At 36.2% G+C, this 57,671-nt stretch carries 38 protein-coding genes (1 of these 38 only partly in view); 11 read left to right on the top strand and 27 right to left on the bottom strand.

Translation table 11 applies throughout. The annotated features are described in order from the left end of the window. The 4 genes from B9O19_RS06645 to B9O19_RS06630 form a co-directional block, all read right to left on the bottom strand. Positions 1 to 363, bottom strand: partial view of a pectate lyase family protein gene (locus B9O19_RS06645; RefSeq protein WP_102365680.1) — the 5' end (the start) only. Its footprint begins 1,950 nt before the window's first position; only the first 363 of its 2,313 coding nucleotides appear in the window; it begins with the start codon at positions 361 to 363; its stop codon lies beyond the left edge, outside the window. A 184-nt stretch (positions 364 to 547) separates the two neighbouring features. Beyond that, positions 548 to 1,819, bottom strand: coding sequence for a phosphopyruvate hydratase (gene eno / locus B9O19_RS06640; RefSeq protein WP_102365679.1), 1,272 nt, complete (start codon positions 1,817 to 1,819; stop codon positions 548 to 550). Between the two features lie 75 nt (positions 1,820 to 1,894). After that, on the bottom strand, positions 1,895 to 2,746 hold the full coding sequence (locus B9O19_RS06635) for an EamA family transporter (protein WP_102365678.1): 852 nt from the start codon (positions 2,744 to 2,746) through the stop codon (positions 1,895 to 1,897). 61 nt (positions 2,747 to 2,807) lie between these two features. Beyond that, the gene (locus tag B9O19_RS06630; protein WP_102365677.1) at positions 2,808 to 3,941 is read right to left on the bottom strand and encodes an aldo/keto reductase; all 1,134 of its coding nucleotides are present in this window, start codon (positions 3,939 to 3,941) and stop codon (positions 2,808 to 2,810) included. Between the two features lie 188 nt (positions 3,942 to 4,129). Here B9O19_RS06630 and sigG point away from each other — a divergent pair, with 188 nt between their 5' ends. After that, complete coding sequence (gene sigG / locus B9O19_RS06625; RefSeq protein WP_102365676.1) at positions 4,130 to 4,903, top strand: RNA polymerase sporulation sigma factor SigG; 774 nt, start codon at positions 4,130 to 4,132, stop codon at positions 4,901 to 4,903. Positions 4,904 to 4,924: 21 nt separating this feature from the next. Continuing rightward, the gene (locus tag B9O19_RS06620) at positions 4,925 to 6,133 is read left to right on the top strand and encodes a D-alanyl-D-alanine carboxypeptidase family protein (protein ID WP_102365675.1); all 1,209 of its coding nucleotides are present in this window, start codon (positions 4,925 to 4,927) and stop codon (positions 6,131 to 6,133) included. A 51-nt stretch (positions 6,134 to 6,184) separates the two neighbouring features. On the opposite strand, the gene B9O19_RS06615 is transcribed toward B9O19_RS06620, so the two are convergent. The 3 genes from B9O19_RS06615 to B9O19_RS06605 all read right to left on the bottom strand — a co-directional run bounded on the left by B9O19_RS06615 (position 6,185) and on the right by B9O19_RS06605 (position 10,965). Further along, entirely contained in the window at positions 6,185 to 9,199 is a 3,015-nt protein-coding gene (locus tag B9O19_RS06615; RefSeq protein ID WP_102365674.1) for an FtsK/SpoIIIE family DNA translocase, read from the bottom strand. 306 nt (positions 9,200 to 9,505) lie between these two features. Then, positions 9,506 to 10,240 (bottom strand): DUF5131 family protein, encoded by a 735-nt coding sequence (locus B9O19_RS06610; RefSeq protein WP_102365673.1) that lies wholly within the window; start codon positions 10,238 to 10,240, stop codon positions 9,506 to 9,508. Then, positions 10,237 to 10,965: an NAD-dependent protein deacylase gene (locus B9O19_RS06605; RefSeq protein WP_102365672.1), complete on the bottom strand. Its 729-nt coding sequence runs from the start codon at positions 10,963 to 10,965 to the stop codon at positions 10,237 to 10,239. Before B9O19_RS06605 ends, B9O19_RS06610 begins: the two co-directional genes overlap by 4 nt. A 916-nt stretch (positions 10,966 to 11,881) precedes the next feature. On the opposite strand from B9O19_RS06605, the gene B9O19_RS06600 reads away from it, so the two are divergent. After that, positions 11,882 to 12,547: a peptidylprolyl isomerase gene (locus tag B9O19_RS06600; protein WP_245862895.1), complete on the top strand. Its 666-nt coding sequence runs from the start codon at positions 11,882 to 11,884 to the stop codon at positions 12,545 to 12,547. Positions 12,548 to 12,674: 127 nt separating this feature from the next. Here the strand turns inward: B9O19_RS06600 and B9O19_RS06595 are convergent, their stop codons facing one another. The 3 genes from B9O19_RS06595 to ftsZ all read right to left on the bottom strand — a co-directional run bounded on the left by B9O19_RS06595 (position 12,675) and on the right by ftsZ (position 16,769). Continuing rightward, positions 12,675 to 13,139 (bottom strand): 8-oxo-dGTP diphosphatase, encoded by a 465-nt coding sequence (locus B9O19_RS06595; RefSeq protein WP_102365671.1) that lies wholly within the window; start codon positions 13,137 to 13,139, stop codon positions 12,675 to 12,677. A 48-nt stretch (positions 13,140 to 13,187) separates the two neighbouring features. Beyond that, entirely contained in the window at positions 13,188 to 14,723 is a 1,536-nt protein-coding gene (locus B9O19_RS06590; protein WP_102365670.1) for a glycoside hydrolase family 43 protein, read from the bottom strand. Positions 14,724 to 15,572: 849 nt separating this feature from the next. Next, positions 15,573 to 16,769 carry a cell division protein FtsZ gene (gene ftsZ, locus B9O19_RS06585; RefSeq protein ID WP_102365669.1) on the bottom strand — a complete coding sequence of 399 codons (1,197 nt, stop codon included), beginning with the start codon at positions 16,767 to 16,769 and terminating at the stop codon, positions 15,573 to 15,575. Positions 16,770 to 17,149: 380 nt separating this feature from the next. Between ftsZ and B9O19_RS06580 the strand changes: the two genes are divergently transcribed. Together B9O19_RS06580 and B9O19_RS06575 are read left to right on the top strand one after the other, a co-directional pair. Further along, complete coding sequence (locus tag B9O19_RS06580; protein ID WP_102365668.1) at positions 17,150 to 17,347, top strand: helix-turn-helix transcriptional regulator; 198 nt, start codon at positions 17,150 to 17,152, stop codon at positions 17,345 to 17,347. Positions 17,348 to 17,349: 2 nt separating this feature from the next. Beyond that, positions 17,350 to 17,748, top strand: coding sequence for a hypothetical protein (locus B9O19_RS06575; protein WP_102365667.1), 399 nt, complete (start codon positions 17,350 to 17,352; stop codon positions 17,746 to 17,748). Between the two features lie 189 nt (positions 17,749 to 17,937). Here B9O19_RS06575 and B9O19_RS06570 read toward each other — a convergent pair whose 3' ends face one another. Beyond that, complete coding sequence (locus B9O19_RS06570; RefSeq protein WP_102365666.1) at positions 17,938 to 18,954, bottom strand: hypothetical protein; 1,017 nt, start codon at positions 18,952 to 18,954, stop codon at positions 17,938 to 17,940. Positions 18,955 to 19,580: 626 nt separating this feature from the next. Next, positions 19,581 to 26,870, bottom strand: a complete 7,290-nt coding sequence (locus B9O19_RS06565; protein WP_102365665.1) for a pectinesterase family protein — start codon at positions 26,868 to 26,870, stop codon at positions 19,581 to 19,583. A 613-nt stretch (positions 26,871 to 27,483) separates the two neighbouring features. Between B9O19_RS06565 and B9O19_RS06560 the strand changes: the two genes are divergently transcribed. From B9O19_RS06560 to B9O19_RS06550, 3 genes are all read left to right on the top strand, one after another. Then, on the top strand, positions 27,484 to 28,170 hold the full coding sequence (locus tag B9O19_RS06560) for a DUF421 domain-containing protein (protein WP_102365664.1): 687 nt from the start codon (positions 27,484 to 27,486) through the stop codon (positions 28,168 to 28,170). Continuing rightward, positions 28,163 to 28,543: a DUF4363 family protein gene (locus B9O19_RS06555; RefSeq protein WP_102365663.1), complete on the top strand. Its 381-nt coding sequence runs from the start codon at positions 28,163 to 28,165 to the stop codon at positions 28,541 to 28,543. The genes B9O19_RS06560 and B9O19_RS06555 overlap by 8 nt, the downstream gene beginning before the upstream one ends. 90 nt (positions 28,544 to 28,633) lie before the next feature. Next, positions 28,634 to 29,581: an ROK family protein gene (locus B9O19_RS06550; RefSeq protein WP_102365662.1), complete on the top strand. Its 948-nt coding sequence runs from the start codon at positions 28,634 to 28,636 to the stop codon at positions 29,579 to 29,581. Positions 29,582 to 29,812: 231 nt separating this feature from the next. On the opposite strand, the gene B9O19_RS06545 is transcribed toward B9O19_RS06550, so the two are convergent. The 9 genes from B9O19_RS06545 to B9O19_RS11660 form a co-directional block, all read right to left on the bottom strand. Then, positions 29,813 to 31,753, bottom strand: coding sequence for a leucine-rich repeat domain-containing protein (locus tag B9O19_RS06545; protein ID WP_102365661.1), 1,941 nt, complete (start codon positions 31,751 to 31,753; stop codon positions 29,813 to 29,815). 222 nt (positions 31,754 to 31,975) lie between these two features. Next, positions 31,976 to 33,880 carry an InlB B-repeat-containing protein gene (locus B9O19_RS06540; RefSeq protein WP_102365660.1) on the bottom strand — a complete coding sequence of 635 codons (1,905 nt, stop codon included), beginning with the start codon at positions 33,878 to 33,880 and terminating at the stop codon, positions 31,976 to 31,978. Positions 33,881 to 34,055: 175 nt separating this feature from the next. After that, on the bottom strand, positions 34,056 to 35,117 hold the full coding sequence (locus B9O19_RS06535; protein ID WP_102365659.1) for a GLUG motif-containing protein: 1,062 nt from the start codon (positions 35,115 to 35,117) through the stop codon (positions 34,056 to 34,058). 384 nt (positions 35,118 to 35,501) lie between these two features. Continuing rightward, positions 35,502 to 37,325, bottom strand: a complete 1,824-nt coding sequence (locus tag B9O19_RS06530; protein ID WP_102365658.1) for a leucine-rich repeat domain-containing protein — start codon at positions 37,323 to 37,325, stop codon at positions 35,502 to 35,504. Positions 37,326 to 37,854: 529 nt separating this feature from the next. Further along, positions 37,855 to 39,078, bottom strand: a complete 1,224-nt coding sequence (locus B9O19_RS06525) for a hypothetical protein (RefSeq protein ID WP_102365657.1) — start codon at positions 39,076 to 39,078, stop codon at positions 37,855 to 37,857. 10 nt (positions 39,079 to 39,088) lie between these two features. After that, positions 39,089 to 41,353, bottom strand: a complete 2,265-nt coding sequence (locus B9O19_RS06520; protein ID WP_102365656.1) for a hypothetical protein — start codon at positions 41,351 to 41,353, stop codon at positions 39,089 to 39,091. Between the two features lie 15 nt (positions 41,354 to 41,368). Continuing rightward, positions 41,369 to 44,410 (bottom strand): hypothetical protein, encoded by a 3,042-nt coding sequence (locus tag B9O19_RS06515; RefSeq protein WP_102365655.1) that lies wholly within the window; start codon positions 44,408 to 44,410, stop codon positions 41,369 to 41,371. 460 nt (positions 44,411 to 44,870) lie between these two features. Further along, entirely contained in the window at positions 44,871 to 45,413 is a 543-nt protein-coding gene (rbr, locus tag B9O19_RS06510) for a rubrerythrin (RefSeq protein WP_102366627.1), read from the bottom strand. Positions 45,414 to 45,578: 165 nt separating this feature from the next. After that, positions 45,579 to 45,731, bottom strand: coding sequence for a hypothetical protein (locus B9O19_RS11660; RefSeq protein WP_158648929.1), 153 nt, complete (start codon positions 45,729 to 45,731; stop codon positions 45,579 to 45,581). Positions 45,732 to 45,887: 156 nt separating this feature from the next. Between B9O19_RS11660 and B9O19_RS06505 the strand changes: the two genes are divergently transcribed. The 3 genes from B9O19_RS06505 to B9O19_RS06495 all read left to right on the top strand — a co-directional run bounded on the left by B9O19_RS06505 (position 45,888) and on the right by B9O19_RS06495 (position 49,426). Further along, positions 45,888 to 47,582, top strand: a complete 1,695-nt coding sequence (locus B9O19_RS06505; protein WP_102365654.1) for a DUF3794 and LysM peptidoglycan-binding domain-containing protein — start codon at positions 45,888 to 45,890, stop codon at positions 47,580 to 47,582. An 892-nt stretch (positions 47,583 to 48,474) separates the two neighbouring features. Continuing rightward, complete coding sequence (locus tag B9O19_RS06500) at positions 48,475 to 49,014, top strand: PadR family transcriptional regulator (RefSeq protein ID WP_102365653.1); 540 nt, start codon at positions 48,475 to 48,477, stop codon at positions 49,012 to 49,014. Beyond that, positions 49,004 to 49,426 (top strand): YjdF family protein, encoded by a 423-nt coding sequence (locus tag B9O19_RS06495; protein ID WP_102365652.1) that lies wholly within the window; start codon positions 49,004 to 49,006, stop codon positions 49,424 to 49,426. Before B9O19_RS06500 ends, B9O19_RS06495 begins: the two co-directional genes overlap by 11 nt. Before the next feature lie 141 nt (positions 49,427 to 49,567). Here the strand turns inward: B9O19_RS06495 and B9O19_RS06490 are convergent, their stop codons facing one another. The 6 genes from B9O19_RS06490 to B9O19_RS06465 form a co-directional block, all read right to left on the bottom strand. Next, on the bottom strand, positions 49,568 to 51,166 hold the full coding sequence (locus tag B9O19_RS06490; RefSeq protein WP_102365651.1) for a potassium/proton antiporter: 1,599 nt from the start codon (positions 51,164 to 51,166) through the stop codon (positions 49,568 to 49,570). A gap of 996 nt (positions 51,167 to 52,162) precedes the next feature. Beyond that, positions 52,163 to 52,885 (bottom strand): GltB/FmdC/FwdC-like GXGXG domain-containing protein, encoded by a 723-nt coding sequence (locus tag B9O19_RS06485; protein ID WP_102365650.1) that lies wholly within the window; start codon positions 52,883 to 52,885, stop codon positions 52,163 to 52,165. Beyond that, positions 52,885 to 54,129, bottom strand: coding sequence for an NAD(P)/FAD-dependent oxidoreductase (locus B9O19_RS06480; protein WP_102365649.1), 1,245 nt, complete (start codon positions 54,127 to 54,129; stop codon positions 52,885 to 52,887). The genes B9O19_RS06485 and B9O19_RS06480 overlap by 1 nt, the downstream gene beginning before the upstream one ends. Positions 54,130 to 54,150: 21 nt before the next feature. After that, positions 54,151 to 54,588 (bottom strand): 4Fe-4S dicluster domain-containing protein, encoded by a 438-nt coding sequence (locus B9O19_RS06475; protein ID WP_102365648.1) that lies wholly within the window; start codon positions 54,586 to 54,588, stop codon positions 54,151 to 54,153. 23 nt (positions 54,589 to 54,611) lie between these two features. Further along, on the bottom strand, positions 54,612 to 56,117 hold the full coding sequence (locus tag B9O19_RS06470; RefSeq protein WP_102365647.1) for a glutamate synthase-related protein: 1,506 nt from the start codon (positions 56,115 to 56,117) through the stop codon (positions 54,612 to 54,614). Continuing rightward, a complete protein-coding gene (locus B9O19_RS06465) occupies positions 56,117 to 57,238 on the bottom strand; it encodes a class II glutamine amidotransferase (RefSeq protein WP_102365646.1) in 1,122 nt (373 codons plus the stop codon). Before B9O19_RS06465 ends, B9O19_RS06470 begins: the two co-directional genes overlap by 1 nt. Positions 57,239 to 57,671 lie beyond the last annotated feature (433 nt).

The following is a 57,671-nucleotide window of genomic DNA, read 5'->3' as shown; positions in this document are numbered from 1 at the left end:
ATCTCTAAAGCAGATTCCATCCCCCGGCGCGGTCTGACCCAAAATGGTAAGATTATCATTGTATATAGTAAGCGTTCTGCTCAAATTTATAGTTCCGCCCACATCAAATACAATAATACGGTCAGGTTGAGAAACTGCGTCTCTGAATGTACCAAAGCTCCCGTCATCAGCAAGACTTGTCACATGATAAACCTCACGATTTTCTGAACTTCTTGCTCCCGTTGCCCACATACCGCCGCCTTCAGCGCCCGGAAAAGCCGGCAATGAGTTTGTTTCAGCAAACGTTGCCGGGCAATATACCGCAGAAATAAGCATTGCAGCAAGTACAGCCCAAAATACACCTTTTAATTTTTTCAAGTTCATTTCTTATACCCTTCTTCCTTATTTTTTTGAACCCTAAATGAATTATACAACATTACTGTAAAATAGTCAATCGCAACAACCAATTTACAGTAATAATAAACAAATATACATTATTAAACAACAAACCCTTCGCCTTAACAAAAACTTACGTTAAAAACCCCCGGGAATTATCCCGGGGGTCTGTCTAATATCTCAATTCCTCTTCAATTTTAAGCAAACGATTATACTTCTGAACACTCTCACCTCTTGACAAAGCCCCGGCCTTTATATACTTTGCGTTCACCGCCACGGCAATGTCAGCTATAGTTGTATCCCCTGTCTCTCCGCTTCTGCAAGAAATTATTGGAGTGTATCCATTAGTTTTGGCAAGTTCAATAGTTCCCAAAGTTTCCGTTAAAGTACCTATTTGGTTTGGCTTTATTATAATAGAATTGGCAATTTTTAAATCCAATCCTTTTTTTAATCTTAATTTGTCAGTAACAAAAAGATTATCACCAACCAGCTTTATTTTATCCCCAAGCTTGTCAGTCATCACTTCCCAGCCCTCAAAATCATCCTCAGCCATCCCGTCTTCTATAGACAGTATCGGATACTTTCGGCAGTAATCATTCCACATTTTGACCATATCTTCACGCGTCAGCATTCTGTTCTGCTTCCAAAAATAATACTGTCCTTCCTCTCCAACAGCTTTAGCTTCGTTATACATCTCGCCGGCCGCCGCGTCAATCGCAACCGCAAAATGTTCCCCGGTGCGATAACCGGATTTTTGTATCGCTCTTACTATCAGCCTTATAGCCTCTTCATCCCCGGAAAGATTAGGAACATATCCTCCAACGTCACTAAATGAAGCTGAAAGACCGCTATCCCTCAACAATTCTTTCAAAGTATGAGAAACCTGAGCACACCACATGAGCCCCTGCTTGAAACTCTCAGCACCAATAGGAGCAATCATAAACTCCTGAAAACTGAGAGAATTATCTGCATGCCGCCCGCCGCTTATTACATTAACCAAAGGTACCGGCATTTTCTTTCCGCCGATTCCGCCGATATACTGGTATAGCCCCACGCCTAATGCATTTGCTGCCGCATGAGCGCAAGCGAGCGAAACGCTTAAAATTGCATTTGAACCCAATTTTGATTTATTAGAAGTTCCGTCTAAGCTTATCATCTTTCTATCGATGGCTTCCTGGTCTATAACATTCATTCCTGTCAGTTTTTCTGCAAGATGTTCGTTTACAACCTTAACCGCTTTGAGCACACCGTTTCCCATGTACCTGGTTTGGTCTCCGTCACGCAGTTCGTGAGCTTCATACTGCCCAGGTGATGTTACTGCCGGCACTGAGGCTCGTCCGATGTTTCCGTCATCTGTATATACCTCCGTCTCAATCGTCGGTATACCGCGTGAATCCAATATTTCATGAGCAAATATATCCTCTATACCGATATAAGATTTCATAAGCTCTCACAAATCCCTTCTGTAGTATTATATCTGCATTATATGGTTTTATTTTTTGTCCATTCAATCCTAAGACTATACCAAAAGCAACAAAGTACCTGCTGTTATCAAAATAAGACCCAGCCAGGATTTTGCACTGAGCTTTTCCTTTAATACGATATAAGAAAAAGCAATCGTAACAATTATACTCAGTTTGTCAATCGGAACCACAACACCTGCCTGCCCTGTCTTGAGTGCCCTATAATAACACAGCCAGGACGCACCTGTAGAAATTCCCGACAATATCAAAAACAGCATCGAATGTCTGTCAATATGTTTCAGCGTATTTTTCTTTCCCGTTACAAAAACAATCATCCATGCCATAATCAAAACAACAACAGTACGTATAGCCGTTCCAAGAGTGGAATCAATCCCTTCAATACCTACCTTGCCCAAGATAGCGGTCAAAGAGGCAAACACGGCCGACATAACAGCAAGCACCAGCCACTTATAACCTTTAACCTCAGTTGTGCTTTTTTGTATATTAAGCATCAAATACGTTCCAATGGCAATCAGCACCATTGAAATAACTTTATAAACTCCCAAAGGTTCTCCCAAAAGTATAAACGCAAGCAGCATTGTTAAAACAGTGCTTGATTTATCTATTGGAGCAACCTTATTTACGTCTCCTAGCTGAAGAGCTTTGAAATAACACAGCCAGGATGCTCCGGTTGCAAGACCTGAGAGAATCAAAAACGTCCATGTTTTTGCAGATATTGGACCTATTTCGCTGCCGCTGACGAACACCATAACCCAGGAAAACACCAGAACTACAACGGTTCTGACCGCCGTAGCCGCGTCGCTGTCTACATCTTTTATTCCGCACTTTGCAAGAACAGCTGTTATTCCTGCAAAGAATGCGGAACCAAACGCAAACAATATCCACATATACGTTTCACCTTTCTATAGTTAAATGTATGTATAAGATGAATCTGCTAAAATATCTTAATTACTTTGATAAAGACTCCCCTGCCTCTTCAAGCAGCTTTGGTATATCAAAATTCTGCGGGCAGTGACTGACGCAATTCCTGCATTTAACGCAAGCGTCCGCCTTATATTCCATATCTAAATACTTTTTGCTGGGCTCATCCTCCCAGGTATAAGTTAAAGCCTGCTCATTATAAAGTTTAAAAATCTCAGGTATATCAATATTAGCCGGACATGGCATACAGTATCTGCATCCGGTGCACTGCACCCTGGCGCCTTGGTTAAAAATGTCTCCGGCTTCCATTATTCTCTTTTTTTCATCCTCACTGAGCATACCAACATCACTGCGTGAAGCATACTTTATATTCTCTTTGAGCTGTTCCATACTTCCCATTCCGCTGAGCAGTATTGATATTTCCTTCATATCCCATAAAAAGTCAAGAGCATTCTCAACTATTGTTCTGCCCTCCGGCAGAATTTTTGATACGTGTTCAGGCAGAACAACAAGCTTGCCGCCTTTTAAAGGTTCCATAATAACCACACTGAGGCCGTTATCCGACGCGTATTTAAGCCCCTCAAGTCCAGCCTGAAAATTTGACGCTGCGTCAGCATAGTTCAGCTGTATCTGACAGAACTCAAACGCTCCGTCTGAGCTGTCTATTATACGTTTGAAAGTTTCAAGATCATCATGAAACGAAAAACCTAAGTGGCGAATTCTGCCCTGTTTTTTAAATTCCTTGACATGGTTTAAAACATCCAAGTCAGCTATTTTACCGTCCCAAAATTCCTTTGTCATATTATGGAGCAGGAAAAAATCAAAATAGTCGGTTTGCACTTTATTTAGCTGGGTTTGAAAAACCTTCTCTACGTCTCCGTCCGCGTTTATGTTCCACGGCGGAAGCTTATCTGCAATAAAAATTCTCTCTCTTATCCCAAGTTCTTTTATTACTTTACCCAACTCAATTTCACTCGTGCCGTTATGGTAACCAAACGCTGTATCAAAATAGTTTATCCCGTTTTTTACAGAATAATCGGCCATCTCCAAAAACGCTTGTTCATCAATTATATTTTCGCCGTCTTTCTTTACGGTCGGAAGGCGCATACAGCCTAGTCCCAATACAGAAACTTTTTCTCCGCACATGTCTCTATATTTCATAACACCAAATCCTTTTTTTAAATTTATTTTTAATTTTTTCTATTGAGGAAATTATAACATAAATGTTCCATATTTGCAAAATATATTTTATCTGCCCAAATTTGATATCTGCTTGAATATTATTCTAAACGTTGCAAATACTTTATACAAAACAAATTTTAATTCAGAGTTCCGAAGGAGGCAGGCCAATGCGTAACAATAAAGTGGAAATCTGCGGCGTTAATACCTCAAAGCTCCCGGTTTTGACAGCAAAAGAAAAACGCGAGCTTTTTGAAAAGATAAAACAGGGTGATGCCGAAGCCCGTCAAAAATTTATCTATGGAAATCTGCGGCTGGTGCTGAGCATCTTAAAACGGTTTAATAACCGAAATGAAAATATTGACGACCTTTTTCAAATCGGCTGTATCGGATTGATAAAAGCAGTTGAAAATTTTGACACAGGCCACAATGTTCAGTTCAGCACCTATGCGGTTCCAATGATAATCGGCGAAATAAGAAGGTATCTCAGGGACAACAACAGTATCAGAGTCAGCCGTTCTATCCGCGACACAGCATATAAAGCGCTTTCAGTCAAAGAGAGACTAACCAATCAAAACGGGAAGGAACCCGGCATACATGAGATAGCAAAAGAGCTTGATATAACGCCGGAGGAAGTCTCCGTGGCTCTGGACGCCATAATGGATCCGGTATCTATGCAGGAGCCTGTCTATCATGATGGAACTGACGCTGTGTTTATAATGGACCAAATTAAAGACGAAAAAAATATTGATGAATCATGGCTTGAAAGCATTTCACTAAAAGAAGCCATAAACCGTTTGAATGAGCGTGAACAGCACATCATTAATCTTAGGTTTTTTCAGGGAAAAACCCAGATGGAAGTTGCTGATGAAATAGGAATTTCACAGGCTCAGGTATCTCGGTTGGAAAAAAACGCTCTGGCAAATATGAAAAAGAATTTGTAAAAATAATCAGGAGGTCAAAGTATGAATAAAATAATCAAATGTATAAACATAAAAAATCTAGCAAAAATTTTGGTAATCGCTCTGCTTATAAGCACTTGCAGCGTTGTTGTGCCTGTCTCAGTTTCAGCCGAAGATATGGGAACCCAGGTAGACACAGACGTATCCACGTCACTTGTCAGCGGAAAATCAGGTATATTGATGGAGCCAAGCTCTGGCACAGTCCTATATGAGTTCAATCCGGATGAAAGACTACAGATAGCCAGCGTTACAAAAACCATGACAATGCTGCTAATATTTGACGCTTTAGAGAGCGGAAAAATAAGCTATTCCGATATGGTAAGCACTAGCGAGCACGCAGCGTCTATGGGCGGTTCACAAGTATTTTTGGAGCCTGGAGAGCAGATGAGCGTTGACGATATGCTTAAGGCTATAGCAATATCTTCAGGAAATGACGCGGCTGTGGCAATGGCTGAGTTTGTTGCCGGAAGCGAGGACGCCTTTGTGGAAATGATGAATAAAAAAGCTGCGGCATTAGGCTGTGAAAACACACACTTTTGCAACTGCAATGGTCTTGATGAACCTGACGACCACTACAGCAGCGCCAGAGACGTTGCAAAAATATCATGCGCTCTGATTAAGCACAGCGACGTCTTTAAATATACCACAACCTGGATGGACACATTGAGGGGCGGAAGTTTTGGTCTGTCCAACACAAATAAGCTATTAAAATCCTACAGCGGCGCAAACGGTTTAAAAACCGGGTCAACAGAAAAAGCAAAGTATTGCCTTTCCGCATCGGCAGAAAGAAACGGTCTTAACTTAGTTGCAGTTGTATTGGGGGCGCCAAGCACCAAAGAACGTTTCGGAAGCGCTGCAAGACTTCTTGATTATGGTTTTGCAAACTATTCAGTTGTAAACGGCGAACAAATAGTTGGGGAGATACCAAACCTCACCGTTCAGAGCGGAACGCAGGACACCGTTCCCGTAACGCTTATGGGCAACACCAATTATATCGTAAAAAAAGGCAATGAAGACAAAGTTGAAACAGAAATAAACATGGACTCAATCTGTACCGCTCCAATACAAAAAGACCAGGTTGTCGGCAACGTTGTCTTTAAAGTGGACGGGCAAAAAATCGGTGAAAATAATATAGTGTCTATGACAGAGGTAAACAAGATTAATCTTTGGGAACTGTTTTTCAAAAACATGAAAAAGTATTTTAGCATTTAACACAGCAAAAAATACGCGCGGAATTAATTCCGCGCGTATTTTTATTTGGTCTTAATTCTCTGAGCGATTATACTTCATCTCATTAAATTCCTGACGGGTTATAAGTACCTGCCGCGGTTTTGTTCCCTCATATGGACCTATTATCTTCTTTTCCTCCATTTGGTCTATAAGTTTCGCAGCACGCTGATAGCCCATTTTGAATTTCCTTTGAAACATAGCAACGGACGCCTGCCCATTCTCCAAAACGAGCTCAACAGCCTCCAGGAACATATCGTCAGTTCTTCCGCCGCTTCCATCGCTTCCGCTATGAGAAGATGAAGAACCGCTCCCGGCTTCAAGGTCAGCCGCAACCCTTTCATGTTCTTTTTCTATATGCTCTATAACTTCTTCGTCATACTCTGCTTCATATTGCCCTTTTATAAAGTCTACAAGAGCCTCTATCTCACTGTCTGAGACAAAGTTGCCCTGAACACGCAGCGGTTTCATAGAACCCCTGGGAGAGTATAACATATCTCCTTTTCCAAGCAGCTTCTCCGCTCCTGCTGAATCTATTATAGTTCGGCTGTCTATCTGCGAACTTACGGCGAACGCTATTCTGGAGGGAATATTGGCCTTTATAACACCGGTAATTACGTTTACCGACGGTCTTTGAGTTGCGATAACTAAATACATTCCGGCGGCTCTGGCCAAAGCCGCAAGACGGTTTATCGCTTCCTCTACCTCGCTCTTTGCAACATTCATCAAATCGGCAAGCTCGTCAATAATTATAACAATTTCCGGCAGTTTTGCATCCGGCTCTTCACGCTCTTCCATCAGTTTATTATAACCTTTCAGATTTCTTACTTTGTTATCTTTCAAAAGATTATATCTGTTCTGCATCTCCACAACAGCCCAATTAAGAGCGCCGGCAGCGTGTTTAGGGTCGGTCACCACAGGTATCAGCAAGTGCGGTATTCCATTATATACCCCAAGCTCAACCATCTTTGGATCTACCATTATCATTTTGACCTCATCAGGCTTTGACTTATATAAAATACTTGTTATAAGCGAATTGATACATACGGACTTACCTGAACCCGTAGCGCCTGCAATCAAAATATGCGGGAAATTTGCTATATCAGCAATAACACAGTTTCCGCTTATATCCTTACCCAAAGCAACTGTAGTCTTTGATTTTTTTCTTTTAAATTCAGTGGTGTCAAGCACCTCTCGAATCGGAACCGGTGAAGGATTCGAATTTGGTATTTCTATTCCTATAGCTGATTTCCCGGGTATCGGCGCCTCAATTCTGACCCCCGGAGCCGCAAGGCTTAAAGCAATATCATCAGACAGCCCCGTTATTTTTGAAACTTTAACACCAAATCCCGGCTGCAGTTCAAACCTGGTAACAGACGGCCCCTGGGTAATATTTATAATCTTTGCTTCCACCTTAAAACTGCTCAAAGTATCCAGCAGACGATTTGCCTTTTCTTCCAGCTCATACTTTATTTCGGCTTTTGTTTTTTTATTTGGTTTAGGTTCTGCCAAAAGACTATATGGAGGCAGCTTATAACTTATCAATTTAGGCACGGTGCTCTTTTCCTCAATTTCCGCAGCTATTTTTTGCTCCGGGGTTTGAGGTTCAGCGTCTTCCACAAGCATTTTACGTCCCTTAGTCACAGCTTCATCGAGCGGAACTCCGCTGTCTAAAGCTTTTTTAGTCATTGGGTCCAGCTTGTCCTGAAGTTTAGCTTCGCTTGGCGGTTCAAAATCGTCAGGGTCATTGCTGGGTATAGAACCGTCTTCTTTCGGCATATTTGTAAGCGCTCCGGTCTTGCTGGTATCCAAAAATGATGGAACGGTTACATCATCAAATCCGTGACCGGCCTCATCTCCTACTTCACTCAACGTCCCTGCCGTTATACCGTCAATATCAAACGGCAGGTCATCAATACTGAATTTATGCTGTGATGAACTAATACCGGTATCCTCTATGGAAGTTTTTAAGTTATTGCTGAGTTCCGCATCCTCTTCAAACATAAATCTCTGAGGTTTTGTCTCTGTTGGCGGAGGAATAAATTTTTTGTCATTTAGTTCTATATCGATAGAGGAACTATTCTTCTTTGCAGAACCTTTTCTTGATTTTCTCACCGGTTTATCATCAAAATCGGTCGTATGTCTTTGTTCATACTCATAATCAGTATTTAAAGTGTCATATTTATTTCTCTGCTCTTTTCTTTTTTCTCTTCCGGTCTTTATTTTTCCAAAAACACGTTTCAAAAATGACGTCTTTTTTGATTCTTGGAATTCACCGTCATCATAGTAATAATCATCAAGAACCGGCTCAATTTCGACCTCGCGATTAGCCCTGTTTTTAATACTATTACCGCTGTTTCTAAAAAAGTTTAAAATTTTTCTGAAAACACCTTCAATTGATATCCCTGTTAGAATTATAAACAGAACCAGCACAGCTGAAGCTGAAAAAACCCAGGCGCCCATATATCCAATAAGCAAAACTGTCAGTTTACAGAGAAAACCGCCCAGTATTCCGCCGCCGTTGCCGTTTATACCGTTTTCATACAGCGAGTTTAAATTACCAAAAAAACCGCCCTCAACAAATCCTGTATCGCCTAAAGCAAGAGCATATATCATACCGGAACAAATCATCAGTCCCAACAGAACCCACCACTTGTAGAGTGAATCCCCTGTCTTTTTATCAAAAAAGCAGTTAATGCCCGCAAGCAGAAAATATATAAAAAACACTCCTGAAGCGGCGCCAAATAACCCATAGCAAACATTTCTGATAAAAGTTCCTACTATACCTGCTGCACTGAGATAAAATGCGCATGCAAAGAAAATGCCCAGAGCCATAAGCAATATTCCCTGAACTTCGCTTGATAGAACTTTTGTTTTTGGCTGTCTTGCGGTCACATCAGAAGCTTTAACAGCTCTTTGGGTTCCCGCTTTTCTTGTGCCTGACGCACTTGAACGGGTTCCTGTCTTTGACCTGGCACGGGAATTTGCAGAACTGCCCGAAGACGTTGTCTTCTTTTTTGTATTTGTAGTCTTAGTCTTGGTTGCCGCCATTTAAACTCCCCTCATAATCTTTATATTTTAAAAACTTTATCTAAAGTTCATTGTATCATAAAACTTCTATATATAAAAAACACTGCACAGACGTCAATACGCCTTATAAATTATATCATAAAAAGGCTCCTTTGTGTGTTACGGTTTCATTTCAATTTAGTCTAAATTAGTCGCATTATTACTCTTATGACTGCAATATAGCCAGTTATTTATTTTTAATTAGTTTATTGTTTATGATAAACAAATTTGACAATACCGATTCAATAAAAATATCCTCATGAATGTCTAAGATTCATAAGGATAATATTATACTTTTTTTCTGCGGAATGTTATGGCCGCTTTTTTAGCTTGAGAATGTTGGTGTCTGCGCAATATTCTATACACCTTTCCATTTTTCCTGAGCCTTGCTCCTGTTTGATGAAAACTGAAATCTACCCCGGCTTCAATACATTGGTTTCTAATATCAAACACCCAATCATAGTCGCATACCCGGGCTTCATTCCCCGATTCTCCACCTACTATAACTTCACTTATTTTTTCAGGTAACAAATACTCTTTTAAATCAATAGGACCTAACAGGGGTTCGCATATTATATAACGTTCGGCAATCGGAAAAGATAAAAATACAGGCAGGCGTTTATCCGCCATCTCCTGGTTTTCACAAGTACACCCGATAGCTACATTATCATAGCCGTCTCCCCAATCATCAGGCGCAACATCAGCCAGCCTATTTATACGCTTTGTTATAAATAGAAAATTTAAATCAAACCTTTCTCTTATCATGTCCCAGGCTTCATCTCTCCATTTGTCAGCTTCATCAATTAAAAAATCAGATGTGAAGCATAAACCCACTTCCGCTCCTGATTTCAGCTTATAACTGCCATATTTATCTCTGCTGACAGGGCGGTTAAAACTTGATGTTTTTCTGACCGTATTGCTGTCAATATCTCTCCCGGAATCCGAACGGAACATGTAGCAGTTGGCACACCCGGCGCTTATTTTATGACAGCCGTGCCACGGGTTCCATGTATATTTTGTCACATTAAAACAGCCTCCTTCAGCACCTGTGCTATTGGCTCTCTTATAACCAAATCAGCCGTTTTGTCAGCAGGAGTCACCGACTTATTTATCAGAACAATTTTATCCCCTGTGAATTCATGTATCAATCCGGCCGCCGGATATACTCCGAGAGATGTTCCTCCGATAATCAAAACGTCTGCTTTTCTAAGGTTTTTTATAGAGCCATTAAGAATTTCAGGGTCGAGTCCTTCTTCGTATAAAACAACATCAGGCCGCACTATACCTCCGCATAAATCACATGTTGGTATTCCTTCTGTGCCTATTATCTTATCAAGTCCATACTTCTTCCCACACTTTAAACAGTAATTCCTGTGTATGCTCCCATGCAGTTCAAAAACATTCTTGCTTCCTGCCATTTGATGAAGTCCATCAATATTTTGAGTTATAACACACGAGAGTTTGCCGGACTTCTCCAACTCAGCCAACGCAATGTGAGCTTTGTTTGGCTTAGCTTCACAATATATCATTTTGTCTCGATAAAAACGGTAAAACTCCTCTGTGTTGTACTTAAAAAATGTATGACTGACTATCTGCTCGGGAGGATATTTATATTTCTGATTATAAAGCCCGTCGCTGCTTCTAAAGTCAGGTATACCGCTCTCAGTCGATACGCCTGCTCCTCCAAAAAATACTATATTTTTTGCCCTCTCAATTATTTCCTTTAATAAAACTGTATCACTATTCATAAAAACAGCCTCCAAATTAAATATATAAAAATTTGCTTATGATGTTTTAAACCACAAAAGATAGGCAAAAATTTTTTGATCAGGCTACATAGACTGAATAAAAATGTTAAGGTCATATATCATAATAAATATTAATTTGTATACCCAACGCAGATGAAATATGCAGCGTAAGACGCTCAGTATCGGAAAAATTTATTAATAAAAAGTATTATGACAATCTTTTTTAAGTATGTTCACGCTCCACGCGATATGGCAGCTCACCTAATGAAGTGTGCTTACACACACTCTACCGATGTTCGCTAAAAAACCTTAATTTTTTGTTCAGTTTATTATAGCCTATCCGTACTATTTCGAACAGAATAAATCGGATTTGAATCAAAACAGCACATAAGTTTATTATCCTGCAGCTGTATTATCATGGTTATTATTTATAATAAACAAGCCGGCGCACAATATAAATCAATTATATTTCTTAAATTGTATATTTTTCTAAAAGAAAAAGGGTAACGCCAGTAGGCAGCGTTGCCCAATTCCATAATAAAATTTTAATATTTAAGGTTTCAAATCATTTAACAGCTTTGTGAGCTGATAATAAGATGATACACTATAAAAATAATTTCGTCAATAGTCTGAAACACAATTGTAATAAATATTTTCATCTTTGTTAAAAATATACATATGTGTATATTGCTAATTTATATGGTTTTTATATAACTTCGCAATATAAAAAACTATATAAATTTATAACAACAGACTATACAATATGTTTAAATAATAAGAATCTCTGTATAAATATTTCTAAGAAATTCTAAATTTATTTATAACTAACTTTTGTTGGCTTAAACAACTATTGATATATATTTTATAATATGCTATAATCTGTATGGAAAATAATGCTATATTAGGAGGATGTGTAATGAAAAAAACTTTAAGAATTTTATGCTGTGTATTGGCTGCCGCTGCACTGCTGTGTCTAGCCTCTTGCGGTTCAGACCAGAACAATGCGGCAAAAGCCAAAAACGAACCCACTAATACCCCGACACAAGCCAAAAAGGCTGAAAACAGTCCTGTTCCCGTAACAGGAGAACTGTCGCAAGGTTCTTGCAAAGTTCTCTTCACTATGAGCGACGGACAAACTTTCACTATTCAGTGTGAACCTGAGTATGCTCCTGAAACCGTTGAAAACTTTTTAAGCCTTGTTAATTCAGGATTTTATGACGGATTAACATTCCACAGAGTTCTTGACAACTTTGTAGCTCAAGGCGGAGACCCAAGCGGGAACGGCACAGGCGGAAGTCAAACTAAGATACACGGGGAATTTTCTGAAAATGGTTTTACTCAAAACACGCTGACGCACAAAAGAGGAAGCGTAGCAATGGCAAGATCCAGCGCTCCGGATTCCGCGTCCAGCCAGTTCTATATTTGCTATACTGACCTTCCCAGCCTGGACGGAAAATATGCAGTATTCGGCACTGTAACCGAAGGGATGGAAGTTATTGACAGTTTCTTAAGCATAGCCAGGGACTCATCGGGCATGCCGTCAACACCTATAACTATTGAAAGCGCAAAAATAGTTGACTAATATATACAAAAAATCTCCCAAGTAATATATCTTCAAACGCACTAAACTTTGAAGCATATAATAAAATGGGAGATTTTTTAATGCGAAAAACTTTATTTTCTTATTTTAATGAAGTTTATATATTAATTCAGTATAACTTTTTAATCCATTTCCAGTGATTATCTTCTTTACAGCCTTCAAACATCAACTCATTAATATTTTCATCATCGAACACTTTTATAAGTTCATAAAAATCGTCTACTGTTTCATATGAAGACAAATTCTTACGTTCTGCCCAAAAAACTTCTCCTTCTTCAGAGGAACAAAGTTCGCCTTCAAATTCATTCGTTTTAAAGAGCAACACAATATATCTTTCGTCATCTTCTGTTTGAAATTGCTTTACACCGCAAATTCTAATATTTTTAATTTTTAGACCTGTCTCTTCAAACACTTCTCTTTCTATTCCTTTTACAAAAGACTCTTTTTTCTCAATATGTCCTCCCGGAAATGTAACGCCCTTCCAATCTTCTTTAATCCTATCCTGCAAAAGGATTTTATCGTTGTCATAAACCATACAAAGGGCAGTAACCACAACACTTTCACTTCTTGACATAATAAATCTCCTAAGACAACCAATATTAAAAGTTAATTTTATCCAAGATTATTCCGCGTCAATTTTAAACCAGTCAAAATCAGCCGGTATTCTTTTTCCCGAATCCGTTCCGGCAAATACTCCTACCATTGTTCCGGTATGCCGTTTTCTATCTGTTGGAACTCCTTCATCGCACAAAAAGATACACGGATTAACGGTTCCTGCCTCAATATAGTTTTCACCGTCCATACTATATGAAAACGTTCGTTTTTGCCCGTCAACATCAACCCGAAGATTTATCCATCCATCAGGAATTTCTGTTTTGTTCACCAGTTCCTCGCCTTGGTTTCGGTTAATAACCAGTTCAAGTATCCTCTTTCCTTCAGACATGGCTATATTAAATCTGATATATGTAGCAGTGCTGTAATAACAGGTTAAACCGGCCCACGCACCATCATCCGGGTCAAAATTCATCTTTGTTTCCGCTCTGTATTTAAACTCTGCTTCTCTATGAACCAATGTGTTCTTTGCCTTTAGCTCACTCAAATTCCCGTCAGTGGTATAAAGCCTCAGACAGCATTCTTTCTCCTTATTTAGAGAAATATAATCATAGTCCGGATTTCTGACAAACTCCCATTCAAGATTTAAACTATCATGATCAAAATCATCAAAAAAACTTTTTGATTCGCCTTTAAATTCAGGTAAGTCCGGTCCGTTTTGTATCTCGCTGGGGCCTTTCCCCTCATTTATTAGAAACCAGCCGTCATCAGTCCAGCGAACGGGATCCAAAGCTGTCTCTCGTCCCAAAGTCGTATAATTTCCTTCGTTTCGTCTTCCGCAAAGATAATAAGCCCACCAGTCGCCGTTTTGATCTTCAACAAGCTTGCCGTGACCGGCGCGCTGTATTAATTTTTCCGGATCTTTCTGTCTCATTACAGGATTATACGGGCAATTTTCATACTCACCGAATAATTCTGTTGACCTAGCTATATTGATACCATGTCCATAACCTGTTCCTCCCTCTGCGGCTATCGCATAATAGTAACCATTATGCTTCATAATATGGGGGCCTTCAGAACAACGCTCTCCGGTTCCATTCCAAACAACTTTAGGACCGTCTATTATCTCAGTGCAGTCTTCATTAAGTTCCCAAGCCGTAGCGGCTCTGGCAGTTATCATATACTTTCTTCCGTCATCATCAAAAAACAACGAAGGATCTATCGAATTTGCATTTAGCCAAACCGGCTTTGTATAAGGTCCCTCCGGAGTTGTGGATTTCATAATAAGCTGCTGTCTGCTGGGACGAGTTTTTTCTTCTCCGCTGTCATTTAGCCGCATTGTGGCAATTATATAAAAAGTTCCATCATTATAAAAAATATCTGGCGCCCAAATACCATGCGAGTCTTTAATTCCGCTTAAATCAAGATAAGATGGATCTGTGATAGCGTGTCCTATTGTTTCCCAATGTATCATATCTTTAGAATGTGAAATGGGTATACATGGAAAATACTGAAATGAAGAGTTAACCATATAAAAATCTTCACCTACTCGTATAACCGACGGGTCAGGATAAAAGCCTCTTCGAACCGGATTACTGTAATTCATAACAACCTCCAAAATTTACGGGGTTATCCCCTTTTATTGGCAAATAGTATATCATATTTATACATAATATTCAACTATTTTACTGCCTATTAATAAATTTATTATAAAATATTTTTTGTTTAAACAGTCGGTTAATTATACTAGTAACCATAAACATTTCAAACTAATAACTGATGATTTTCTCAAAATACCACTATTGCACTTTAAACCAAAAAGACAGTGATTATCAGATCATTTTTAAATCGTTTAATATAAACCATAAACGGCCGGAAACCGCATACAACCGGTCTCGTCTCACATTTTTGCTTTACAAGGCTGTTTTTATGCTGCCATGCGCAAATCGGTTCGTCACCTTACAAAAATATTATTAGTAGAAATGGTGCATAATCATCAAGGGTCGAGAAAAAATTACTTAATGTAGGTTGAGGTCTTTCTCGTGATAGGTTTTACCGTCTTTTGTCAAGCAATGCCACTGTTAGTATATAAAATTAAAAAAGTATTTATAAGTTAAATAATACGTCCGCCTATAAACATAAAAAATAAATAAGGAGTGCTTCATTTTATAAAAATACAAATTGTTTATTTTTACTTTAAATAACTCACCAAAAACAGACCTCTCTGCAATACCCAGAATTCTATTTAAGGTCACTATCACAACCATTTCAAAACACTTATCAAACTTTCATAATCCTAATAAACAATATATATTTCTTTATTGTTTTAAATTCTCCATCAGCCAATTCTTTTATTCAAATGGTTTCAAAATACAGCGTATAACTATCGCAATTATTTATTTTTATATAAAAACAGCCACAGACAAAATGCCTGCGGCTGTATAAATTCATATATCTATTTATCTTTTCTGCGTAAAAATACCGGAACATCTATCCCGTCGTCTTCGCCAACCTTGCTGAATAAATTGGATGACGGCGCCGGTTCAAATGTCGGACTAGGCGGCGTATAACTAGGCGCCGGCTGTGGCGGAGCCTGATTATATGACGGAGCACTCTGTGTGCTGCTCAAATTCCCCATTCCATTTAAAAAGCTTGAAAACGGATTGGTTTCTTCCTCTTTCTCCGGCTGACCTGGAACATTCCCCTTAAATCCTGTTGCGATAACTGTGATAACAAGTTCATCGCCTAAGTTTTCATCTATAATAGCACCGATAATGATATTAGCATCAGAATCAGCAGCCTCTTCAACCAGTTCAGCAGCCGTCTTAACTTCCAAAATTCCAAGATCCGGTCCGCCTGTAACGTTTAATATAACGCCCTTAGCGCCTTCTATAGTTGTTTCAAGCAACGGACTATGTATAGCTTTCTTAGCGGCTTCTTCCGCTCTGTTTTCACCGGAAGCTCGTCCGATACCCATATGTGCGAAACCTGTATCCTTCATTATTGTCTTGATATCAGCAAAGTCAAGACTGATAAGCCCCGGCCTTGAAATCAAATCAGATATACCCTGAACGCCTTGTCTCAAAATATCATCAGCCATTTTAAACGACTCGGTTAGAGGAGTTCTGTTCTCAGCAACTTCAAGCAGCTTATCATTTGGTATAACAACAAGAGTATCAACAGCATGCATAAGATTGGTAATACCAATATCACTATTCTGCTGCCTTTTCTTTCCCTCAAACCAGAAAGGCTTTGTTACTATACCAACTGTCAAAATGCCCTCATCTTTAGCAATCTTTGCCACGATAGGAGCAGCACCCGTACCGGTACCTCCGCCCATTCCGGCTGTAACAAATACCATGTCAGCCCCTTGAACTGCTTTCTTTATATCCTCAACGCTTTCTTCAGCGGCCTTCTGACCAACCTCAGGAACCGCGCCAGCGCCAAGACCTTTTGTTATCTTTTCGCCAATCTGTATTTTCTGTGACGCCTGCGACAGAGTTAAGTCCTGCTTATCCGTATTCACGGCGACGAATTCAACACATTTAACGTCGGCCTCAACCATTCTATTAACAGCGTTATTACCACCGCCGCCGACACCAATAACTTTTATTTTGGCGGGGTTTGTAGCTTCTGTATCAAACTGGAACACTTCATTTCCTCCTCTGTTGTTTATAAGAACTCGCAATTATCTACTATAAATAATAACTCTATTATACCATGAAAATAAAATTTGTAAATAGAAATTTTCAAACTTTCTAAAAAAATATTACGATGTTGTAACAAAAGTAATAAAACGGTATATTTAACTGTTTGATTATTGTAAAAAACGACAACACCGACATATGTTGACAGTTTTAAGTCCTAGAAACTGCGCTGTTTTCACTATTTTGCGACACCTCTAAACGATACCGCGGATAAAAAAATTGTAAAATAAAAATGTAAAATGTACTTGACATTTTTTAATAATGGTTGTATAATACAAATAGAGAGATGGAAAGCTAGCTTTACTTTTTATAAAGGAGGGATAGAATGAAAAACACTCTTGAGACGCTCAGAAAAGAAAACGGCATAAGTCAGGAAGAATTGGCTGACGCTGTAAGGGTGTCCCGTCAGACAATATGTTCGCTTGAAAACGGGCGGTATAATCCATCGATTTTTTTGGCATTTAGACTTGCGGATTTTTTTAAAGTTAAAATAGAAGATATATTCTTATATGAGGGGGAATAACTATGAAAGCAATAAAAAATAAAATAATCTATTTAATAGTTGTTGGTATTATCGGAATCTCACTGTTTATAACAGGAATAGTCCGCGACGGCAATACTATAGTCGGTTTTGGCGCAGCTCTAACAGCTGTATCAATACTGAAAGTGATTCAATACGCAATTATATTAAGTAATCCTGAAAAACGCAAAAAACTTGAAATAAATCAAAATGAAGAAAGATACGTAATGATTGCTCATAAGAGCGGGTACCTTACGCTTATGCTTACGTTAATCGCTGAAGCCGCTGCAGCAATCACATTAATGATAATTGGCAACTCACTCTATGAGTTCGTTTGCACAATTATGGCAGCTCAGTCTATTATATATCTGATTACTTATTATATTCTTTCAAGAAAATATTAACACTTAGCCATAAATAAATTATTAAATTATATATTTTAAATGCGCCCTAAAACATAGACAAAAACATCTATTGTTAACTAGGACGCATTTTCAGCTTTTTCTTTTATCTACAATAATTATCTAAATAATCTATATTTAAAATATTTATATCTTCTATTTCTAAAACTTAAAGCGATAATCTTAGTCATATTATATACCGATTATTTCCATATCTGCGGCAGACTTCATATCTTTTAAATTATCCCACACAAATGCTCGAATTTCCTTTATATTAGACCTAATCTCATCCGGTATTTCAACATTATAGCTTATATTTTCGCCGGGGTTAGCCTCAATTTCCACTATATTAGCATCTAGTAATATTCCATTTTTATCATAATATCCTATTATCATTACACCGTTTTGTTTTTCATCGGTTATGTTTTCGGCTGCACAAACTATGTCTCCTTGAACATCGCTTTTATTAAGAATAAGTTTCCATTTATTGTCCGGATCTTTTACCTCTGATTCTATTCGGTCATATACAAATGTTACTGTATTACTACCCTCAGAAAGATATATAGTCACAATTTCCTTTTCGCCGCTAAATGTATATCCTTTTACAGGCGGAGCCGCAACCTCCTGGACAGTATAATAATAAATATTCGGTATAGTTTGTGAATACAATATATTATTTTCATTCTCCCTCTCCACACAGTTAATTGTAAGGCTCGAAAGAGACGGTGGGAAAATTTCCATAGTTGGAGTTGGAATTGACATTAGCGCATCCGGAGTTGAACTGGGTTCAATGGTCGGTACCGGCTCAAAAGTTGGAACCGGCGTTTCATATGGTACATATTCATACTCAAATGTAACCGTCGTTTCCGGATATAATACTTTTATATTTTTAGGCGAATCAGTAATCAAATTATAATTATTAACTGTTGGTGCTTTTATAGTTCTCTCTCCTATAATAACCTCTTTTAAAATCTGAGTGTACAACACATTATTGGCATCCCCAGCATCAACGCATTCTATAATAAACGTTGCCGAACTATTCGGCGCAAATGTAGTCCTCGGAGCAGGGACGTCCGGATATGACATGCTTCTATTTGTCCCTGACCCAGCTTTTCTTGCTGACGGTTTAAAACCCAAATACACGCCATCGTTAACAGCAATTTCTTGTGATTCATAAGAGCAGCCTTTATCAGTTTCACAATCATTCATATTTGTTTCGAATACACCTAATTACAATATGCAAATCGGAGCAGCAATTGTTGATATAACTAAGATATTAAATTTTTCATTTCAATTACTACCATTTATATAATAAAATATGATATAACCGATGGACATTATAGTATAATTCAATAAATAAAATAACAAAAAATTTATATAAACATTTACTTGTACTTTAGCAATTATCACAAAACTTATCTCTTATTTCATTGTTGTTTAACTTATTAGTTCGTGCAAAAATTTCTAAATACAATTAAAATCTTTAAATTATATCAAGTTTATTGATTTGCTTTTTATACCACGTAAATATATATTTTTATATTTCAATATTCTCACATATTTTTTTAAAAATCTGCTATACGCTAAACTATAAAAGATGTATATAACAAAAAATATTTGTGACTTGTATCTATATCTTATAATATTCTAAAATAAAAATATAAAATGTCATTTTTTAATAATATTATTAAGCTTCAAAATTATAAATTTTTATTTATAAATAACTAATCACCTACAACTAAAAATGTTTTAGTCATCAAATTATTTATAAATATAAATTAAAATAGAGAGACTGCAAGCAGTCTCTCAAAATAACAGATTATTATAATTTTTTATTATTCATAATCTTGGTATTCTATTTCAATATTATCGAAGTAATATTCAATCTTATTTGTTGTATCAGCTCTTTTATCCATATAAATATTGAAATAGAGTTTTGACAAATCATAAGACGTAGGATAGTTTGGGTTTGCTCCCGTCTCATCAGGTGCAGAAATCGTAAACGCCTTTGAGTTTAACATATATGTTCCTGCGTCTCCTGTTTTCCAATCCCTGTCATACAGCGTTGTTGTTACCGTCTTATTTTCAAGGTCTATATCTCCAACTATTCTGTACCACTTATTAGCCATCTTATTATTCTTGTCAAACTGAGTATTGTCTCCGTTGATTCTTGCTGTCGTAGCGCCGAAGAAATTAAACTGTCCCCAGCCCTTATATACTCCCCAGCGTACAAATCTCGTAGAATCCTTTACATCCGCCCCCGCATTGCTTGTGCTTGTGGCAAGATCAAAGTATGAATAATCACTCGGATAGTAATCAGTACTTTCTAGCAAGAAGTCATAACTGAACTTAATTGTCTTTGTATTCTTTAGTGTTCCGCCGTTCAGCATTGAAGCAATATCAAAACTTACACCTGTCTTAGCTGCTACCTTTTTATCGCTGTCTTTTGTTACCTTATATACTACATTCCCAGCCTCTCCAAGATTAGCAGTCTCATTTCCGGTAACTGTATATTTTCCAGCGCTGAATCCTGTGGCAGAAGTTATTTTTGGCTCATATCCCGCATCTGCAAAATCAGGACTTGAAACCTTCAAAGACGCCATTTTTTTAGCAGTAATATCAACTGTCACAGCGTCTCCCTTTGCACCTGTAACTGACTGTGGATCCTGAACTATACTATACTCAGTATTTAAAGAAGAGAAATATGCTGTATAAGAACCAACCGGTAAATTTTCAGCTGTATAACTCTGTGAAGTCTGTCCTGCCGGTATAATTACATCTACAGTTTTTATAACCGCTTCTCCATTTTTAAATATAATATTTATTGTCTGTTCTGCATCGCTTACTTTTGAAAGGGTAACTGTGCCGCTTACATTAAACACATTTTCAGTATCGCTTGTCGGCAGAATACTAAATTTAATGGATTTTTCAGCGCCAATTTCTTTGTTTCCACTCTCCCTTACATAAAGTTTAATAGCGGCGTCAATTGGCTGTTCGCCAAATGCAGGGCGTATAAGCGTCACTTTTGTGCCGTCAGAACTTACTTTTGCAAATTCGCTGACACTTTCCCACTTAAACTCATACCCGCTTGGAGCCTGAGGAAGCGCAATTTCGTTTGTTGTGCTATCGCTTGTATCAATCGTTGTAGTATTCAAAACATTATTTACGTCTGCATAAGTGCTGATAAGTCCTGCCGGATCCCAACCATCATTACCTAAAGTAAAGGTAAGGGGATTATATCTCAGCATTGTCCACTCATTAAGAACCGTACCTTTCGTTCTTCCTGAAGTATCGATTTTATTTCCTGAGCTATCAATGCTATTATACTCACCAAATCTAGCATTCTCCGGCTTATTACCACTCATCGCACTCCAACCAGCTGATCCGATAAGCTTTCCGCCGCCAGAACCGGCATTGTCAATAATTGTATTGATGTAATGTGCTGCCGGACCGCCATTTGCTCCCCATGGTCTCCCGAAACTCCCGGATGTGGAAGTTTTTGAACCGGTAATATGGCAATTAAAAAACAGATATCCCTCTGTATCTACAGTGCTGCTTGGTGCTGTTACAGTTGCAGATTCAGCTTGACTTGGACCAGCATTTGTATAAAGTTCACAATTATCGAATACTGCTGTAGCACTGCCGCAAATATAATCTGTAGTTCCCCCGAGCTTACAATTCTTAAAATACATTCTGCCCGAATTAATTCCTATCGTGTCCTGTGTAGACATAACTTCACAGTTTAAGAACTGAACCTTATCAGCGGAAACATGAATAGCCGCACTACGCTCTCTTGGGCTTCCGGTTACGCCTTTATAAGTTATTTCTTTTCTAGACTGCAAAAATTTGTTTATTGTATCATCGCTTGCACCATTACTAATTTGTTCATTTATCCATTCTACTCTGTGGAAGTTACCATTGTTCGGATCAGGATCAACACCTGCTATGTCAGTCAATTCTTCCTGTGTATAGTATCTATTATAAGAGTTTTCTAAAACTAAATCTTCAGCAATAAATGCAGTTGCGCCCTTATCTACTTTAAGCGATGGACCCCAATCTTTAGGTCCATATGCTTTACCGTCGCCTATAACACTTGGATCATAGTAACCTTTTTCATTACAGCTGTCATATAGTGAACCCAAACCATAATACCATGTAAGTTTGACTTCTCCATTTGTTCCCGGAGCTTTCTTCATTGTAATATAAGGCGATTTCACAACTACCTGTTCACGATAAGTTCCCGGCATAATGTTAATATACGCACGATTTTCTTCGTTTGCAGGCGGATTTGCTTCAACGGCAGCGACCGCTTCATTAACTGTCTTATAAATCTTTGCGTCAGCATTTGTTTCCTGGCTTGAATCAACAGTTATTGTCTTATCCGGATCCGATGTAGGTCCTGGTGTTGCCGTTGCCGGTCCCGGCGTCTCTGTAGGTACAAGCGGAGCTTCAGACACACCAATTTGAATGTTATCAATACCTAAAGTATATGCTCCTGTCTGACTTCCGCGCGTAGAAGTCGAAACCGTTGTCGGAGCCAGTTCAGGTACAGTACTTACTTTTTTAGTGCCGCTTCCTAAAGTATAAGTCCCCTTGAGACTATAATCAGAATCTCCTGTCTTCAAATATACCTTAACCTTATTTTCTCCTTTGATATATTCAAGTTTCAAGCCATACCATGTGTTAGCGCTGAGTGTAATTCCAGAAATTTCTGTATCCTGGGGCTTAGTATCCGTTGCGCCTTTAGAGAAGTAATCAGATATTTTTAAAATACCATTATCACCTGTCTTAATTTCAAACACACGACCGTCAGTTGCTGTAGTGTAAGTATTTTCAGTATTTGCATTATTTTCATCAAACACTCTCATCAATATTGTATCTTTGTCAGCGGTACTGTTCATAAAGTCTAAAGAAGCTGTAAACATACATCCGTCCATAGGACTGTCAGCTATATATCTCCAGCCATCCTGACCAGCACCGCCGTCTGTAAACTTAATATAATTATCGCCAGCTGTCCTCTCGGCAATTTCAGGCTGCAAACCGCCTGCTGCCTCAGAACCAAAGATAATTTCAATATTATTACCATTCTCATTTTCTATAACATCGCCTGCATTATATTTTGTTGATGCAGCAACGTTATTAAAGTCCCATCCAATAAATGTTCCCGGAGCCATTGTCGGGCCTGGTTCCTTTGTCGGTTCAGGGGTTGCAGTTGCAGGAGCCGGAGCTTCCCCGGCTTCCTTTACTGCACTGAGAGGTACCATTGTATCAGTACCGTCCCAAATGTATAATTTAACCGTTCCATTTTCAGGTTTTGTATAATCTACTGTCAGATTTCCTGCTCCGTCAACATCAAATACGCCTGAATCTGTCATTGTATTCTCATCAATATATGAACCTACAAGCAATTTAGCCTTTGGAGCTGTGCTTTCTCCAATATAATTGATATCAACACTGAGCTTTCCGTCTTCGTTGAAATATGCATTAGTAATCTCATAATCATACTTAGCCGGTGCTGCTGTAGGAGGAGCTGTCGGCTCAGCTGTTGGCTTCGGTGATGATGTCGGATCATTAGGATTTATATTTTCGCCATATGTTGCCACCAAATCACTTGCATTTCCTATATATGCGTCCGTACTTTCAGAATTAAACGGGTTCTGATAATAAGATAAGTATATTTTATGTACTCCATTTATATCATCAATATTCTTTAATTCAAGTTCAGTTTCAGACGGTTCGCTACTTTTTGGCAAAAGCTGATTAGCAATTTCTTTTCCATCTTTAGAATCCAGCGTAACTGACACATAGATGTTCTCATCTCTTACCTTAGCCATCTTCAACACTAATTTAGAAAGTCCGTCAAAGTTAAAACCATCTACTGCATAACCAACTTTTACTCCGTTACGCCTATACAACCAACCAACTTCTGTATTATCATTAGCAAGCTTTGGAATTTTATCGCTGGCAGTTGAATCACTTGCAAAGAAATCTTTAGCATCCTTCGCATAGTATGTCTCAATATCTAAGCCAAAATTATTAATTGTATAAGTCTTTCCATTCTCAGCCGCAAATGTCAATAGACTTCCATCCTCATTAAGCGTTTGTGCAATTTCTGTACCATTTTCATCATACACTTTAGCTTTAGAAGCATATTTTGTACGTATACTTATATCACCGGTTCTTCTTGAGTGAATTTTTGCTTCTGTCGGCTTTCCTTCGTCCCAGCTCAAATCAACAGTAGCGTCTTCACGTGTATTAAAGCCAGTGAAAGAACCGCTGCCCCATTTTTTAGGAATTGCCGGAAGCAAATCTATAGCCCCGTCATGACTCTGCACCAGCATTTCTATAATACCTGCAGTTGCTCCATAGTTTCCGTCTATCTGGAAATTTGGATGCTGGTCAAATAAGTTAGGTGATGTTCTAGTTCTAAACATTTGCTCAAGCATATTTGAAGCAGCCTCGCCATTAAGAGCTCTCGCATTCAAACTTATTCTCCAAGCAAGTCCCCAACCTTGACCGCTGCCTGCGCCACGAGCTGATGTTGCCTTTTGGAACGCCTTAAATATTTTCTGCTCATTTGCGTCCTCACTGTAAGCGCTCAAATGTGTTCCGGGGAACAATTCCCACAGATGCGAACAATGTCTATGACCCGCTTTATTGCTGGCGTCATGTTTATTAATACCTTTTGTTTCACCGGTAAACGGACTTGTAACGTTAAATTTACCTTTTCCTGCCTCCACCTCAGTAAAGTCAAATGTTACGTCTCCGCGAACCCATTCTTTAATAAGACCTGAACCGTCAATAAGGTTCGGTGCGAGTTTGCCTTTTTCATCAGCTAAGTATGATGACGGCATCTGCTCATCAATTTTAGCAAGAAGCGCTGCATTTTCCTCAGTTTTGCCTAAAATTTCGGAAGCCTTCTGAACAGTATCATAAAGGTTTCTGATAAGCTGTGTATCCATTGCCGGTCCCGGCTGAACTCCGCCCTGCTCAGGAGAACATGAAGCCGCAGTAATTAAATATCCCGTCTTTGGATCAACAACCAGGAACTGTGTAAAGAACTTAGCCGCACCTACCAAATAAGGATATACTTCTGCCAAATACTCAGTATCTTTATTGAAATTATAATACTGCCAAGCATGGTCAAGAAGCCATATTCCGCCTGTAGGCCATAGACCTGCCGTAGCGTTATCAATGGGCTGCGTACCCCTCCATAGGTCATAGTTATGGTGCATTACCCAAGGATCCCCGGGCTGGTATTGGTCGTCGCCTCTTTCATTATTTATACCATATTGATATTTTGCAGTTATACTTCCGCTTTGAGCAAGTTCGTCAAAAGTATCTATCAAAGTTTTTTCTGTACCTTGGAGGCCAAGGGGCTGAGCTGCCCAATAGTTCATCTCAGTATTGATATTAACTGTATACTTTCCGTTCCAGGAAGCCGAAAGTGCGGCATTCCACTTACCGGTAAGGTTGAGCGGCTGGCTTCCAGGTATATCTATTTCACCTTCACCTGTCGCCTGTCTGCCTTCACGAGCACCAGCTATCAACAAATACTTTCCGTAATTAAATTCAAGAGCTGCAAGCTGATTATCCCCATCGTTATATGTAGAATATACATGTAAGGTATTTGCATTAGGTATACTGTTTCCGCCGTTTTTCAAGAAACCTGATTTTCCGTCTACATCCTTACGGATACGCTTCTCTGTAGGTATATTACTAAAAGCATTCTTATCAGTGGAACTGTTTTCTAATGTCAAATCAGTTTTTGAAAATTGCTCTGAAAAATCCGCCAAATGTCTTTCCTTTATTTGGCTGTAAGTCTTGCTCTTAACATTATTAGCATACTTTAAGCAGTCAGCCGCAGGTTTCGAATTATCAAGATTTAAATAATCAACATAATTCGTAGCTCCTACCACATAGATATCAGCGCTCTTTCCGCCGACAACTGACACAGTAGTATTGTCATCCGATACTGAGAACTGTCCGTCACCAACCAAGAACATATGTGCTTCAAACTTAATAGCGTTTACAGTTGCAGGATCATTATTATCTTTACTTCCATTATATACGCTTGCAACTAATTTTACCTCATTATCACTTACTTTTGAATACTCATAATATCCACTCTGATTATGATATGAATGAAGCTGGGCCGAGAAATTCAATTCCGCGTCAGACTCAACATGTGTAGCTACAACCTGATCAGGATAACTTGAAAAATTTTCGCGCTTATAATGGTTTCCGTCATAATCGTATTCAACAGTAACCATTCCCTTTTCCATATCCAAACTCTTTGTATAATTTGTAGCCTTAGAATGATCCTGACCAAAATCAAGATAAACTTCTACAAATGATTTGTACGCCCTCTGTCTTGTTGGTTTCCCCAAGAAAGTCTGCTCAACCATCTCGTGCAAATCCCATCTGCCTTGAGACTCTTTCTGGTTAAATCCATTGCTGACATTTAAAGCCTGATACGATATACTCTTGTTTGCAAAATCCGGAAAGCTAGTTCTAAACGCTTCGTCACCAACTGTAACATCTTTCGCGCCTATTTCCGCCGGATTTCCATTTTCATCAGCACCTCTGAAATATCTCCAGTTTCCATCAACACTTCCGCTTGTCTGATTTTCAGTTGTTATTTTAGCCGCCTTAGACGTCTGATCAATTGTAGTCAAAGTATTGCCGCTTTCATCTTTAAGAGTTCCGTAAGGAGAACCATCCCAGCATGTATCCTCATTAATCTGAATAACTTCCTTATCAATACCTCCGGCAACCATTCCGGCCATTCTGCCGTTTCCTATTGGATAAAAATTGGTCCACAGAAATTCAGAATACGCCCAGCTCTGAAGATTTCCTGACTTTGCATACGGATTTATTACATCAATCTCTTTTTTCTCCGCATTCGGATTAATTTCCGCAGCATTTTGGTAGATTCCTTGCTCTGCCAAAACATTTTCGATAGGATTATCAGTCCACATTACTGTTTCCGGATTAAATCCATTTTCGGACGCCGCGCTGCTCTCTGCGGCTACGTCCGTACTGTTAATAGTTGCTGCAGCAGCAGAAACTGTTCCGAGCGTCATAACTATTGAAAGTACAAATGCTCCTAACCTTTTTAACATGTTTTTCCCCTCCTGAAAATATATACTTTTATTATTTTTTCTATCATGTATACTTTATAATAATATTTTTTAGTCAAAATTAACAGGGCCAATTCACTACAATTTTTATAGGGCCAAAATTGCCACATTATACTAGTATTTTATTTATAGTTGGATTTTAATTAATTTTTTAACTTTATAACTTTAATATGTAAATACATAAAAACATTATTATAAACATTTAATCTATTATGTTTTTACTAATTAAAATTAAATAAAAATTTAATTTATATTTTCTATTAAACAATATAAAATTTATTTGCTTTTCAACACTTAAAAATATGTAATTTATTACATATGCAATAAGATTTGGAATGTATGATAATTATTACGATTTATTTCAATAAAAATTCCACCGTTTATATAAACGAGCTTCCATTATATAAAATCTGAATTTTAAAATACTACAGCTGGCCTGCTATATTCTCAAATTATATAACTATCTTTTTAGCCTCTTACAATCTAAGTAAAAATATTTATATAGAACATTTTTAAAATAAATACAAATAATACTTTTAATTTTTTTAAACTTGTCAATAATATTTAAAAAATAAAATGAAATGGATTGATTAGTATGCTGGTAACCGTACTTAGAACCGCCATAATGTATGTATTTGTCGTATTATGTCTTCGAGTGATGGGAAAACGTCAAATTGCCGAACTTGAGCCGTCTGAACTCGTGGTAACAATTATAATTTCCGAAATTGCTACAGACCCTATAGTGGACCCCGGTAAACCGTTTGCCACAGCAGCATTAGCCATAGCTATTTTATTATTTCTTGAAATCATACTCTCATTTATTGCTTATAAACATATTGGTTTCAGAACATTGCTTTATGGAAAACCAAGCACATTCTTCAGCGACGGAAGAATAAACCAAAACGAAATGGAGAGCCAAAGGTTTAATATGAGCGACCTTTTAGAGGAGATCAGAAACAGCGGAGCAACGTCCTTAGATGATGTAGAATATGTTATCATGGAGACAAACGGAAACGTAAGCGTTATATTAAACACAGAGAACAGACCGGTAACGCCGTCCGATATGGGAATAAAGGCCGCACAAACCGAAATAAGTTATATTTTAATTGATAACGGCACTTTGATTAAAAATAATTTAGAGCGTTTGAAAATCAGCCGGAAATGGGTTATGGATAAACTTCACGAAAACGGTCTTAAAAAGATTTCCCAAGTTTTTTATATGGGAGCTGATAAAAGCGGCAACGCTGTTGTCGTAAAAAAGGGCAGGGATTCAAATGAATAGGGTAATAATTTCTTCAGTGATAGTAGTTTTGGCGGCAAGTCTGATTTTTTTCCATTTTCAAAAGGTAAACACTCTTGATAAAACAGTAGATTCATCTTATGACACTATTATAGAAGCATATCACAATGACGACTATGATAAAATAACTGATGAATTAAATAAAATAAAACAATCATGGGATGAAGTGCAGACCTGGGTTGGTATGACTATTGATTCAGCAGAACTTGAGGAAATAGAAATATCATTACAGCAATGTATGCATTATGCCGAGATAAAAGACAAAGAAGACTTTATAGGCGAGTTTGTTTTATTTAACCTGCTTATAAAACATCTTCCATTTTTTGAAAAACTGGACCTTGAAAGCCTGCTATAAATTTTATCATCAAACTTTACAACTTATTGAAATTAAGTTATACTGTATACATTCTTTAACTAACTGGATTTATTCAGTATGGAGGTAGAAATGTATCTTGGAATTGACTTAGGCGGGACAAATATCGCGGCCGGTATAGTAAACAAAAATGGCGAAATTTTAAAGAAATTATCTTGCCCAACTCTGCCCGGGCGTCCATTTGACGAAATAATTGGAGATATGGCAGAATTATGTTCAAACTTATTGAGCATCTCAAGCATAACTGAAGACGAAATAAAAGCGATTGGAATCGGCAGTCCGGGAGCTATAGACAATAAAAACGGAGTAGTTTTATACGCCGGAAACTTGAATTGGACTAACGCTGCTATATGTGATGAACTTAATAAGTATTATAATATTCCCATAAATTTAGAAAACGACGCTAACGCCGCAGCCTATGGCGAGTATGCTATGTGCGGCAAAAAAGTTAAAGACTTTATCTTTATAACACTTGGCACAGGAATTGGCGGAGGAATAATTATTGACGGAAAGATTTATCGTGGATTTAACGGAGCCGGAGCCGAAGTCGGACACTCGACTTTGGTGTTTAACGGAGAAAAATGCACATGCGGAAGAAAAGGCTGTTGGGAAGCTTACGGTTCAGTAACCGCCCTAATACGCCAAACTTCCCGCTCCATAATGCTTAATCAGGATTCGCTGATGGCAAAGTCATATAAAGAAACAGGAGAAATAAACGGCAAAACTGCTTTTGACGCGGCAAAAGCCGGAGACATTAGCGCACAAACTGTAGTAAAACAATATATAGAATATGTGGCTGACGGGATATGCAGTCTTGTAAATATATTTGAGCCTGAACTTCTTTTAATTGGCGGAGGAATAAGCAAAGAAGGCGGCTATTTATTAAATCCAATAAAAGAATACTGTGAGAAAAATTACTTCTGCAAAAACATTCGGCAAACAGAGATAGGTATAGCGGTCCTAGGGAACGACGCGGGAATAATTGGAGCCGCTTTATCAGCCCGTGATTCACTAAAATAGGTTAAGCATAAATCCTCTTAAATTGATTACTGAAATTTTAAAGAAATGACATAAAATATATTGAAGTTTATTATATTAGATTGGATTATTATATAAATAACATATGTATATTTTTAGTATATATGCCAACCTATAAAATCTATAGAGTATGACCAATTTATTCTAATTAAAAATAACAAGAGCCTGAAAATATCAGGCTCTTGATTGGGAAGAAATCATTTTATTTATTTTCTAATTATTTATAATACACTCTGCATATTGTGATACCGCATTCATATTTGCAAGACTATCCCATACAAATGCTTTTATCGTTTTTACTTTTGACATATCACCAATTGGTATTGTTATACATATTGTTTCCTTTTCTCCTGAATTCCTATTCAAATCCTTAATCTCACTTCCAAGCATATTTCCAAATTCATCATAATATGCCAATATAAACTCCCCCGTTTTCTTTCCGGTACTCACATTTTTTGCGGTACATATATACGTATTTTCTTTATCTTCACCTTTCTCTATTGATGTTTCCCAATTCCACCCTCCGTTTAAGGTCTTTATATCAGCCCAAGGAATATTATTTGCCTCCGCATATTTTCTTGCATAAGCATCCGGCTCAGAATATATTACAGCCTTATCACAATTTGTTATTACATTTTCTTCTATCTGAGTTACACTATTTGGAACCACTATCGCTTCCAGTGATTCACAGTCAGTAAATGCCCCCGACTCAATTTCAGTTGCACTGTCCGGAATATATATTTTTTTAATTGCCGAACATTTGTAAAAAATACCGTTCAACACTTTAGGTATTCCATCAGATAAAATTATTTCCGTTAAGTTATCGCAATTTTTAAACGCTGGTAAAATAAACGTGCAAGTGCTTGGCAAGGTTACCGTTTTTAAGGAACTGCAACCATCGAACAAACCTGTTGATAAGGATGTCACTCCCTCTTCAACAATTATTTCTTTAAGATTTTCACAACAGTAAAAAGCCCAATTTCCTCCGCTACAATTTTTGGGATATTTAAGAGTTATAAATCCCGCCCCTCCAAACGCATATGGAGCAATACGAAAATAATTTGTAGGAAAAGACACACTTTTTAAATTAGTACATTCCATAAAAGCTCCATCTCCTATAAGTTCAATTCCGTCCGGGATTTTTACAGATGTAATACTTTGATTATTACAAAATACGTATTTTCCGATTGATGTTATTCTCATATCACCGGGTATAACTATATCACCGCCTGAACCATTATATTCTATCAAAACTCCATTTTCTACAATAAATTCTTCTAAAGCACTAAAATTAATACCATTTTCATTTGCATATTTCTCTGCATATGAATTTGCAATTCCATATATGGTTAAATTGTCACAGCCGTTAAAAGCGTCCATATCAATATTTGTAACCGTTTCAGAAATTACTATTTGATTTAAGCCACCACAACCATGAAAAGCTTGTCCCCCTATATATGTCGCTCCTTTTGGTATCTCAACATTATCTAAATCCGTACATTCTTTAAAAGCGCCTTTTTCAATAGTCTTTAATTCTCTTGGCATTTTTATATTATTTAAATTCACACAGGAAAAAAACGAATAATCTCCTATGGTTGTTACTCCCTCTGGCACAGTATATTCAACATCAGTTTTTCCGACAGGATACTGAATCAACTTCGTTTTTGCCTTATTAAACAACACACCATTATCAGAACTAAAACATCTATTCAATTCATCAACTTCAATTTTATTTAAACCATTACAGTCAAAAAAGACGTTTTTATCTATATCCGATACATTAGCCGGAATTCTTATTCCGCTTATTTCTTTAAAATAACTAAATAACCAATCTGCTAGCTCAGTTACCGGATATCCCTCTATTTCATTAGGTATATCAATCTCACCAGCAGCAGATTCATCACACGACAATATTTTCACTATTCCGTCTCTTATTTCATAACTTAAAACTCCGTATTTTCCGTATATAGGAAGATATGTACATCCCTGAGTCGGTGTTGGAGAAGGACTTTCTGCATCATCATGCAGCACCTTGATAACCCGTTTTTCCGGGAAATTAATATCAAGCGGTATTACATTATACGCATATGAAACTGAAGAAAATATAGAAATTATAGTTGTTGCAAAAAGCGATAAAAATATGAACTTTTTCATAAATATTGCCTCCTTATAAACACAGAAATATATTTCCTGTTAACATATTTATATTATATCCCTCATTCCATATTTCGTAAAGATGTATAATAACCAAATAAAGTTTATTTTTTTAGTTATTTCGACAGGTGAATTATTATCACACTTATATAAAAAACTGCACCTTCAAAAGCATTCAGCTTTTTAGGCGCAGTTTCTCTAGTTTATCAAAAAATATGTCGCTTATTCAAATCTGCTCAGAACAATACAATCCAACACAGATTTCATATCTTCCCACAAAAATACTTTCAGCGTATAAGAATCATCATCTGCAATATATAATAATGAACATTCAGAATCACACTCATCCAAATATTTGCAGTTTTTTAACATGCCATTCTTATCATAACTTACAACGTAAAGCGAATAAAGATTCTTATTCTGCTCCAGCAAAATCTCAATTTCTCTGTTTGTCACAAAATTTTTAGTTACTAAATCTCCATTATCAGTATATCTCAATATTATATTGGGGACTTTGCCCGGAGATGGATTAACATCAGAAGTCGGTTCAGGACTGCATATTATTTTATTCCATAAAGCATATAGTGTAATGTCATTTTCAACAATAGTATTTTTGTCAAAATCAGATACATTTTTATCAGGTGCCGTTCCCCATCCTATAAATTCATATCCTTCTCTTTCAAGAACAAATGTATCTATATTTTCTATTGTCCCTCCAATTTCTATATCCTCACAACCTATTCCACTATCAGCGCCATTAGAATCAAAAAACACTGTTGCTGTATTTTCTACTGCGGCTGTAACCTCAGAATACACAGGCTTACCGGTAAATGGAAATACTGGCGTATAGACACAATATAGATATTTCCCAACATCATACAAGGTCGGAGTATAAGATGAATAACTTGCCCCCAATATAGGCTCGCCTCCTGAATTGCTCATAACATCATTTCTGTACCACTGCACTGTTGCTGTCGCATTTTTGGGCATAGATGATTCAGAAGTCAGTTTTATATGACGTTTAGGATTTGATTTATCACCTTTTTCGATTATAACATTTAACAATTCAACCGATGTATTTGATATCATATCAGTCACAGGAGAGACAACGGATTCGGTTTTGTCATCCTCTGTCTTTTTTACTGCAACATATAAATATTTGCCCACGTCTTCAGCCGTTACAGTATACTTATAAAATGTAGCACCCGGTATAGGCGTTCCTCCGCTGTTTTCAGCAAAATCATTTCTATACCATTGATATTTAACCCAGCTGTATTTATCAGTTGTCAAAACAGCGTGATTTACTGCGGCGCCTTCAATACTTAATGATAACGGAAAATATCCATCTCCGCTTCCTCCTCCGCCATCAACAATAGAAATAGGATACGATGTTACATTTGAAGTTACGCTTCCAAAATACCCGCCTTTTCCCGATGCAGTAAAATACAAATGAAAACCATAGTCTTCTGACGTTGGAGTAAACTTATATGAATTAGCGCCAACAATTGGCTCTCCGCCTGTGTTGTTCTCTTCCTTTGTTCTGTACCATTGATATTCTGCAACTTCATCGCCATATATAGCAGTATCAACCGGTGTTTTGGCAGGATATAAATAATCATCAAAAACAACAGAGCCATATCTAAACAAACAACCTATTATCTCTTGTCCGAGCTTTGGAATACTGTTTCTATTTTCGACTATATATGCTCCGCCTATTTCCGCTGTTTTTTCCACAGCGCTACATGTCGGTCCGGTGATGATTTCTCCGGTATATTTACCATTACCCGTCACCTTACAATATAGATAGCTTCCTGCATCCTCACTCAGCGGAATATAATATTTTTCTTCAGCGCCAGCCAATGGTACGCCGCCATTATTTGAATTCACATCATTTTTATACCACTGATATGAGAAACTCTCCTCAGTATCGTTGGCCGGAATATCAAAAATGTCACTTGTATAAACTTTTACATAAATTCTCTCCCCAACAACCGGATAATAATCATTAATAAAAGCATGTTCAATATTAATAGCTCCGGTTTCTTCCGCCGTTATTTTTGGCATTGAACAAATAAAACAAAACAGTAAAACAAAAGTAAGGGACATTACTTTGATAAAATATTTCATAAAATCACTTCCTAACACAAAACGCTATTTAATCACATTGTTACGAAACAGCATTATACTAACAAAAAACAATATTATAGCGCATATACGACCGCCTCCACGCGCTATAAATACAATTCAGTCATTAATAAATATTTCTGTTTTTTCAAACATATAATCATTTACAAACTACCATTTAGTAATTATTAATCAAACTCATATCATCAGTACAATTTTCTATTATTGTATCTACCACATCTCCGCATATACCACCCACTTTGTTCTTTGGAGAATAATATGCTATTGTGCCTTTTGTATTACTGTCTTTTATTATTGTATAATGGTTATTTACCCAAGGAAACGCACCGCCGAAAATACCTCCAACACAAACTGTTTCACCTTTCATTGCGAGTAAAGACATATTAACATTACAATTTTGTATTTCTCCCCCGTAAGTATACCCCGATACACCGCCTATGTATGATTCATCTGTATTTGATACGATTGTCCCTGAAATATTACAATTTATAATCTGAGCCGGGAACCACATATAACCTGCAACTGCTCCACTATATTTTGCATTCTGAGCTGAATTTTTAATTTCTATATTTAAATTTTTGATACTGCACGCCGAAAAGTATGAATCACCTAATATCGAAATCAAGCCGCTGTACTCTGAATTCTGATCAACAGATAATCCCAAAATGGAACGACCTCCGCCATCCAATACACCGAGAAACGCCTTTGGATACCACGTTTCATTGCTTAAATCAATATCATTCATCAATTTATACACTTGATGATTTTCTACAAACATATATTTTAATTCATCCGGCGTCGTTATTCTATAAGGGTCTTCATGTGTTCCGCTGCCTTTTGGCAAGTTTTCTGCACTTATTTTTTCTAACTCATTTTGAGCGTAAACCGGCTGAATAGATGGGCTCCAAAGAAAAGCTCTGACTTTCTCAACGCTTTCATCCGGTTTTATCTGCAGCTTCTTAGATACTTTTGCTTCAACTGAATCAAGCGCAACCAAGACATCATTCTTATCATACTGTGCAACATATAAAATCTCATCGTTATATTCCCTGAAATCATTTACAGATATTTCTAATACCCTGTTTGGTTTTATACAATCCGCGGCAACATTATTATCATAGCGTATAGATATATAGTTATACCCCGAAGCGGCACAAACATCTTGTACAGTACAAAATAATATTACAATAATTATTATGTAAATAAATTTTTTACGCATATATTTTCTCCTATTTTAGTAAGTTATATTTTTTAAATATTACTGAGAATGTATTATTATTCACCAAATATAAATATTGATTACCGCCCCGAAAATATTTAAATACTCTATAAATATAATAAACCATACAAACAAATAAACCTAAAGCTAATGTTTTACCATAATTAAAATTTCCTCTCCAATATCAGAAACACATTTCATATAACACCATTTATATTATACCCCTCATTCTATATTTCGTAAAGATTAATAATAACCAAATAAAGTTTATTTTTTTAGTAATTTCGACAGGTGAATTATTTTCTCTTTTCATTTTAAATTAATTCTTTACTTAAAATAACACGAGCCATAATGTGTATTATGACTCGTGCTAGATTAAATTTTCTATTTATTTGTTGTTTTATCTACGATAAACTCTGAATACATCGATTCTGCACTCATTTGTTCTATGTTATTCCATACAAACGCTCTTATTGTTTTTATACTATCTTTCTTACTTTCCGGAATATCTGCATCAACAATAATACTTTCTCCTATACCTGCAACAATATTTTTAATTTCTGTATATTCCAATATTTCATCTTCACTGTAATAAGATAAAATTAATGAACTATTTTGACTTTTGTTTGCTACATTTTCAGCTATACATTTTATTATACCATTTTCATTCGTTAATGATAATGACCAACAAATACCGTCCCCTTTTTGCGGCGAATAAATAAACTGTGCAGGATTTTGTTCTGTTCCTCCAGACATTATTTTGGGTTCAATAATACTTAGTTTTTCTTTAAGCTGTGAACCGTCTGATATATCAAGATAGTTATTATGTATATCAAACACAGGTGAATAATTTGAATGATCCGGTTTTTTCCACTCTGCATTTTCACTTAATATTAGATTATTAATTTCATTATCGTTACACATAAAATAAAATAACCTTATATTATTTGAAACATCTAAAGTTTTAAGAATATTATTTGAACATTTTAAAATACTTAAACCTGGTGTAGAGCTTAGATCCAATTCACTTAAATTATTATTACTACAATCCAACGAAGTCAGGTTTATACATCCGCTTAGATCCAAATTTGTTAAACTGCCATTTGGACAATATAATGATAAAATTTCAGTGTTATCTTTAAATATCAAATTTTCTAATTTACTTGCTTTTATTCCATAATTTTTCAACTTTTTATTTTGACTTAAGTCAAGTTCTCTGATTTTTATATCATACTCTGATGACAACGATGTTAGATTGGTAAAACATTCTATACCTGATAAATTCAATATAGGCATAAGCAGTTCAACATATGTCATAAAATATAAATCAGTAAACTTACTTAAACCCTCCCTGGTAAATGACCAATCCATTGGATCCGAACTAATATTCTGGTACATTTGCATAAGCTCATATTCAAAACTCGGATCAAGTTTTACCAATGAATCAGGAGAATCTCCATATCCAGTTCCCCATAAAACATTTCCCGATTTGGACTTTAATTTCACTTTTAAATCTTCAAGCTTTTCACTAAGTATTTCATTGTTTTCAGAATCAATATAATTCTGTGATATGTTAATTACAGGCGTCTTCTCCTCCGGCGCTTCCCAACCGATTTGAGGGTCAATATTTATATCTCTCAAGCAATTTTCTGAACACTGCAAGTTATATAAATTTATACAATTACTAACATTAATATCTTCTATCCAGTTTTGCGAACAGTCAACCGATTCTATCTTATTATTGTTGCTTAAGTCAAGTTTCTTTAAATTATTGTACTTGCAATCAAGTTCTATAAGTTCCGGATTATTGCTTAGGTCTAGTTCAGACAGCGCATTCATAGAACATGTTAGTTTTCTTAACTTTTTATTTTTGCTTAAATCTAATTTTGTCATAACATATCCTTTAACTGTTAACTCCTCTAAATTGATCATTTTATCTAAATACTTTATAGTATTCATTTCAGACCAAGGCCATCTACCATCTGAATATTCCAAATAGATTATATTTTTATAGTCACTAAGATAAATATCACTATTTTCATCATAGTTACCATATTTCTCCGGCATAGATTTTTTTAATGAATTTATTATAGCGGTCTTCTCCCATGAATGCTCAAACTCAATAGAGCTTTCAGCAGAAAAAACGTTTAAAGAAAAGTTTGACAGTATTATAATAACAGTTAAAAAAACTACACAGCATTTTTTCATTGTACCAACTCCTCACTATTTATTATGTTTTCCCAAGCATGGTTCATAACCTCTTCTGAACTTCTAAAATTATTGACAAACCCTTCGATTATAACCAAAAGCATAAGGAACTCACAAACATTAAAACCTACAACAAATTTTTCGTAATTATATCTCCTTTCCCTACAGGAATTGCGTTTCCTGCATCCACATTTATATTATAACTCTCATTCTATATTTCGTAAAGATTAATAATAACCAAATAAAGTTTATTTTTTTAGTAATTTCGACAGGTGAATTATTTTCTCAACTACATATTATTTTACAAATATAAAGCAATAGTCTAATATTTTAGACTATTGCTTATAAAAAATTTTAAATTTATTATTTTAATTCTCACTTCTTACTTCTTACTTTTATATATCTTATTATACTATTTTCATTATCCTAGCTATACATATCATTTTTTGTTTTGATTGCCATAAATACATTTTTTACAGCATACACGATAACCACATCACAAAATATTCAATTAATTTACTAAATTTAATTAATATTTTACAACTACAGAATTATCTATACAATTTTCAATTCTATTAAAAGCCTCATTATCAATCGCTTCACCTACTATACCGCCTGCAGATTTATCAGAATATAACTGTGTATTTGATATACAGTTTTCTATATAATTAAAATTTCCATAAAAATAACCGCATATTCCACCTGAAGCCACTATATCTCCACTTTCTAAATTACTGCACTTTGAAAAAATCTGACCGCTTGCCGAACAATTATTAATGGATGCATAAAAATGTATGGCAGGGTTTTCCTGGAACTCTCCTACAATCCCCCCGGATACTGCTCTATCAATACCATATGAAGCAATATTTGCAGTACTAGAGCACATATTTATATTTGTATTTGGGCTGATACCTGCAATTCCTCCGGCACATGCTTTAACACCCTGTTGTTTGCTTCTTGCAGTAATATTACCTTTAACCGAACAATTTTCTATCAATGGCATATAAAATCCCAGTTCACCAGCAATACCACCGGAAAAAACAGCTGAACTACCACTATCCAATATTTCCACATTTAAATTTTTAATATAACTATCCAAAGGTACATCAATTAATCCCTCATTCCGAGTGCGATTTTCAAATTTAGAAAACAAACCGCTGTTATGAGCATTATCAGCTACCTTTATCCCTGTAATACTATTATTAAGGCCATCAAGTTTTCCGCAAAAGAAAAACGGATTCCACCTAACATCACTTAAATCAATATTGTTAGCAAGTATATAAGCAGCTCCAGGCTCTTCTCTCAAATAAGACAATTCGGCAACGGAGGTAACTTTGTAAGGACTCTCATCAGTTCCGTTTCCAATGGGTTTCTCATAATTAATAGATTTATATAAAGTATTTCCTACACATTTCGGCGAAATATTATTTTTATTATCCCAAATAAATACTTTTATCATATCAGTATTATTAGGCGGAAGATATTTTTCTAAACAGTCAGAATTTATATTTTCTTTAACTATACAGTTTATTAAACAATCATTTATATCATAGCTTACTATAAGTAAACTGCATACTTCATCTATGTTAGATACTGAGATTTCTAATTCCTTTCCTTCGTCAAAATACTCTGTCAAATATATTGATGAATCTACATACTTCACTAATATCAGTGGTGTCCCATAAGAAAAAACAACTAAGTTAAAACTTAAAGAAAATATAATAATTAGTATAACAGTAAGCACTTTTTTCATGTCAATCCTCCTAATAAGTATTTTCCATATCAAATGTTACAGGTTTTATTACATTCCGCGCCAGTAATTGCTTATAATCCCAACGTTCATAACAACTTATTACAACATATGATCCGTCCTGACAATTTATAAATTCAGGAATATTTATTTGTGTATTTTTATTACTTAAATCAACATTATCTATTCTAATACGTTTTATAAATTTTCCATCCTCAGTATAACGTTCAGCTGTAACATACATTTTTTTAGGAACAAAATCTGTACAGTTTATAAAAATAGTTTCTATTGTTTTATTAGTATTTATATTAGGTATGCTAATATATAAATCGTTATTCAATAAGGAAAAATCTTTTTCTACTAAATTGTTATAATACCCGGAAACCGGTGAATAGTCATTTATTAAATTGCCTCTAAGAGTCAATATTTTCAATGATTTTAAATCTCTTAGTGATTCAATATTTTCAATATTATTATCGACTAATCTTAATTCCGATAAATTTTTTAATCCTTTCAAATTACTTATATCATTTAATTTACATCTTTCCAATGTAATCTTCTGTAAACTTACTAATTTATCAATGCCATCCAAATCTATAGGTAAATCAAATTGATCAACAGGATTTATGTATAATTCTGAAATTTTTGTCAAATCCTCCTCTGTTATATTTTTGATATCTTTATTTATTTCTTTACTAATAGCTTGTGCAACTCTAATATCTTTAAAATATAAAGCATTTTTTTGGTTAGAAATATTTACTGAAAATGAAATCGTATCTCCAACAAGTGATATATTACTTATTTCTATTCCAGCATAAGTACCATCACCTAATCGCAAATTAACAGAAGTATCTCTATAAGGATAAAAACAGGTCACAGGATCATCATCGTCTATTAATATATGATTATTCTTCAAATTAACTCTATATATAACTAATCCAGTTCCAGGTATATAATTATCGAAAATTCCCTCCTTTTTTCGAAATTCCAAAATGAAAGCTTCATCAGAAGATAACGGAGATCTAATCATATAACAATTATTTGGATCCAAAATTGATTCTTTTAAAAAATAAGATTTACTCTCTTTTATCTCAGGTATATTTTCAATCCATTGTCCACATCTATATTTAGTATATGTGCTGGGCATTTGACCCATTTGTGAATACATTAAATCCCACTCATGAATATTGCTAGCTCCGCTATATAAATCATAAGCTCCAAATATATGAAACCCTTCATGCGCTAATACCCCTGCCCGTACATATTTGGTATCATGAAGTTGTTCTTCAACCTGAACATTATAATTATATACTTTTTTACCATTAATTTTTAATGTTTTATTACCAGCCATACAAAATTGGTTCGGATGAAGTATCCAATTACCATATACTATACTTCCTGGCATAACAAAAGTAATATAATCTATACAACCATCATTATCAACATCAAGATCTAAATCTAACGGCACTTGTGATTTTATTGAGTTTACTGCTCTTTCAAAAAGCGGAAAAGCCATACCGTTCCAGTTAGTAACTGACCCATCATCATTAATAAATCTATATTGTAATGAACCATTATTATCAACATATGGTGTTCCCTCATATGCGCTTCTTGGTTTATAATCTTTATAACTTGCAATACATGTATTGCCATCTATTTGGGGATATATCCACGAGTTAACACCAGTTTTTCCATAAGAAGCCGTGGCAAACCAGTTTTTTAAAGAATTTCCATCCCCATTAAATAAATTTTCATAAAATGATGCTGGATAGGCTTTATCAAAGTCGAAATCGGAAAAACTAATAAATATAACTATATTATTTAATGTTTCATTTAAAAACGGATGTAGTTTATATTCATCATTGCTTAAAGCCAGTTCAGCTTCTGGCTGTTTATAAAACGGAGATGCTTCACGCATCATTTTTATATATGATTCCGGAACATCAGTAATCTTTATTTTATCACAAATTGCAATTCCGCTTGGCAATACAACATTATCTGATGGAACCATAATATTATTTTCTAATTTAGCATAAACATATTGCCCCTGAGTATTCTGCACTATTATATTTCCATCGCTGTCATGCAAGTATGAGAAAAACTCATCACCGCTGGTATAACATTCAATTACATCGCCGTTTGGCTGAGTTATTGTCTGCCTTACATCAAAAAAAGGGGCCGCTTTAACTACTTCTAAACTAATAATATTTAAAACCATTATACTAACTAGCGATACTGTAAATAATCTTATAATATATTTATATATTTTAACTTTCATTATTATTACCCCTCTCTAATTATTTTTTACTCGGCATACAACAGACAGCTTTCCATTTCTCTTCGCCTTTATTTTTACAGTATTTATATTTCCCGACCACTTAACTGTCGACACTATTGTGGACTTAAATGCCATATAGCCATCGTTAATTTTAGTAATATATACATTAGCATTGTTAATATTTCCTGTACCAACTTCTTTATCTAATGTAAACTCACAAACATCTACTATTTCAAAATCCAGAGGATCAAATTTCAAACTGAACTCTAAACCACTAAAATCAGAAACGTTTAAAACATCATACGGTATAGAACAATAATCCCCTTCATTAACATCAAAAACTAATGTATTGCTAAACAATGTATCATGATCTATTTTTTCAGGAACGCTGCTAATAACACCTAACTGTCCATAAGCATTTGACCCAAAAGACCACAATCTGCCTTTTTCATCCAATGCAATACTAAATGCAGAACCTCCTGTTACCGAACTAACATTTTTTATCCCTTGTACTAAAACAGGCAATCTTTTGGTTTCTTTTATCCCTATACCTAATTGTCCGTCTCTTCCTTCTCCCCATGCGTAAAGATTTCCGCTATTTGTTATAACCATACTATGCGCATATGCCGCTTCAATATATTTAATGTCTGAAATACCCTGTATTTTAACCGGAAGCATTCTATCCACCTTATCACCAAGACCAAGCTGGCCTATAGTATTACTCCCCCACGAATAGACATCTCCATTAGAATATAATGCTAAAGCATGCTCTCTTCCGGCAGACAAGTCTTTTACTTCATACCCTTCTATATCCTGAACTTTTGATAAAACTGAAGAATTTACTAAATCTCCTTTTCCCAACTGTCCACGATTATTTGCTCCGCATGCCATGGTGCAATGATGAGAATATGGATCGTAAGTTACATCATTATTAGAATAAAGATATTGAGTTAATAGATATGACTCTCCGCATTCCACTATGGAATGGAAACAATCTATACCAGAAATTTTATTAACATTATTAACTTTAGAACCGCCTATACCTAATTGACCTGCATAGTTTTGCCCCCAAGTCCAAAGAGAACTATCATCTTTTATTGCGGCGCTGAACCCTTGCCCTGCAGAAACACAATCAACATTATCAATTTCAGTTAATTTAACAGGTGTAATTATATGACCACTATAATTATAATCTATCTCTTTGCTTGAATTGTTGCCCCATCCCCATACGTTTCCATCTATATCCACAGCAAGAGTATGATTCTCACCTTTCGCCACTTGTTTAATCTTTGGCAAGCCCTCTACCTTTTTAGGGTAATATACATTATCTTTATTCCCATGACCTAAATCGTCATACGCTCCGTCACCCCAGGTATATACATCTCCATTTACATCGAGAGCAACAACGCTGTTACGTTTTGCTTCCACTTGTACAAACCGAGTTTCAGTGGGTATATCAAGCGGAACACAGCTTCCGCCGCTTATATACTTTGATATATCTGTGTTTGGCATATATCCCCACTTAAATAAATTACCGTCACTGCTTACAGCATACGTCGAATAAATATCCATTGCTACAGTTTCAAATGAGTTTTCAAAAACTAATGTTGGTTCAAAAACTTTGTCCGATATTGTTCCTATTCCCAACTGCCCATAATCATTTCGTCCCCAGGCATAAGTTTTTCCGTCAGATGTAACCGCCACGTTATGATGGCATTTGCTAAATGAATTTTTAACATTTGAAAGTCCAATATTCTGCTTCTGGGGCGTATATGTAGTTATTCCTGTGACGCCGAGCTGTCCGAATCCATTATCTCCCCAGGAATAAATATTTCCGTCTTCACCTATTGCTAAACAATGGTCATATCCCGTTGATATTGATTCTATATCTTTTATAACAGTCTTGTTAGGAGACAAAATATCCCCGCTATAAGTAAATCCCAGCTTGCAACTGTTATTGTTTCCCCATGACCATACACTTCCGGTCATATCAACCGCATAACTTGAAAAACCAGCAGCCGCTATATCAATTGAACTCGGCAAGTTTTGTATAATAGTAGGAACCAATTTATATTCTCTGTCACCTAATCCCAGCTGTCCATTGCCATTTGTTCCCCAAGAATAAACATCACCATTATTGGCAAGTGCTAAACAATGATAACCGCTGGTTGAAACTTTAACTATATTTAAACCGCTGAGAGCATTTATTTTATTTGGAATATTTGCATTTAAAGTATTACCGTTTCCCAGCATTCCCCAGCTGTTTCTGCCCCAAGAATAAACTTCTCCGTTTTTGTCCATCGCCAAGCTATATCCATCGCCCGCTGTTACTTCTATAATATCTGAAAGCCCCTGAACCACTACCGGCTCTATACTGCTTGTGTTAGTACCATTTCCCAATTGACCGTAAGTGTTACTGCCCCATGCAGAAACAGTACCGTCGGAATTAATCATAAGAACGTGGTCATTTCCTGTAACAATTGTTTTGTGCTCTATTGAATTTATATCAATATTTACATCAATTATTGACTCTAAATCGACATCAGAATCATTCATTAACATAACCTGACCATTTGTTTCATATGGTTGAATTTCTTCTTCGCTAATATCTTCAACAGCTAAAACGTCTCCGTCATTATTTACAATTTGAGCCTCAGTATTTTCAATCGTTTCAATAAATGGCGCACCGTCTTCATTTATATACACTTCCGGAGTGGCTTCTGCATCTTTCGGTTGTTCTGTTTCAGGTTTAATCTCCGTTTCAGGCACTTCGGCTTCATCAACTTCATCGTTTACTTCCGGAGAAGGACTGGCCGATTGAACATTTTCTTCCTCAGCATTTTCAGCAGCAATTTCTTCAGGTTCCGCAGAAATTTCCGGCTGCTGCATTGAATCGCCTGTTCCGGGACTGACTTCCGGTTCGTCAGACAAATTTATGTCAGTTTCAACAATGTTTTTTGGTTCATCCTGTCCCGGTTTTGCAGCGTATACGCCAAAAAATATTGTTGTTATAAATACAATACAAATAAATGAACTAATTAACCTTGTTTTTTTCATAACTTTCTCCTTTTTATAATTTTAAAGTTTCACCACACACCGCATCAATTGTGCTTAAACCATAGTAATACACCGCCAATTATTTATTTTATTCGTCATTATTCACATGATACGCATATCATATATTCGTAACATCATCTATTTAACATTATAACACTCGTTCAAAATTTCGTAAATATTAAAACTATACAAATAAATTTTATTTTTTTAGTTACTATGTATATTTTACAGTTTATATTTGTGATAATTTTTCACAATATCAAATATTAAATAATTTACAATTTTTATAAAATTAGAATAATTATCAATATATCCGTAATCAAACTTATTTTTATAATATAATATACAGCGATAAAACAAAAAAAGACGATACCGGATAAAATCAGTATCGTCTTAATTAAATTATTAATAATTTTTCTAAAAGGAATGAAAACAAAAATTACTCTAAACTTAATATGATTTAATAATTTTCAGGCTTAACCTGGAAATATGCCTGAGGATGAGCACAAACCGGACATACAGCAGGTGCTTTTTTGCCAATAACAATATGACCGCAGTTGATACACTGCCAAATAACGTCTCCGTCTTTTGAGAATACGCACTCGCCTTTTACATTGTCAAGAAGCTTTTTATAACGTTCCTCATGCTCCTTTTCAATTTTAGCAACGCCCTCAAATAAAGCTGCAATTTTATCAAATCCTTCTTCTTTTGCAGTTTTAGCAAATCCGGCATACATATCTGTCCACTCATAATTCTCGCCGTCTACGCCGTCCTGAAGATTTGTTGCTGTATCAGGAATTTCTCCGCCTTTTAAAATCTTAAACCAAATCTTTGCATGTTCTTTTTCATTATTGGCAGTTTCCTCAAAAATCTCTGCTATTTGAACATATCCGTCTTTTCTTGCTTTGCTGGCATAATAAGTATACTTATTTCTAGCCTGTGATTCTCCCGCGAATGCAGCAAGCAAGTTTGCTTCTGTTTTTGAACCTTTTAAATCTTTCATAATAAAAACACCCTTTCTAAACAAATTTGAAAACATACCTGGCATATATTATCTCCACACCGGATATTATTCCCAGTTATTTATATTTTAACACAAATAAAATAAATATCAACATTTTTACAAAAATATTCCAAATACATTGATTAAAATATGTTTACAAAAATTTTATACAAAAAACACGCCCAAACCTACAACTATTATTGCCGCACTTATTAAAAAGAAGAAACTATCAAACAAACATCTTAAGATTTCCTGACAGGCTTCCCTCTTCTCTCTAATAACCCTTCTTCTTTCAATTCTAAGTTCTCTTTCACTCATATTAGTTCCCCCTTTCAAATATGTATATATTATATCAGCTATACAGTCCAATAAAACGGACTGCAAACCCATGATAATATTTTATATTCATAAACTCAGCAACAACAACATATAATCTACCATGTTTAATACTATGGTTAAGGAAAGGTGATACAAATGTCAGAGGTGAATTTAAAGACAGAGAGGTTTGATATTTGCAGAACTGTCGCAATGAAGTTTGGAAGAACAGTCGTAGACGACACATTAATAGTTCCCGATATAAAACCGGATATAAAAAAGATTTTAGATGTTTCAGCAAGAAGCTACATAACAGATATCACACCGGGGCAGGACAAGATTCATATTGAAGGAACCGCAAAGGCAACCGTTCTTTATTTGCCGGACGGCGACGTTATCGGCAATACAAAGGCTCTGGTTATGAGCCGCGAATTCAGTTATACAATTGATGCAAAAGGAACAACTGCGGATGACCAGGTTACTGCGGAATCAGAAATTGGATCTGTTGACAGCACTCTTATAAACTCCAGGAAAGTAAATATCAGACTGGGCATAAATATAGGAGCTAAAATATGCAGGTGTGAACCCCTTGAACTGCCGACAGGCACAGATGAAATAGTTATTGAATGTGAACCCAAGCCTCCCGCAATGGATCTTATTCCATTCACGCCTCGGCAATCCGATAATGAGAGTGCGCCGACAAATACCTGTTCAAAAATTGAACTTAAGAAAGTTCCTATAAGACTGGCCGATAAACAATTTATTTCAGATGGAAGCATGATACTTAGAGAACAGCACGAAATTTCTTCAAAGCTCCCGCAAATCGGTGAAATTCTTAACGCCACAGCAACCGTTGAGCCTGAAGAAATGGTTACAAGCAGCGGCAATACACGTCTTAAAGGAATAGTAAAAGTTAATGTTCTATATGAAGACGCTGCGGATACTTCCTCAGACAGCAATAAAAAATCTTTGCTCAGGAATGCTGAATTTACCATTCCATACAATGAGCAGTTTGATACTCCTAACTCTATGGATGACATGGAATGTGACGCGGAATATACAGTTAGAGAAATATACACTGAAATAAGAGACAATTTAGACGGAGAACCTCGGATGATTGGCGCTGAAGTAGTAGTCGGAGTTAGTATTTCCGGATATATGATATCAGAGCCGCAGGCGGTTACAGACGCATACTCTACGGATGGCAGCACTCTTACTCTAGAGTTCAGCGAAACAGCTCCCGAACAGCTTATTGATACCAAAACTGCTCAAATATCTCACAAATTTACCGCTAAAAGAAAAGCAACCGACGCTGAAATACTTGGAGTCTGCGGCGTAACTATTGAAAAGACTTCTGTAGATGATTTAAAAATTAAAGACAATACTGTATATATTAAAGGAACCATTAACGCCAAAGTATTATGTTCTTCAAATGATGAAAATCAACCATTGTACGCCATAGACTGTAAGACTGAATTTGAGCATAGTTTTGACTGCGACCAAGAACTTGGAAACAAAGTTGCATGTGACGCCAAAATATTTATAAACCATTTGGGTTATACAATATCCGGCTCTGATTCTGTTGACCTCCGAATGATAATCGGCATATCTATCAAACTTGTAAAAAACGACAGAATTAAAACCGTTACAGCAATAGACAGGGAAGAATCTGAGGATACTGAACAGAGAGGTATGCAATGTTATATAATTTATTTTGTCCAAAGCGGCGACACACTTTGGAATATAGCAAAAAGGTATCATACGACGGTGGATGAACTTGTAAAAAACAATAATATAGCTGACAGAGATAAAATTAATGTCGGTCAAAAAATTAAGATTATGTCACTGACATAGATATATAAGTTTATTATAATTTTCAAAGTCTAATTTAATAAAGCAAAACCACCGGTTTCTTAACGCCTTATACAGTTTCCAAATATAACTGATACAGGTTTAAACTCTGAAAATGATACAGAAGGTTTGGCAACGCACTACTATTTAAGACAGCCGCTTACAAGCGGCTGTCTTTCACCGATTTTTTGTTTTTCTAATTATAAACAGGTAAGTTTGTTTTTTATAATTTAATTATCTAATTCATTACATCTTATTACTCTGATTAATTTCTAAATAAATCACACTATAATCTTTTTATTTCTCGCTGCTGTGTTTGCATGTTATCTTTTGCAATAAAAAAATTTTCTTCAATATTTACACTTTATATTTTCATGTATTTCAAATATCAATAACAAAGTTTTAATTATTTCCCATAGTTTACTTATTTAAATACAGCAGAATAATTATTTGAATATGAATATGTTCAGAGCAAATCTCTGCTTATATGTTCTCTGTTTTATTTGGCTCACAGCGTTCTCTTAATATATCATATTTTAACTCCACACAAACTCTTTTTATCTATATTTAGGCTATAATATAATGTAATTTTGACATCTGTATTTTTGCTTAATTTTAACTTCTTTACTATTTCTATCTTATTATAATAAAAATCTTCTCAGTATTTTAATAATTAGAATATTAAGCCACTGTTATATCACTGAAAATCATATTTCCTAAAGCTTTTTTCACAATTCTGATTGGTAGTCGTTTACATTTTTAAAGCACAAAATAAAACTGTTTATACATCATATAAACAGCTTTTTCTCTAAAACAAAATATTATATCTAAAAATAAATATTGACTATTACTATAAATTATAGTAATATATAATATATTAAAGGAGGTAATACAAATGTCGCTGATTGATTTAATAATTTTAGGTATCGTATCAGAAAAACCCCAAAGCGCTTATGATATCCAAAAGGATGTTGAATATCACCATTTAGACAGGTGGACAAAAATAAGCACTCCATCAATATACAAAAAGGTTATTACTCTTAAAGAAAAAAATTATTTAACGACTGATGTTGTCAAAAACGGTAAATTCGCTGAAAAGTCCATATATTCTATTACCAATAAGGGCATTGAATATTTTCAGGAGCTGATGGAAAAATATTCTGAACAAGAAATAACAATTCCAATAAACTTTAATGTTGTTATTTCAAATTTAAATAAAATGTCAAAACCTAAAGCTCTGGAACTTATCAATAAAATTAGAGATAATATTATAAAAGCTCAGGGAAATAACAAAAAATATACAGAATTGTATTCGGATATTCCGCTGACAGGCAGAACTATATTTAAGCAGCAGGCAGCGCTGTATAGTTCACTATTGGACTGGATGAGCGAATTTGAAACTGAATTTCTAAAAGATTTAAAAAATGGAGAATAATATAAAAAGCATCTTAACCGTAACCTTTGAAGACCCTTTCTGGATAGCAGTATATGAACGAACATATTTTGACAGCTATGAGGTTTGTAAAATCACTTTTGGTTCAGAGCCTAAGGATTACGAAGTATATGATTATATGATGAACAATTGGAACAATCTGTGTTTTACTAAACCTATAAAAAGTGATGATACAAAAACACATCATATTAACCCCAAAAGACTTCAGCGCGAAATCAATAAAAGAATCCGGTTCAGCAGTATTGGAACAAAGGCTCAGCAAGCCTTAAAACTTCAGCATAAACTTGTTAAAGATGAAAGAAAAGTCAGAAAAAAGGAAACCAAAAAACTTGAGCAGGAAACCCGTTATAATTTAAGGAAGCAAAAAAAGAAAGAAAAACATAAAGGCAGATAAGACGTTTTACAAATACAATATAAAAGGCCGGCCTCTTTGCAATATAATCAGAGCGGCCAGCCTATCCTACTAGTTTCATCTTTTATGCAGTACAACATTAGATACGTATAAACATTTTATTAAAACAACATAACCATATATCTATTCAACACGGTTTATTACCATAAGGTCACCGGATTTTAATTTAGTATATCCTTTAGGGATAATAACTTTACCGTTTCTATGAATCATTGTTATCTGCATGCCGTCTCTTTTTGGTATTTCTGAAATACGTCTGCCGGCAAGTTCATCATCAGGTTCTATCTGACGTTCTGTGAGCCTAACCCCTTCTATTTCCCCCGGCGCTTTTGCAATTAAAACCAGTGTATCTTCCGGCAGCAGCACAGTCTCCCCGTCAGGAATCATTTTATCGCTTCCACGCTGAAGCAAGACAAGCAAAGTCTCAGGCGGAAGAATAATATCTGTAACCTTCTTTTTCGCCCAAAAATGGTTTTCAGGTATTTTAAATTTAATATACTGAACCGGAACCTCGTCACTGTAATCCGAAAATGTTTTTAACACATTTATTTTGTTATCAATCATACCAAGTTTCTTTGAAACCAATGGTATTAGAGACCCCTGAATTAAAATTGAAAACAGCACTATCAAAAAAACAATATGAAATATATCGTTGCTCGTAGAAGCCGGACTCACCGTCGCCATGACGGCAAATACAATCGACGCGGCTCCCCTGAGCCCGGACCACGATACAAGCAAACGCTGTTTGAGATTGCTTTTAAACGGAGTTAATATTGCAAATACCGCCGCAGGACGTGCAATAAACGTAAGGAAAAGCGCAATTGCAACAGCCGGAAGTATTACGCTTGGCATCTGTGACGGAAAAGATAATAGTCCCAGCAGGAAGAACAACAGCATCTGCATAAGACCTGTTACCCCGTCAAAAAAGTTTACAAGCGACTTTTTATTTTTTATCTCTTGATTTCCCATGTAAATACCAACTATATATGTACACAAATATCCGTTTCCGCCGAGCAGGGAAGGCACCGCATATGCAAGAAGAGCGACAGCCAGCACAAAAGCCGCGTCAAAACCTGCGGATGAAAATTTATACTTTTTCATTATCCAAACTGAACCAAACGCTAAAGCAAAACCAAACACCGTACTATAAACAAACTGGGCAAACACCAAGTATGCTATTCCGCCGCCGCTTGCCGAACCTTCCATTAACGCTAAGACAATTATTGTGAGCATATACGAACAAGGGTCGTTGCTTCCGCTTTCTACTTCAAGCAGAGAAGCAGTATTATATTTAAGATTAAGTCTTTTGGAACGAAGTATTGAAAACACAGAAGCGGCGTCAGTTGAACTGATAACTGAGCCGATTAAAAAACTTTCAAGCCATTCAATTTTTAGAAAGTAATGACAAAACAGACCTGTTATAGCAGCAGTCAGAACAACACCGAGCGAAGACAATAAAACAGCTTTTACAGCTACAGGTCTAGCCTCGCTCCATTTGGTTCCGAAACCGCCGTAGAACATTATAAATATCAACGCTGCAGAACAGATTTGTTCGGCAAAATCATAATTGCCGAACTCTATCTTTACAACACCGTCAGAACCAAAAAATATACCAAGTAAAATAAAAGCCAGAAGCATAGGTATACCCAGCTTATTCGTGACTTTATTCAAAATTATACAAGCAATAATAACCACCGAAGCTATTAAAATATATACCGGCATATCATACCTCCAATCAAAATTGTATTATCTAATAAATATGTTTGCTATATCTACAAAATTAATAATATATATTATATCAAAAAACGCTGTAAATGTAAAGTATTTTTGCAAAGGCACTTTATGTTTTTTCCGACGTTTTATTAATTAATAAACAATAATTTTACAAAATAAATATATAATTATAACCAGATTTTATAGTATATTTCTGCTTATTGTGGATATTTATTGTATAACGACCAATTTTGATTCTCGTTCCGAAGCTTTACCATATGACTAAAAATCCTATTTTGATTTAACAATCTATTCGGTTTACTTTGTTCGCCTGCTATTCAGTCCGCCACTGCGCAATTTTATCCGCTCCTGCCACCATTCTCATTCGGCGAGCAATAATTAAATCTATTTTATTGCATATTAATTTTGATAGAACATTTTGTATTGTTGTTTAATTCTCAAATCCAAAGATGCGGCCAATATACCCGGCAGCATTTTCTGACAAAAATATATTACATAAAAAAACATATATATAAAATATAGGCACTCACAAAAACGCATTTCTTTAAATAATAAAATAAAACGCATATGCCGAATATAACTTAAACATATGCGTTTCGCGCAAATGATATAAATGTATACACATATTAACCAACAACATAAGAGTTTAAAAAACTGATTTGGTTAAATAACAAAATCAGTTTCTTATATAGAATTTAATATTTTATTGCAAAGTTCTTTATATACTGCAATATAAGTCGAAGCATAACAATAACTCTATATCTTAAATATACCTCAAATACTATCCAAAAATCCTTTCTGAAAAAGTCCCTTACTCACCTTAACATAATATTTTGTCAGTTCTTTTTAAATCAATTATGTTAAATGCGGACTTTATTATATACACTTACAACACTTTATAATATAATATTTATCCTAGTTAGACAATGACAAAATAATTATATATCTAAATAAGCATACGATAAGTAAATCTGGATGCTAAACTCAGCAAGCAGTATAAATCTGTTTATATGGATTTTTTGTGTCAGGAATCAATACATAAAAATTTTTCTTCATTATTTTTGTCTTATCTCCGCCAAACTCATTAATATATTCATCCAGGTATTCCTCTATCTCGTCAAGGTCCTGTTTAGACGCTTTTTTTGCTATTACCTGCTCAGGCAAATCATAAGGCAGATCATCACATCTTAAGAATATTTTTCCTCCGTGCATGCCTGTCGCACAAAATCTTTCTACAACACCGCCTTTGTCATGCCCTAAGCCTAAAACAATTATATATCCTCCGGCCTGATATTCTCCCAAAAAGCTGCCTGCCTTTCCTCCGATTACTAAAACCGGAGTTTTATCTTTATACGCTTTCATATGGATTCCTGCACGATATCCTGCATTTCCCCGCACAAAGATTTTTCCGCCCCTCATTGCGTAACCTGTTGCATCGCCGGATGAACCATGAATAAATATTTTTCCGTCATTCATGGTATCCCCTGTGGCGTCCTGCGCATTTCCAAAAACCTTGACATTACCTCCGTTTAGATATGCTCCAAGTGCATTGCCCGGCGTTCCGTTCACAACCACATTTTTCCCTGATAATCCACAGCCAATATAACGCTGACCCAAACAATTATCAACTTCAATTTCACAGTCTTTGGCAGCCCGTATTTTCTTATTTATTTCATCATAATATGTCAAACCTGCATCTATTTTCATCACATAACACCTCCCATATACATCTTTCTGACAGAACTGGGGAACGCCATTTCCTGCGGTTTTTCAATCATTTCATCAAAATCGATTGTATCCAGCGGAACCTTTTCCCGAATAAGCCTTGTATAAATTCCTGCTCTTTTTATATCACCAATCAGTATAAATCCTTTTAGTAATTTCTTATCATCCGAAACTATCAGTTTTTTATAATTATCATCATCGCGTCTGACGATTTCTCTTCCTTCGTAACTGCCGGCAGTCGTTACATGAATATCCCAAAAGCCAATGGAATTCATAGGTATGGCGTCATCATAAAGTTTCATGCCTCCAGCCATATTTATACCTGCCGCTTCCCCCTGTATATAGGCGTTTGGCAGCAGCGCCATAACCTGCAGTTTACCTGTTGCGCTGTTCAGGCTTTCAGAACAATCACCCGCCGCATATACGTCCTTCAGTGATGTCTCACATTTGAGATTAGTCACTATACCACGGTTGACATTCCCCCCGGCTTCAGCAACAAGCTCAGAATTCGGACGAACTCCAACCGCGATTACCACTACGTCGTATTCTATCCTTGTTCCGCTTTTTAGAGAAGCGATTCCACTGCGGAATTCATCAACACTGTCGCTGAGATAAAACTTTATCCCATGCCCCTCTATATATTCCTGGACTATTTTCGAGCCTTCTTCATCCAATATACTTGGCAAAATTCTGTTTGCTAAATCTACTACTGTAATACTTTTTACACTGTCACTTATTCCCTCGGCACACTTTAAACCGATGAGGCCGGCTCCCACTATCAATACTTTACTGTCCTTATCCACAGCTTTGCGGAGAGCTTTAGCGTCATCCAGCGTCATAAAATTAAACTTCTTTTCCACTGTCTCAAAACCTGCCATTTGCGGAACAAACGGACGAGAACCTGCAGCAACCAACAACTTTCCATATTCATAAGTGTCTCCGTTGCTGAGACTAACTGTCTTAGAATCAGGGTTTATCTTTACAGCTCTTGTCCCCAGAATCAAATCTGCTCCGTTCTTTTCATAAAAATCCTTTGGTCTGTATTTAAGCATATTTTCCTCGGAAGTCTTTCCCCACAAAAAATAAGAAATAAGAGGACGTCCGTATGCACGGTAATTCTCATCACTCACAACACATATTTTGCCATTCTTGCTTTCCCTGCGGATTCCCTCAATACAGCCGACAGCAGCGGCGGAGTTACCAATTATAAAATAATCATATTTCAATTTAAACGCTCCTTTCTGAACCTAACCTCTGTCTTCATACACTAGAGCCCTATTGGGACATCCTTTGACGCAAGCCGGTTCACCAAACTGATTATCAATACAAAGCTGGCATTTCTGAACCTTGCCTTGATTCGGCACAGGCATAATAGCTCCGACCGGACAGGCCGAGACACACGTAAAACACCCTACGCATTTTTCAGCGTCAAGCATAACTGCACCATCGTTATTCTTAGACAAGGCGCCCGAAATACAGCTTTTGACACAAAGCGGCTCCAGACAATGGCGGCAATTTATCGGAAAACTTCGGTTATTATCACCCTCAACAACTATTCTTGGGTGAATTTCTTTTCCTTTTAAAGCCTTAACCATATCATCTATACCGGAATTTGCATATGCACATTGGTATTCACAAAGGTGACAGCCCAGACACCATTCTTCGTTAATAAATATTCTCTTCATAATATCTGTTCCTTTCTGTAAAATTATTCCCCCGCATGCTTTATGCCTAAAATTTCCAGTTCTTTTTCGTTCATACCTATACCTCTCAGCATCAGTCGGTTTCCTCTTAAAGCCTCAATTGAATTGATACCCATTCCGCCTAACATTTCTTTTATTTCATGAGTCCAGGCATTTACTAAATTTACTAACCGTTCTTTTCCGTCTTCGGGATTAAGCCTTTTGACAAGTTCAGGTATCTGAGTTGCTATTCCCCAGTTGCATTTTCCGCTCTGACAGCTTCTGCAAAGATGGCACCCAAGCGCAATCAACGCCGAAGTTGCAATATATACGGCGTCAGCTCCTAAAGCAACCGCTTTAACTATATCAGCGCTGCTTCTTATGCTTCCTCCCACAACAACTGAGACATCACCTCTTATACCCTCGTCACGCAACCGCTGGTCAACGCTGGCAAGCGCCAATTCAATCGGTATTCCCACATTGTCACGTATTTTTTTCGGAGCCGCTCCGGTGCCTCCACGATATCCGTCTATCGCAATAATATCCGCACCGCTTCTTGCAATACCGCTCGCAATAGCTGCAACATTATGAACAGCCGCTATTTTTACAATAACCGGCTTTTTATAATCACTTGCTTCTTTAAGCGAGAATACTAATTGTCTTAAATCCTCAATAGAATATATATCATGATGAGGAGCCGGAGAAATAGCGTCTGTCCCTTCAGGAATCATTCTTGTCTTAGAAATATCACCGACGATTTTCGCCCCCGGCAGATGTCCGCCTATACCCGGCTTAGCGCCCTGACCCATTTTTATTTCTATAGCGGCGCCGCTGTTTAAATAATCCTCGTGAACTCCAAAACGTCCCGAGGCTACTTGTACTATTGTATTGGAGCCATACTGATAAAAATCCTCATGAAGGCCGCCTTCACCGGTATTATATAAAATACCAAGTTCTTCTGCGGCCATAGCCAAACTTTTATGAGCATTATAACTTATCGAACCATATGACATAGCGGAAAACATTATCGGAACCTCCAATTCCAATTGAGGTGATGTTTTCGGCACAATATTTCCATTTTTATCGCGGATTATTTCAGCGGCTTTTTTTCCTAGGTATGTTTTAGTCTCCATAGGCTCTCTGAGAGGGTCTATAGACGGGTTGGTAACCTGAGACGCATTTATCAATATTTTATCCCAATAAACCGGATACTCTTTTGGGGTTCCCATAGCTGAAAGCAAAACCGCTCCCGTTCCGGCCTGACGAATAATATCGCTTATTGCCTCATTTGTCCAATTAGCATTTATCTTAAACGTGTTATCGCTTTTTATTACTTTAAGAGCATGTGTAGGACAAAGACAGACGCATCTTTGACAATCTACACAAGACGCCGTATTGCTTACCATTTTCTTTAAATCGGCATCGTACTTATGCACTTCATTTGCACACTGCCGCTCACAGACGCGGCAGGCTATACACATATCTGCATTACGGATTACCTCGTAGTCAGGATATAAATAATCACGTACCATTATTCTTCACCTCCAATTTCTTTCATAGCTTGTTTATCAAGCCTTACAATAACAGGCTCTCCTCCGCGCGGAGACCAAATATTATCAAGATTAGGTTCAATCACTCTCATAGCACATTCCTCGCTGGCTATATACACCATATCATCCTTTTCTCCCACAACCATACTGCGCAGTTTTAACCTGTCATTTAAGGCCATCATTCCGCCTGTAAAGCCCAATAATATTGAGAAAGGCCCTGTAATCAAAAGACTGCTAAAAGTATTTCTTAAAAACTTATACCTTGTCTTTTCAGGCTCGGGCATATGTTCTATGGTTGACCAAAACGGAGCCGCAATCACTGACGCCATCTCTTCCAGGGTCAACTCTTTTTTTCTTAACAAATAGTCGGTTATATAAGTAATAACTTCCGTGTCAGTCAGCAGACTGCATTTATATCCATACATTTCAATAAATCTTCTATTAGCGTCATATGACGATATTTCTCCATTATGTACTATTGAATAATCAAGCATTGCAAACGGATGGGCACCGCCCCACCAGCCCGGAGTATTGGTCGGATAACGTCCGTGAGCAGTCCAGCAGTATCCCTCATACTCATCTAATCTGTAAAAACGACCCACATCTTCCGGAAAACCGACGGCTTTAAAAACTCCCATATTCTTTCCGCATGAAAATACATAACAGCCGTCAATCTGAGTATTTATTTTATTTACACAGCGGACAACATATTCCTTAACATCTAACTGTGAAGCGGCTAATTTAGTTGGAAGTGGATCAACAAAGTAACGCCAAATCAAAGGTTCATCTGTTATTTCAGGAATTCTGTTTATAGGTATTTTTGAAAGATTAATCACATCAAAATGTCTGTCCAAATATCTTTCACAAACTTCTTTTGCCTCATTGCTGTCATAGAAAACATGGAAGGCATATTGATTTTTATACTCGGGATATATACCATACCCGGCAAATCCTCCGCCAAGACCATTGGACCTGTCGTGCATAACAGCTATAGAGCTTACAATTGACCCGCCGCTTATTCTCCTTCCGCTCTTAGAGAATATTCCCGATATAGCACATCCGGACGGTATTCTGTTGCCGTTCTCGCCTTCTTTTAAAAGCATAAAATTTCCTCCTTTAATCAAACTAAAGATTACCGCTAATAATTTTGAGCAAAATAAAAAGCGCCCGTCCGTTGATACATCTCAACTGACGAACGCCTTTGTTCGGTTTAACAAGTATATCATTATATAAAAAAATTGTCAACTGACAAATTATACAAATACATACTGTCATCAGATAAAATGCTTTAACCTTATATAAAATACGGCTTCCTAATAATTATTTATATTCCTCCTCCCAAAACTATCACCACACTGCCGGCAATAACTGTTCTTATTATCTATGAATTTATATAAAACTTTAGCTTTTATTTTGTTAAGAGGGTTGAATTTATAAAGCATTTAAAACTTCACTATTTCTATTGTAATAAAGAAAGCAAAAATAATTCCATTTTAAATATTTATAATATTAAAATGTCAAAAAACCTGCTCTATA

This window comes from Monoglobus pectinilyticus (assembly GCF_002874775.1).
Taxonomy (GTDB): domain Bacteria; phylum Bacillota; class Clostridia; order Monoglobales; family Monoglobaceae; genus Monoglobus; species Monoglobus pectinilyticus.
This window is presented reverse-complemented; position numbering and strand designations above follow the sequence as displayed.

Bases quoted from the DNA above. Each gene is read 5' to 3' on its own strand.
- B9O19_RS06470 (WP_102365647.1), bottom strand. From the start codon at position 56,117: ATGGTACGTGATTATTTATATCCTGACTACGAGGTAATCCGTAATGCA.
- sigG (WP_102365676.1), top strand. From the start codon at position 4,130: ATGCGTAACAATAAAGTGGAAATCTGCGGCGTTAATACCTCAAAGCTC.
- B9O19_RS06570 (WP_102365666.1), bottom strand. From the start codon at position 18,954: ATGAATGATTGTGAAACTGATAAAGGCTGCTCTTATGAATCACAAGAA.
- B9O19_RS06540 (WP_102365660.1), bottom strand. From the start codon at position 33,880: ATGAAATATTTTATCAAAGTAATGTCCCTTACTTTTGTTTTACTGTTT.
- B9O19_RS06500 (WP_102365653.1), top strand. From the start codon at position 48,475: ATGTCGCTGATTGATTTAATAATTTTAGGTATCGTATCAGAAAAACCC.
- B9O19_RS06495 (WP_102365652.1), top strand. From the start codon at position 49,004: ATGGAGAATAATATAAAAAGCATCTTAACCGTAACCTTTGAAGACCCT.
- eno (WP_102365679.1), bottom strand. From the start codon at position 1,819: ATGAAATCTTATATCGGTATAGAGGATATATTTGCTCATGAAATATTG.
- B9O19_RS06475 (WP_102365648.1), bottom strand. From the start codon at position 54,588: ATGAAGAGAATATTTATTAACGAAGAATGGTGTCTGGGCTGTCACCTT.
- B9O19_RS06505 (WP_102365654.1), top strand. From the start codon at position 45,888: ATGTCAGAGGTGAATTTAAAGACAGAGAGGTTTGATATTTGCAGAACT.
- B9O19_RS06560 (WP_102365664.1), top strand. From the start codon at position 27,484: ATGCTGGTAACCGTACTTAGAACCGCCATAATGTATGTATTTGTCGTA.
- B9O19_RS06620 (WP_102365675.1), top strand. From the start codon at position 4,925: ATGAATAAAATAATCAAATGTATAAACATAAAAAATCTAGCAAAAATT.
- B9O19_RS06615 (WP_102365674.1), bottom strand. From the start codon at position 9,199: ATGGCGGCAACCAAGACTAAGACTACAAATACAAAAAAGAAGACAACG.
- B9O19_RS06525 (WP_102365657.1), bottom strand. From the start codon at position 39,078: ATGAAAAAAGTGCTTACTGTTATACTAATTATTATATTTTCTTTAAGT.
- B9O19_RS06515 (WP_102365655.1), bottom strand. From the start codon at position 44,410: ATGAAAAAAACAAGGTTAATTAGTTCATTTATTTGTATTGTATTTATA.
- B9O19_RS06630 (WP_102365677.1), bottom strand. From the start codon at position 3,941: ATGAAATATAGAGACATGTGCGGAGAAAAAGTTTCTGTATTGGGACTA.
- B9O19_RS06580 (WP_102365668.1), top strand. From the start codon at position 17,150: ATGAAAAACACTCTTGAGACGCTCAGAAAAGAAAACGGCATAAGTCAG.
- B9O19_RS06550 (WP_102365662.1), top strand. From the start codon at position 28,634: ATGTATCTTGGAATTGACTTAGGCGGGACAAATATCGCGGCCGGTATA.
- B9O19_RS06565 (WP_102365665.1), bottom strand. From the start codon at position 26,870: ATGTTAAAAAGGTTAGGAGCATTTGTACTTTCAATAGTTATGACGCTC.
- B9O19_RS06590 (WP_102365670.1), bottom strand. From the start codon at position 14,723: ATGAATTACAGTAATCCGGTTCGAAGAGGCTTTTATCCTGACCCGTCG.
- B9O19_RS06545 (WP_102365661.1), bottom strand. From the start codon at position 31,753: ATGAAAAAGTTCATATTTTTATCGCTTTTTGCAACAACTATAATTTCT.
- B9O19_RS06520 (WP_102365656.1), bottom strand. From the start codon at position 41,353: ATGAAAGTTAAAATATATAAATATATTATAAGATTATTTACAGTATCG.
- B9O19_RS06595 (WP_102365671.1), bottom strand. From the start codon at position 13,139: ATGTCAAGAAGTGAAAGTGTTGTGGTTACTGCCCTTTGTATGGTTTAT.
- B9O19_RS06635 (WP_102365678.1), bottom strand. From the start codon at position 2,746: ATGTGGATATTGTTTGCGTTTGGTTCCGCATTCTTTGCAGGAATAACA.
- B9O19_RS06490 (WP_102365651.1), bottom strand. From the start codon at position 51,166: ATGCCGGTATATATTTTAATAGCTTCGGTGGTTATTATTGCTTGTATA.
- rbr (WP_102366627.1), bottom strand. From the start codon at position 45,413: ATGAAAGATTTAAAAGGTTCAAAAACAGAAGCAAACTTGCTTGCTGCA.
- B9O19_RS06485 (WP_102365650.1), bottom strand. From the start codon at position 52,885: ATGAAAATAGATGCAGGTTTGACATATTATGATGAAATAAATAAGAAA.
- B9O19_RS06600 (WP_245862895.1), top strand. From the start codon at position 11,882: ATGAAAAAAACTTTAAGAATTTTATGCTGTGTATTGGCTGCCGCTGCA.
- B9O19_RS06535 (WP_102365659.1), bottom strand. From the start codon at position 35,117: ATGCGTAAAAAATTTATTTACATAATAATTATTGTAATATTATTTTGT.
- B9O19_RS06465 (WP_102365646.1), bottom strand. From the start codon at position 57,238: ATGCTTTTAAAAGAAGGCGAGAACGGCAACAGAATACCGTCCGGATGT.
- B9O19_RS06555 (WP_102365663.1), top strand. From the start codon at position 28,163: ATGAATAGGGTAATAATTTCTTCAGTGATAGTAGTTTTGGCGGCAAGT.
- B9O19_RS06605 (WP_102365672.1), bottom strand. From the start codon at position 10,965: ATGAATAGTGATACAGTTTTATTAAAGGAAATAATTGAGAGGGCAAAA.
- B9O19_RS06530 (WP_102365658.1), bottom strand. From the start codon at position 37,325: ATGAAAAAATGCTGTGTAGTTTTTTTAACTGTTATTATAATACTGTCA.
- B9O19_RS06575 (WP_102365667.1), top strand. From the start codon at position 17,350: ATGAAAGCAATAAAAAATAAAATAATCTATTTAATAGTTGTTGGTATT.
- B9O19_RS11660 (WP_158648929.1), bottom strand. From the start codon at position 45,731: ATGAGTGAAAGAGAACTTAGAATTGAAAGAAGAAGGGTTATTAGAGAG.